The organism is Butyrivibrio sp. FC2001 (assembly GCF_000424125.1).
Classification (GTDB): domain Bacteria; phylum Bacillota; class Clostridia; order Lachnospirales; family Lachnospiraceae; genus Butyrivibrio.
Genome location: NZ_AUJH01000026.1, coordinates 1 through 49,157, shown reverse-complemented (window position 1 = coordinate 49,157; position 49,157 = coordinate 1). Strand labels below are relative to the sequence as shown.

General features: G+C 40.8%; 44 protein-coding genes and 1 pseudogene. 11 read left to right on the top strand and 34 right to left on the bottom strand.

Features of this window, described 5'->3' with window-relative positions; genetic code table 11:
- The 3 genes from G601_RS0112340 to G601_RS0112330 all read left to right on the top strand — a co-directional run.
- Nucleotides 1–214, top strand: a 214-nt coding sequence (locus G601_RS0112340) for a hypothetical protein (RefSeq protein ID WP_026665547.1), incomplete at its 5' end; no start/stop codon positions are given.
- Nucleotides 215–493: 279 nt separating this feature from the next.
- Nucleotides 494–664 (top strand): hypothetical protein, encoded by a 171-nt coding sequence (locus tag G601_RS26160; protein ID WP_155834530.1) that lies wholly within the window; start codon nt 494–496, stop codon nt 662–664.
- 91 nt (nt 665–755) lie between these two features.
- Nucleotides 756–2,357 carry a dipeptidase gene (locus tag G601_RS0112330; protein ID WP_026665545.1) on the top strand — a complete coding sequence of 534 codons (1,602 nt, stop codon included), beginning with the start codon at nt 756–758 and terminating at the stop codon, nt 2,355–2,357.
- On the opposite strand, the gene G601_RS0112325 is transcribed toward G601_RS0112330, so the two are convergent.
- From G601_RS0112325 to sufC, 6 genes are read right to left on the bottom strand one after another with little or no spacing between them, the layout of a single operon-like run.
- Nucleotides 2,351–2,710 carry a hypothetical protein gene (locus tag G601_RS0112325; RefSeq protein WP_026665544.1) on the bottom strand — a complete coding sequence of 120 codons (360 nt, stop codon included), beginning with the start codon at nt 2,708–2,710 and terminating at the stop codon, nt 2,351–2,353. The genes G601_RS0112330 and G601_RS0112325 overlap by 7 nt on opposite strands.
- 3 nt (nt 2,711–2,713) lie before the next feature.
- Nucleotides 2,714–3,175 carry a Fe-S cluster assembly sulfur transfer protein SufU gene (gene sufU, locus G601_RS0112320; RefSeq protein ID WP_026492309.1) on the bottom strand — a complete coding sequence of 154 codons (462 nt, stop codon included), beginning with the start codon at nt 3,173–3,175 and terminating at the stop codon, nt 2,714–2,716.
- 24 nt (nt 3,176–3,199) lie between these two features.
- Entirely contained in the window at nt 3,200–4,420 is a 1,221-nt protein-coding gene (locus tag G601_RS0112315; protein ID WP_026665543.1) for an aminotransferase class V-fold PLP-dependent enzyme, read from the bottom strand.
- Nucleotides 4,421–4,437: 17 nt separating this feature from the next.
- On the bottom strand, nt 4,438–5,601 hold the full coding sequence (locus G601_RS25120) for a SufB/SufD family protein (protein ID WP_196808885.1): 1,164 nt from the start codon (nt 5,599–5,601) through the stop codon (nt 4,438–4,440).
- A 5-nt stretch (nt 5,602–5,606) separates the two neighbouring features.
- A complete protein-coding gene (gene sufB / locus G601_RS0112305; protein WP_026665541.1) occupies nt 5,607–7,016 on the bottom strand; it encodes a Fe-S cluster assembly protein SufB in 1,410 nt (469 codons plus the stop codon).
- Between the two features lie 10 nt (nt 7,017–7,026).
- A complete protein-coding gene (gene sufC / locus G601_RS0112300) occupies nt 7,027–7,806 on the bottom strand; it encodes a Fe-S cluster assembly ATPase SufC (protein ID WP_026492313.1) in 780 nt (259 codons plus the stop codon).
- Nucleotides 7,807–8,043: 237 nt separating this feature from the next.
- Between sufC and G601_RS26480 the strand changes: the two genes are divergently transcribed.
- Nucleotides 8,044–9,051, top strand: a complete 1,008-nt coding sequence (locus G601_RS26480) for a putative manganese transporter (RefSeq protein WP_026665540.1) — start codon at nt 8,044–8,046, stop codon at nt 9,049–9,051.
- A gap of 6 nt (nt 9,052–9,057) precedes the next feature.
- Here the strand turns inward: G601_RS26480 and G601_RS0112290 are convergent, their stop codons facing one another.
- Genes G601_RS0112290 through G601_RS0112280 form a run of 3 tightly spaced genes read right to left on the bottom strand, consistent with a single transcriptional unit; the run spans nt 9,058 to nt 12,062 of the window.
- The gene (locus tag G601_RS0112290; protein WP_026665539.1) at nt 9,058–10,401 is read right to left on the bottom strand and encodes a sensor histidine kinase; all 1,344 of its coding nucleotides are present in this window, start codon (nt 10,399–10,401) and stop codon (nt 9,058–9,060) included.
- Entirely contained in the window at nt 10,401–11,081 is a 681-nt protein-coding gene (locus G601_RS0112285) for a response regulator transcription factor (RefSeq protein WP_026492316.1), read from the bottom strand. Before G601_RS0112285 ends, G601_RS0112290 begins: the two co-directional genes overlap by 1 nt.
- 27 nt (nt 11,082–11,108) lie before the next feature.
- The gene (locus G601_RS0112280; RefSeq protein ID WP_242834419.1) at nt 11,109–12,062 is read right to left on the bottom strand and encodes a DUF3810 domain-containing protein; all 954 of its coding nucleotides are present in this window, start codon (nt 12,060–12,062) and stop codon (nt 11,109–11,111) included.
- Between the two features lie 236 nt (nt 12,063–12,298).
- Here G601_RS0112280 and G601_RS0112275 point away from each other — a divergent pair, with 236 nt between their 5' ends.
- Together G601_RS0112275 and G601_RS0112270 are read left to right on the top strand one after the other, a co-directional pair.
- A complete protein-coding gene (locus G601_RS0112275; protein WP_026665537.1) occupies nt 12,299–12,979 on the top strand; it encodes a hypothetical protein in 681 nt (226 codons plus the stop codon).
- 177 nt (nt 12,980–13,156) lie between these two features.
- Complete coding sequence (locus tag G601_RS0112270; RefSeq protein WP_026492319.1) at nt 13,157–13,672, top strand: hypothetical protein; 516 nt, start codon at nt 13,157–13,159, stop codon at nt 13,670–13,672.
- On the opposite strand, the gene G601_RS25115 is transcribed toward G601_RS0112270, so the two are convergent.
- From G601_RS25115 to G601_RS0112205, 12 genes are all read right to left on the bottom strand, one after another.
- Nucleotides 13,665–14,063, bottom strand: a complete 399-nt coding sequence (locus G601_RS25115; protein WP_051200979.1) for a helix-turn-helix domain-containing protein — start codon at nt 14,061–14,063, stop codon at nt 13,665–13,667. The two genes, G601_RS0112270 and G601_RS25115, sit on opposite strands and share 8 nt — an antisense overlap.
- Nucleotides 14,064–14,184: 121 nt before the next feature.
- Entirely contained in the window at nt 14,185–17,130 is a 2,946-nt protein-coding gene (locus tag G601_RS25110) for an InlB B-repeat-containing protein (protein WP_026665536.1), read from the bottom strand.
- Nucleotides 17,131–17,503: 373 nt separating this feature from the next.
- Nucleotides 17,504–17,914, bottom strand: a complete 411-nt coding sequence (locus tag G601_RS0112255; RefSeq protein ID WP_026665535.1) for a hypothetical protein — start codon at nt 17,912–17,914, stop codon at nt 17,504–17,506.
- Nucleotides 17,915–18,030: 116 nt separating this feature from the next.
- A complete protein-coding gene (locus G601_RS23105; protein WP_051205811.1) occupies nt 18,031–18,969 on the bottom strand; it encodes a hypothetical protein in 939 nt (312 codons plus the stop codon).
- Between the two features lie 307 nt (nt 18,970–19,276).
- Complete coding sequence (locus G601_RS0112245) at nt 19,277–19,525, bottom strand: helix-turn-helix domain-containing protein (RefSeq protein ID WP_026492322.1); 249 nt, start codon at nt 19,523–19,525, stop codon at nt 19,277–19,279.
- Complete coding sequence (locus tag G601_RS25105) at nt 19,515–19,880, bottom strand: helix-turn-helix domain-containing protein (RefSeq protein WP_081673517.1); 366 nt, start codon at nt 19,878–19,880, stop codon at nt 19,515–19,517. Before G601_RS25105 ends, G601_RS0112245 begins: the two co-directional genes overlap by 11 nt.
- A 182-nt stretch (nt 19,881–20,062) precedes the next feature.
- Nucleotides 20,063–21,958, bottom strand: coding sequence for a substrate-binding domain-containing protein (locus G601_RS0112235; protein WP_155834529.1), 1,896 nt, complete (start codon nt 21,956–21,958; stop codon nt 20,063–20,065).
- A complete protein-coding gene (locus tag G601_RS23095) occupies nt 21,955–22,956 on the bottom strand; it encodes a sensor histidine kinase (RefSeq protein ID WP_051205810.1) in 1,002 nt (333 codons plus the stop codon). Before G601_RS23095 ends, G601_RS0112235 begins: the two co-directional genes overlap by 4 nt.
- A 378-nt stretch (nt 22,957–23,334) precedes the next feature.
- Complete coding sequence (locus G601_RS0112220; RefSeq protein ID WP_026665533.1) at nt 23,335–24,093, bottom strand: RluA family pseudouridine synthase; 759 nt, start codon at nt 24,091–24,093, stop codon at nt 23,335–23,337.
- A 220-nt stretch (nt 24,094–24,313) separates the two neighbouring features.
- Nucleotides 24,314–25,003 (bottom strand): response regulator transcription factor, encoded by a 690-nt coding sequence (locus G601_RS0112215; RefSeq protein WP_026492325.1) that lies wholly within the window; start codon nt 25,001–25,003, stop codon nt 24,314–24,316.
- A gap of 30 nt (nt 25,004–25,033) precedes the next feature.
- Nucleotides 25,034–26,161 (bottom strand): sensor histidine kinase, encoded by a 1,128-nt coding sequence (locus G601_RS0112210; protein WP_026665532.1) that lies wholly within the window; start codon nt 26,159–26,161, stop codon nt 25,034–25,036.
- A gap of 24 nt (nt 26,162–26,185) precedes the next feature.
- Nucleotides 26,186–28,063 (bottom strand): HD-GYP domain-containing protein, encoded by a 1,878-nt coding sequence (locus G601_RS0112205; protein ID WP_026665531.1) that lies wholly within the window; start codon nt 28,061–28,063, stop codon nt 26,186–26,188.
- Nucleotides 28,064–28,219: 156 nt separating this feature from the next.
- Between G601_RS0112205 and G601_RS23090 the strand changes: the two genes are divergently transcribed.
- On the top strand, nt 28,220–29,143 hold the full coding sequence (locus tag G601_RS23090; RefSeq protein ID WP_051205808.1) for an alpha/beta hydrolase: 924 nt from the start codon (nt 28,220–28,222) through the stop codon (nt 29,141–29,143).
- Between the two features lie 28 nt (nt 29,144–29,171).
- Here the strand turns inward: G601_RS23090 and G601_RS0112195 are convergent, their stop codons facing one another.
- Nucleotides 29,172–30,731, bottom strand: a complete 1,560-nt coding sequence (locus G601_RS0112195) for a glucosyltransferase domain-containing protein (protein WP_026492327.1) — start codon at nt 30,729–30,731, stop codon at nt 29,172–29,174.
- A 95-nt stretch (nt 30,732–30,826) separates the two neighbouring features.
- Between G601_RS0112195 and G601_RS0112190 the strand changes: the two genes are divergently transcribed.
- Both G601_RS0112190 and G601_RS0112185 read left to right on the top strand, forming a co-directional pair.
- Complete coding sequence (locus G601_RS0112190; protein WP_026665530.1) at nt 30,827–32,503, top strand: hypothetical protein; 1,677 nt, start codon at nt 30,827–30,829, stop codon at nt 32,501–32,503.
- A 56-nt stretch (nt 32,504–32,559) separates the two neighbouring features.
- A complete protein-coding gene (locus tag G601_RS0112185; protein ID WP_026492329.1) occupies nt 32,560–33,630 on the top strand; it encodes an undecaprenyldiphospho-muramoylpentapeptide beta-N-acetylglucosaminyltransferase in 1,071 nt (356 codons plus the stop codon).
- 158 nt (nt 33,631–33,788) lie between these two features.
- Here G601_RS0112185 and G601_RS0112180 read toward each other — a convergent pair whose 3' ends face one another.
- Nucleotides 33,789–35,369 (bottom strand): glucose-6-phosphate isomerase, encoded by a 1,581-nt coding sequence (locus tag G601_RS0112180; RefSeq protein ID WP_026492330.1) that lies wholly within the window; start codon nt 35,367–35,369, stop codon nt 33,789–33,791.
- A gap of 112 nt (nt 35,370–35,481) precedes the next feature.
- Entirely contained in the window at nt 35,482–36,990 is a 1,509-nt protein-coding gene (gene arfA / locus G601_RS0112175) for an arabinosylfuranosidase ArfA (RefSeq protein WP_026665529.1), read from the bottom strand.
- Between the two features lie 275 nt (nt 36,991–37,265).
- Between arfA and G601_RS0112170 the strand changes: the two genes are divergently transcribed.
- Entirely contained in the window at nt 37,266–38,120 is an 855-nt protein-coding gene (locus G601_RS0112170) for a helix-turn-helix domain-containing protein (protein WP_026665528.1), read from the top strand.
- A 66-nt stretch (nt 38,121–38,186) separates the two neighbouring features.
- Here G601_RS0112170 and G601_RS23085 read toward each other — a convergent pair whose 3' ends face one another.
- The 5 genes from G601_RS23085 to G601_RS0112140 form a co-directional block, all read right to left on the bottom strand.
- Entirely contained in the window at nt 38,187–38,711 is a 525-nt protein-coding gene (locus tag G601_RS23085) for an S-ribosylhomocysteine lyase (RefSeq protein ID WP_026492333.1), read from the bottom strand.
- Between the two features lie 25 nt (nt 38,712–38,736).
- Nucleotides 38,737–39,438: a 5'-methylthioadenosine/adenosylhomocysteine nucleosidase gene (locus G601_RS0112160; protein ID WP_035790726.1), complete on the bottom strand. Its 702-nt coding sequence runs from the start codon at nt 39,436–39,438 to the stop codon at nt 38,737–38,739.
- 30 nt (nt 39,439–39,468) lie between these two features.
- On the bottom strand, nt 39,469–39,885 hold the full coding sequence (locus G601_RS0112155; RefSeq protein WP_026665526.1) for a helix-turn-helix domain-containing protein: 417 nt from the start codon (nt 39,883–39,885) through the stop codon (nt 39,469–39,471).
- An 84-nt stretch (nt 39,886–39,969) separates the two neighbouring features.
- Nucleotides 39,970–40,374 carry a zinc ribbon domain-containing protein gene (locus G601_RS25100; protein ID WP_051200983.1) on the bottom strand — a complete coding sequence of 135 codons (405 nt, stop codon included), beginning with the start codon at nt 40,372–40,374 and terminating at the stop codon, nt 39,970–39,972.
- A gap of 292 nt (nt 40,375–40,666) precedes the next feature.
- Nucleotides 40,667–42,073: an RNA-guided endonuclease InsQ/TnpB family protein gene (locus G601_RS0112140; RefSeq protein WP_026665525.1), complete on the bottom strand. Its 1,407-nt coding sequence runs from the start codon at nt 42,071–42,073 to the stop codon at nt 40,667–40,669.
- Between the two features lie 92 nt (nt 42,074–42,165).
- Here G601_RS0112140 and tnpA point away from each other — a divergent pair, with 92 nt between their 5' ends.
- Nucleotides 42,166–42,624: an IS200/IS605 family transposase gene (tnpA, locus tag G601_RS23075; protein ID WP_051205807.1), complete on the top strand. Its 459-nt coding sequence runs from the start codon at nt 42,166–42,168 to the stop codon at nt 42,622–42,624.
- 156 nt (nt 42,625–42,780) lie between these two features.
- Here the strand turns inward: tnpA and G601_RS0112130 are convergent, their stop codons facing one another.
- The 5 genes and pseudogenes from G601_RS0112130 to G601_RS25775 all read right to left on the bottom strand — a co-directional run.
- Complete coding sequence (locus tag G601_RS0112130; protein WP_035790725.1) at nt 42,781–43,935, bottom strand: hypothetical protein; 1,155 nt, start codon at nt 43,933–43,935, stop codon at nt 42,781–42,783.
- Between the two features lie 99 nt (nt 43,936–44,034).
- Nucleotides 44,035–44,982, bottom strand: coding sequence for a hypothetical protein (locus tag G601_RS0112125; protein WP_026665523.1), 948 nt, complete (start codon nt 44,980–44,982; stop codon nt 44,035–44,037).
- A gap of 101 nt (nt 44,983–45,083) precedes the next feature.
- Complete coding sequence (locus G601_RS25095; RefSeq protein ID WP_051205805.1) at nt 45,084–47,285, bottom strand: RNA polymerase sigma factor; 2,202 nt, start codon at nt 47,283–47,285, stop codon at nt 45,084–45,086.
- Between the two features lie 205 nt (nt 47,286–47,490).
- Entirely contained in the window at nt 47,491–48,648 is a 1,158-nt protein-coding gene (locus G601_RS0112115) for a leucine-rich repeat protein (RefSeq protein ID WP_026665522.1), read from the bottom strand.
- Between the two features lie 150 nt (nt 48,649–48,798).
- Nucleotides 48,799–48,939 (bottom strand): annotated as a pseudogene (locus tag G601_RS25775) (NADH peroxidase); the annotation flags it as partial.
- Nucleotides 48,940–49,157 lie beyond the last annotated feature (218 nt).

The following is a 49,157-nucleotide window of genomic DNA, read 5'->3' as shown; positions in this document are numbered from 1 at the left end:
GAACCTTCTGGTTGACTGGGTGTATTCGGGACACAGCCCATATATGAACGGAGATGGAGTTTTTGATGATGACGGATGGCCTTTGGACTATATCAGTACATTTAGATCATGGCAAGCCATGATGGAAGAAGGTCCCTGTATCGATCCTGACTGCACAGACATGCAATCTGAGGATAATTCTTGGGGGTTTCTTGATAGCGATACACCGTTTTAAGATTTTTGTATACCCACGGAGTACTCCGTGGGTAATAATAAAAAAGTGGCGGTTCTTAACTGCCAAAATCTGCTGGTTGTTAACTGCCAAAAAGTGATGGAAATAAACTGCCAAAATTTGCTGGTTTCTACTTGCCGTTTACACCCTTCCAACAAAAGTTATGTTCAAAAGTTTTTATAAAAGAACACTACCTAATCCGTGTGATAATTCTATGATAAAAAAATTTGTATTATACACATGTAAAGAACAAAAATGCTTTTGAACAGAGGGGGATTTATCATGAAAAGATTATATGCAGCTTTAGGCGGAGTAGTTTTAGCACTTTCAATCTTTTTCCAGGGATCGGCTTTTACAACCACAGCCATGTCAGCTGTTCCTGCAGAATATACAGTTAAAGAATCTGATTTTTTATCTTCATCTTCTACATTCCAAATGATTAAATATCCATAAATTCTCGCCTCAATCCCAAAATTGCATCCCATATAATTTATAATATATGTACCCCATGTACCACTGTGTTTCAAAATGAGGTATACGTCTTATGAGAAATAATAATCCTAAAAAAATACCCACCATCCTACTTTCAATATTAATAACAACAGCCACCATTTTATCCACATCGTTCACCGCTTCCGCCTGCACAGCCGTATATATCGGCAGCAAAGTAAGCAAAGACGGAACAACTCTTATTGCAAGAAGCAATGATCTTCAAGGTACCAACGGATGCTATGTCAAAATCACAGAACGCGTAGAAAATGAACCCGGAAGAACCATGCCAATAGATACAGCCGGAACAGTATTCGAAGAGCTTCCCGCAACAACCTACAGGTGCATATCCACTCCTTTTTTTGATAGTTTTCGACTTTATAACGAGTTTCAGGCAGATGCTGCAGTCTGTACAAATGAATATGGTGTATCAATGACTATGTCAGTAACTGCCTATTCAAATGAAAGAGCCCTGAAGGCAGATCCTCTAATAGAACATGGAATAACTGAAGATACGGTCAATGATCTTATTATCTGTCAGAGTACTACAGCAAAAGAGGCCACCAAAAAGCTGCTGTCGCTTATTGATAAGTACGGAAGCAGTGAAGTGAATATTGCTTATATAGCAGACCAGAAGGAAGTCTGGTACATAGAGATGTACACCGGACATCAATATGCTGCCGTGAAGCTTCCAGATGATGTTGTTAGCGTTTTTGGTAATGAATTTTCAATGGAATATCTCTCGGACTATGAAGAATGTATATTATCAACTGACCTGGAAAAAATCCCCAAGGACAACGGATTTGCAGTCTATGGAAAAAATAATGAATTAAATCTACTGGATACTTATTCCGGTCCGGAAACAGTCATCGATATCTCTCACATGAGAACATGGATAGGACATAGGATACTTTCGCCTTCTTCATATGATGACTACGACAAAAATGCCATTTATCCTTTATGCTTTGCACCAGATAAAAAGGTATCACTTCAGGATGTAATGGAGCTTATGAGAAATCGTTACGAAAACACCAAGTATAGTCCGGATGAAACAGGACGCACTGATATGAGTGTAATTGGCACTGATGAATCTATGAGTGTACATATAATTCAGATTTATCCTTCTGCAAAACCGGATATGTCCACCGTTGTCTGGGCTAGTCTTGGACCAGCTGTATACGGGGTATTTGTCCCGATATCCAATGCATCTAATAGTATATATGAAGCTTATGGACGTAATCAGAGCGTGGAACACTATTGGGAATTTGACACTGTAAATTATCCTTATTACAGGTTTAAGGAAATAAATACACTTTGCATAGAAAAAAATACCTATGAAATCTATGGTAAGCCCGTAAGAAAATACTGGCATGAGGCCGAGACTAAGATGATAGCCGGAATGGATAATGTATTAAAAAAAGCCTCAGAAATGGATCAGGATGAGGCTCATAACTATGTAACAAATTATTGCGAACATGCTCAGCAAAAAGCTTTTGAAGACGCAAGTCAGATTTTAAATGATGTCAGATGGTTCATGAGTGACGATAGCAGCACTTTAAAAAATGCCGTAAATCAAAAACTTGAAGTATTAGATGAAATGAGAGAATTGCTACCTATAATAATTCCCCTTGACCCTTCAGGCTATTCTCCTCAATAATTCTCTAAATCCTTAGTTCTTACAGGCTCTCCATTTAGCAAAATATAGCCCTTAGGAAGCGTTGCAACATCTATATGCTTGGTTCTTGCCTCATTATGCTTATGGGGCATAGAACCTGTCGAATTATCCCTTCTGCGCCTATTTGCAGTATCATATACCCCAGGCTCTCGATGAACATGGGGCATTGCTGATGATTCCTTTGAAGCCATAGCGCCTTCATAGCCCTGTGGAGCAGAAGGTCTCATTGTATTTACAGTTGGTTTTGTATTCTTATTCTTATTTTTCTTTGCTGCTGAACCTATAAGGCTGATGATTCCAAAAACCATCACAACATAATAAATAACATCCCTCATAAATCAATCACCTTCAGATGATACGTTACCTGCTTCTTCCGGATGCTCAAGCATCTTCTGCATTGTCTTCCATCCAAGAACAGCACACTTAACTCTTGCGGGCATGTGTGCGATATCCTGAAGTGCTGCAGCCTCATCGAGCTCCTCAATCTGCTCCTCATCCTTGATCTCGCCCTTTATCATTCCCATGAAGGTTCCGGCGAGCTTTATCGCATCCTCTTTTGATCTTCCGATAACCTGGTCAGCCATCATATCAACAGAAGCCTGTGAAATAGCACATCCTGAACCTGCAAACATAGCATCCTCGATCACGCCATCCACAATCTTAAGCTGCAGGGTAATGTCGTCTCCGCAGCTGGGATTAACGCCTCTGAGCACAAGATCCGGATTCTCCATCTCTCCCTTGTGGGAAGGGCGAAGATTATGCTCATTAACTATTTCTCTATATAAACCTTTTAAATCCATTTTATTGCCTTTCTATTACCCAATTCAGTCCTCATATCCCATTACTGAGCGAACCTTCTTCAGATGCTCCAGGAATCTGTCGACTTCCTCTTCTGTATTATAGAAGTATACACTGGCTCTTGCAGTAGAGCCTGCCCCTATAAACTGCATAAGGGGCTGAGCACAGTGATGTCCTGCTCTTACACATACATGATCATCATTTAAAACCGAAGAAATATCATGCGGATGAACACCGTCCATAGTAAATGTCACAATTCCGCTGTGCTTTGCAGGATCTGATGAACCATAAATCTTGATATAAGGAAGCTCCTTCATGCCGTTCATCATCTTCACAGTAAGCTTGTGCTCCTGCTCTGCGATAAAATCAAATCCAACCTTCTTAAGATACTCTATAGCAGCTTCAAATCCCACAGCACCTGCCGCATTGACAGTACCTGCCTCGAACTTGTGAGGAAGCTCTGCGTAGGTCGCATCCTCTCTTGTAACATACTCGATCATCTCACCACCTGTAAGGAAGGGTCTCATCTTTTCAAGCAGCTCTTCTCTTCCGTACAGAGCACCGATTCCCATGGGTGCCATTAGCTTATGACCTGATAAAGCATAAAAATCAGCACCGATTTCCTGAACATTCACCGGAATATGGGGTGCAGCCTGAGCTCCGTCCACAACCACTGTTGCGCCCTTTTCATGGGCATAAGCAGCTATTTCCTTAACGGGATTAGTGATACCAAAAACGTTAGAAACATGGCCGATGGACACGATCTTTGTCTTGTCTGTGATCTTGCTCTTATACTCAGCCTCTGTGATCACGCCCTCTTCATCGGGCTCTAAGTAAACAAGCTTAGCTCCCTTCTGCTTTGTAACCATCTGCCAGGGAAGAATGTTACTGTGATGCTCCATCACACTGATAACAACCTCGTCCCCTTCGTTTACGTTATCAAGGCCATAGCTGTAAGCCACAAGGTTAAGAGATTCTGTGGTATTTCTTGTAAAAATAATCTCCTCAGCCTTTGATGCACCGATAAAATCAGCCACGGTTTTTCTTGCGTGTTCATAGCGCTCCGTAGCGTCTACGCTCCAGTCATAGAGACCTCTTAAAGGATTCGCATTTGAATTCTCATAAAAATCCTTGATGGCATCCACAACCGCATTAGGACGCTGGGATGTAGCTGCATTGTCAAAATATATGTAATCCCCTTTGTTAAGAATAGGGAAGTCTTTGCGGAAATCTTCAGGTCTGGACATTTGTTGCTCCTTAATAATTACAATATAGTTCTAATAAACTGCTGTATGCGCACAATAATCGCTTCATCAGGAATCATGCGGGCAATTGACTCCATGCGGGCACGGATCATAAGCTTCTTAGCTGCTTCCTCATCGATACCTCTGCTCTCCATATAGAAGAGTATGTCATCTCCGAGCTGACCGATGGATGCACCATGACGTCCGTCCACATCCTCCTCGCCGCAGAGAATAACAGGCATTGTTCTGTTTATTACATCAGGGCTGAGAAGAAGTGTATCCTCCTGCTCATCACCTACAGAGCCTGCACTACCTGACTTGAAATCAAGAGTTCCTCTGAAGGTCTTAACTGCTTCATCAAGAAGGACACCTCTGAAGATCATGTTTGAAACTGTCTTCTTGCCCATCTGATCAGCAACATAGTTCATATCATAGCTCTGCTTGTTTCTGCAGAGATAACCTGTGTGGTTATCAAATGTGCTGGCATCTCCAAGGAGTGTAGTTCTGTTTCCACCCCAGGTCTTACCTGCACCAAGCTGCATGTTTATAGTGTGAACATAAGCCTTGTCATCGCAGATGCTTCCTATATCATCAAAGTGAACAAATCCTTCACTGAGCATCTGAACCTTAATAAGGTTTATCTTTGCACCTTCCTCAGCAAGAAGTCTTGTCTGAATTCCAAGGAATCCCTTTGCTTCAGGCTCTGAATCATACTCCATGATAACAGTTATCTCAGAATCCTTTTTAGCGTAAACAATCTGGCTTCCAAGCGCGCACTCGCCATCCTTAAGCACAAAATCGATATAAACAGGCTCTGTGACCTTACTTCCTTCTTCAGTGGTAATAAGCATCACTTCAGCATCCATCTCAGCCATGAGCTTATCAATCTCTACGCCCATTCCTGTGCGAACAATCTGGCTGTCATTAAGAGGTGCTGTATCACCGTTAGGTCCGGGAATATCTGTCTTCTTAGACTCTATCTTTGCTTTAGCTTTGGCAAAAATCCCGCGAACATCTTCCTCGGATATACTTTCTCTGACAATAACTCCTGCAGGTATCTTCTCAGGTTCCGGAGTTCTTGTACTTTTTATATATAAATCTTTTTCATCTATCTCGCTGTCGTTAGACTTCAAAAAGCGGTAAGTCAGCGCAGGGAGATGATTAACTTTCATCTTTAAATCCATTTTCATCAGCCTCCCGACATCTCAAGCTTAATAAGGTTGTTCATCTCTACTGCATACTCCAAAGGAAGCTCTTTTGAAACAGGATTAGCAAAACCGCTTACGATAAGCGCTCTCGCATCTGCCTCAGAAAGACCTCTGGACATCAGATAGAATACAGCCTCATCACTGATACGTCCGATCTTAGCTTCGTGTCCGACATCCGCATCATTAGTTCTGATATCCATTCCGGGAATAGTATCTGCTCTGGAAATGGAATCAAGCATAAGTGAATCACATGAAACAGAAGTCTTGGCATGCCTGGCCTCTTTATTAATGGTAACTGAACTTCTGTAGGTTCCGATACCGCCTGACTTTGAGATGGACTTGGTTGAGATCATGGAAGATGTATATTTTCCCTGATGTATAACCTTAGCTCCTGTGTCGAGGTTCTGGCCTTTTCCTGCAAAAGTGATACCTGTATATTCCATGTTAGAGTGGTCACCCTTAAGAATTGTCATCGGATACAGGTATGATGTATGTGATCCGAATGAACCTGAAACCCACTCCATACGAGCGCCCTCTTCAACCAGCGCTCTCTTGGTGTTCAGGTTGTACATATTCTTGGACCAGTTCTCAATTGTTGAATATCTGAGTCTTGCATTCTTCTTTACATAAAGCTCAACGCAGCCGGCGTGAAGGTTAGCCACATTGTACTTAGGCGCTGAACAGCCCTCAATAAAGTGAAGGTCTGCACCCTCATCTACTATAATTAGTGTATGCTCGAACTGACCTGCACCTGCAGCATTAAGTCTGAAGTATGACTGAAGCGGTATATCCACCTTAACTCCCTTGGGAACATACACGAATGAACCGCCTGACCATACTGCGCCGTGAAGGGCAGCATACTTGTGATCAGTGGGCGGAACCAGCTTCATGAAGTACTCATGAACCATCTCGGAATACTCACCTGTAAGGGCACTCTCCATATCTGTGTAAACAACACCCTGTGCTGCTACTTCGTCCTTAACGTTATGATAAACAAGCTCTGAGTCGTACTGAGCACCAACACCTGCAAGGGATTCGCGCTCTGCTTCCGGAATACCAAGTCTCTCAAAGGTATTCTTGATGTCCTCCGGAACATCCTCCCACTTGCCTTTCATATCAGACTTTGATCTTACATAAGAAGAAATGAGATTCATATCCAGATCATCTGTATCCGGACCCCAATCGGGCATCTCAAGCTTATTGTAAATTTCAAGAGATTTTAAGCGGAACTCTCTCATCCAATCGGGATCGTGCTTTTCCTCAGATATCTTCCTGACGATATCCTCGGTAAAACCATCCTCCATGCGGTAGAAGTCCTGCTCGTTCTCCACATCCTTTATGTCATAAACACTGCGGTCAATATCAACAACCGCCTTATTATTATCGCTCATATGTTTTACCTTATTTCAGCGGGCTGCAGCCATCGCATCCTTCACATCTTACGTATTTTTCGAAACCATTCTCATTGATCTCATCAACAAGACTTCCGTCACCTGTTGTCACAATATGTCCCTTTACAAGAACGTGTGTGTAATCAACATGAAGAGATTCAAGGATCTTGGTGCTGTGAGTGATGATAAGAAGCGCTCCGTCCTTCTTCTTCTGATATTCCTGAATACCCTTGGAAACAGTTCTTACCGCATCAACGTCAAGTCCTGAGTCAGTCTCATCGAGGATTGCAAGCTTAGGATTGAGCATTAGCATCTGAAGGATCTCTGCCTTCTTTTTCTCACCACCTGAAAATCCCACATTGAGGTCACGGTCTGCATACTCGCCATCCATTGTCAAAAGCTCCATAGCCTCGCCGAGCTGCTTTTTATACTGAAGGAGTTTTACAGGCTTACCAGTCTGCTCATGATATGCATTTCTGATGAAGCTTCCAAGAGAGATTCCGGGAACCTCAAGAGGATTCTGGAATGATAAGAACATTCCTGCCTTAGCTCTCTTATCTGCAGACTCCCCTGTAAGATCCTGTCCGTCAAAAATGATGGATCCACTGGTTACGTTATAATGGGGATTACCCATAAGTGTATAGCCGAGCGTAGATTTACCTGCGCCGTTGGGTCCCATAAGAACGTGAGTCTCTCCTGCTTTAATTTCTAAATTTATGTCGTGAAGAATAGGTAATTCCTCTACCGATGCAGATAGGTTTTTAACCTGCAATAATGACTGTTCTGACATTTGCGTTACTCCTTTAAATCCATTAAACCATGCTCTAATTGCACATAATCCGAATTATTATAGCATATAATAAGTAAAAATAGCATACTTTTCTAAATTCCTACTAGATTACTAGGTATTATATTGGCTTAAGCTAACAATTGCAACACCCTTATTTTACCTGACATTTGCAAAAGAGCTTCGAAAATGCTTAAATATACGTATTGTAAGCAATGATTTAATTTTGGAGATTAATATATGAATTTTTGGATTCCCATTTTAGAGGATACGATTGAGGACGGTCTCAAAATTCTTCCATTTCTTTTTGTGACATATTTAGTCATGGAGTATCTTGAACACCGCACCGGTGATAAGACACAGGAGATGGTAAAAAAGGCCGGCAAATTCGGTCCACTTTTCGGAGGTATCTTCGGAGCATTTCCGCAGTGCGGATTCTCAGCAGCAGCTTCCAACCTGTATGCGGGACGTGTTATCACCTTAGGAACCCTGATAGCCATTTATCTTTCAACATCAGATGAAATGGTACCGCTTTTCATATCCAAACAGGTTCCTGTTACCAAGATGATAACAATTATCGCCATGAAGGCAGTACTTGGTGTATTCTACGGCTTCATAGTCGATTTCGCCATCGTTCACTACAGACGTATGAAGAAGCGTACAGAGACAGATAATATCAAGATCGACGAGCTCTGTAAAAGAGAGCACTGCCACTGCGAAGAGGACACTCCCAGGATTTCGGCCCACAGAGGACGTACCGAGAGCGCTGAATCTTCAATGGCAAAGCCTATAAGCAAGGCTCAGGTTGCTAAGGAGACAAGCACAAAGCATGATCATTCCCATGAGGGACACGGCAACATCCTTCGCTCAGCTCTGGTACACACGCTACATATTTTCATCTATGTGCTCATATTTACACTTATACTAAATACTCTTATTGAATTTATAGGTGAGGATACACTTGCAGGAATTCTGAAGAATAAATCAGTACTCAGCCACGGACTGGCAGGACTTGTAGGTCTTATTCCAAACTGCGCGGCTTCTATTGTAATAACAGAGCTTTACCTATCAGGAATCATAACCTTCGGCGCCATGATGTCAGGCCTCCTTGTAGGCGCAGGTGTCGGTCTTCTTATTCTCTTTAGAGTAAATGAAGGCACCACCAGAAACATACAGATAACTGCTATCCTGTATCTGATTGGTACCTTCACCGGTTTTATTCTTGATCTTATAGGTATTGCCGTATAAAACGATTTATTTATTCTCGCTTTTTAATAATGGCAGAGTAACGATAAATCTCATTCTCTTATCATTATCAGCTTTAGCTTCTATAGATCCGCCATGTGATGTCGCGATTGCCCTGGCAACGGATAAACCGATTCCGTGCCCGCCGCTTTCGCGACTTCTTGATGTATCGGCTCTGTAGAACCTGTCAAACAATCTGTCCAGCTTGCCTTCAGGAATCTTTTCACATGTATTTGCAACTTCAAAAACGGCATTCCTCATGCCCTTATCGCTTTTAAGACTGACATCAACGCTTCCCTCTTCAGGAGTATATTTCATAGCGTTGTCTATGAGAAGAGTGCAGAGCTGGTTGTATGCGGCCTTATCTCCATTGATATGTATATTATCCTCAATATTGACGGTATAATTTATCTTCTTATAATCTGCCATGGCATTAAAATAAGTCGTACAATCTTCGGTGATCTTACTTATCTCAATATTTGAGAAAACAAGATTGATATTCTCCTCTTCCATTCTGGACAATGTCAGAAGATTTTTAACAAGGCCGTCCAGCCTTTTTATCTGATTCTTTGTGCTCTTAGTCCATTCGCTTTTCCCGTTTTCAAGCTCGATTACATCTATGTTGGCAGATATAACAGCAAGTGGCGTCTTAAGCTCATGTCCCGCATCAGTGATGAATCTCTTCTGCTTTTCAAGAGATTCAACCACCGGAGCAACCGCTTTTCCTGAAAAGAGATAGACCAGGATAAACATTGCGATAAGCGCGATAAGCCCCACAAGAAGAGTTCTGACAAGAAGCCTGTTGGCATTGTAAAAGCCGTTACTGCAGTCCGCAAAAAGAATGAGGTAAGAACCATCTTCATTCTTATTTATGAGATAGCGGTAATGCTTATCCACATATCCACTGGTCTTATTCTTCTTTAAAAACAGCTCCTTAGCATAGCTCTCAGCATCCTCTGAGGAAACCGCTGCGATATGCCCGGTGTTGATCTCAGTGACCTTTCCGGTCTCACTTAGCTTAACCCAGAAGTATCTCGATTGGAACGGAAGCTCAAGGGTCCTGTTATAGGCCATCTTATCGCCAAAAAACGGTTCCCCTGAAAATTTGTCGCCTCCGGGCTCCTGCCCCGGATTATCCCCAGGTCCCTGCTTTTTATCATCGGGAACAGGCACCTTGCCGTTCATATCGGGAAACATTCCGTTATTTTCAGCCAGGATATGCAGAATATCATCCGCACCTGTCTGAACCTGCAGATAATTAGCACCATTGATAAAACCGATTATTCCAATCAGTATCACTAAAAGTGACAACGTAGCTGTCAGAACGAACTTTCTTCGTAGCTTTTTTACCATTAATCTGTCCCCTTCTCATGTATGGAGTATCCGACTCCACGGGAAGCCTTTATTTCACAGGTTGCATCAAGAGATGTCAGCTTCTTTCTAAGGTTAGAAATATAAACCCAGACCACATTTACGTCAGCCTCGCCGTCTGCCCAGATTCTGTCCATAAATGCATCCACGGATATGACTCTTCCAGGGTTCTCCATCAGCATCTCAAGCATCTGAAACTCTCTGCCCACAAGCCTTATAGGTTCGTGATCCGGAGCCTTAAGCTCATATCCCGCTCTGTCCAGCTCGATATTTCCGCACCTTAAATTATTAGGAGCAAAATCCGACCTTCTCCTTGTCATGGCACGGATTCTTGCAAGAAGCTCACCCATTTCAAAGGGCTTTGTAATATAGTCATCAGCTCCAAGGTCCAGCCCCATTATCTTATCGTCAGTCTCTGCCTTAGCTGTCAGGAACAGAACCGGAGTGGATATGCCCTTTTCACGGATTCTCTTTAAAACCTCAGTTCCTTCAAGCCCCGGCATCATGATGTCCAGGATTATTCCGTCATATTCACTTGAAAGTATGTAATCAAGAGCATCCTGCCCGTTATACACAGCATCCACCGTGTAGCTTGAATGCTTAAGTATCGCCACAAGGGCATTTGATAAATCTCTCTCATCTTCTGCAAGAAGAAGCTTCATTTTGAACTGCCTCCTAAACTATCTAAACTATTTTTCTGAGTAATACTCAAGTAACATCAGCTCGACCACTCTGTTGTAGCTGGCCTTGCCATCGCCAACACCGTTCACCTTAAGAGTTGTATCCACAAAGGTATCCGCTGCCTTTTTCACCGTTTCCGTCTCTATGACTGCGTTGTCCTCGACCTTCTTCCAGCTCTCCTCAGTAAGGAAAATATTGTCATCCCAAACCTGCTTGGATATAGCCACATGGGATTTGTACTCCTCCTTGGATACGTTCTCGTAAAAGGCGTTATTCACGTAATTAAGGACTCCGAGATAACCGCTGTATTCAAAGACAATATCATCCGATCCGGTGCAGGCAAGGTACGCAAGGAAATTCGCCTCATCCTCGAAGATATAGCTCTTTGTATGAGCAAGCTCATGACACATGGTAAAAGGCTTATTCATGATATACATGATGTCATTGTAGTTAGCCTCCATTGAGAAGGGGAAGTAGTAGCCCTGCATATACTGCTGGCTCATGAACTCGGAAAAAACGAGAGCCTTCGGTGTCACATAGTAGCCCCCAAGCTTTGGAAATCTTTCTCCGAGATTACCCATTGAAAGCTTTGCTGTCTTTTTCATTTCTGCTTCATCGCATATAATCTCACCATTTTCACCCCTGGGAATCTGCTCAGAAAGGGCGTTACATTTATTAACTATGTAGTCTCGAAGCTCTGTGAGCTCTGCGATCGTAAACTCCCTGTCACTGTCGTCGAAGGACTTCTTTATAGGTGTGCAGTGATAATTTATAAAGCAGTTAAGCGTCATGATGAGCGCTATTATCACCAGAAGCCCTATCGTGCGCTTCCTGATCCATCTGCAAAAGAAAATAAGCACCAGCCACAAAATCCCTGCAATTATCATGAATTCGCCAACAGAAAAAGGCGCAAGGCTAGTCACCCTTCCATACGTATTCACCCAAATCGGAAAAATGTACATGGTATATGCGTCGGAGAATTTCGGGATAATCCACGAAAGAAGGTTAAGTATAACAGTAATCGCAAATAGTATAAGAAAGAGAGCCCTGCTAAAACGCACTCCCTCATTTGAACCCTTAGATGTTTTCACTAATGTTTTCCTTTTCGGAATCTGCATTTTTTGTCTTTTAACCGCATATATATTATACTCCTTACTAGATAGCAATGTATAATAAAATACCTTTGGGAGATTAATATATGTCAAAAAAGCTAATGCTTTCTTTCACAACTATACTGTGTGTCCTTCTTCTTTCAGCCTGCGGATTATCAGATGAAAATATCGCAAAAGTTAAAGAAGCCCAAGCTGCCCTTACAAAAGAAAAGGAAAACGCAGAGGATATCTACGGTAAGTTAACAACCGACTCTTTTTTGGACAAACTCACAGAGTTATCCACAAAATATGACGAGTATAAGGATCTTGAGGTGGAAAAACTAAGAAATAAGCATGTCGAAGATATTGTCTCCGGCATGGGTGAGCTTACGGATTCCTATAAAGCACTTGGAGATGAGATGAACACAGAGCTCCAGGCCGAGGAGGCTGCTGCCACAGAAAACGCAAAGCATGTTGAGATTCTATGCTATATCCAGAATAAATCAGGCTTAGAGCTAAGCTCCATCATTTTCCGCGATAACTCACAAGGCACTGATACCGCAAACATGCTCCCGGAGGGACATTCTCTCTACTCAGGAAGAACACTTGAGGGAGTAGTTCTTCCGGTTAACACAGACAGCAGCGACATTGCTATTGTTGTAACGGATAACGTCGGTAACGAGACCACATATCCTCTTACTATAGTGGATATTGCTTCCGCCACTGAAAACGGAATCTCCATAACACTCGGCTCTCCCGAAGACGGCGCCGAAATTTCCAATTATTAAGTTTTTAATAAAGCCATAATAGCCGTTTAACCTTAAGCAAACCTAAATTCTTTAGATTTTCTTAAAAAACACGAAAACCTCTTAAAAAAGCGGGAAAAGCCTTGAAATCACTGACTTTTAGGACTATAGTGTTTTGTGCAAGAAAAGGTTTTCAGGGCAAAAAGAGGAGTAAATATTATGGCAAAATTCAAACCGGATGACAAAGTCATCATCTTGGACTACAACGGCAAACCATTAGTGCCTCAGGTCGTAGCCAGAATCGAAGAAGTGTATGAGAATGGCAGATACAGACTTGATCTTCCTGATGGGGCTGCATGTTTCGAGTACGAGAATCATTTTCAGAAAATTGATGAAGAGACCTATAAGAAATATTTACACGCGGTAAGAGAGAGAGAACAGGAGCTTCCTCTTGATCTCAAGATGGACATTCGCAAGTTTGTTGCTAAGCGTCCGCGTCTTCGCCGCGATATATATAGAAATTATGAGCTTGATAAAAAGTACGTAAGCATCATTCATGCATACGCTGGCCGTATCGCAATGTATGGCCATGACAACATTCCCCAGCATTTCCTTTGGGAATTTGAAGATGCAAAGCAGGGCATAGTTCAGACAAGAGCATTCTTCCACGATATCGATGAGTCTATCAAGGAAGTTGAGGTTCCGGAGAACGCTAACGCTCCTGTAATCATGTAATCACATCTGTAGTACATGAGAGCGCAGTAGCAAGTTGTTTTACAACTCTGTACTGCGCTTTTGTTATGTCCTTTTCTCCGGAGTCGAAGGCGTAAATAGTATCCGTGGGAATATCCGTAGCCTTAGACAATTCCTCTATAGACATTCCCAGAGCCTTACGCCTCTTCCTTAATCTTGTTTCTTCTTCCCCATCATCATCCATGAAAAATTCGCCAAGAGATATTTCCAAAGCAGCGCAAAGCTTCTCCAGATCTTCTACAGAGGGATTCCTTCCCTGTCCGATCCAGGTAGCCATAGTTGACTGGGGTATTCCTGCAGTCTTAGCAAGCTTATATACAGTCCAGCCGCGCTCATTTCTTAATCTTGTTATCTTTTCCCATACATCAAACATTGGATCCCTCATTTATGCTTTTAAGGCGAAGGAGCGGGCATATAGCCCGCTCCCTCTAAGTGATTGAAGAAAAGTAATCTTACATGAGGTTAACTCATGAAGTTTTTCCTATGAATGGCAATTACTTAACCTTTGTCTTTCCGTTCTTTACAGTACTAAGATTATTAAGGATTTCCTTATTCTTCTTCTTGTGGCTACCTGAGCATGTGATCTTTCCACCCTTCTTAAGCTTCTTGAAGGACTTAGCCATCTTCTTAGTGAGCTTGGTTCCCTTAATCTTAACGTTCTTAACCTTACTCTTATAGAAAGCCTTAGGATCGATTCTCTTGATGTTCTTTCTGATAGTAACTGTCTTAACCTTAGTATCCTTGAATGCTCTAGCATCGATACCAACTACCTTGTATACATTACCTGAAAGGTCTGTATATGTCTCAGGGATATCAGCCTTTGTTGCATTCTTATCTGCAGGAGCTTCGTACTCAACTTCAGGGTTGCTAGGATCAGCATTAGTTACCTTGAATCCGGTCTTGTTGCCGTTTGCATCAACGAGCTCTGTACCTACAGGTGCGGGTGTTCCCTTAGCTGAATCATCAGCTGCCTTAGGTGTAACACCTGCTGCTGCATCTGTAGCTGCCTTAGCTGCCTTTGTTGCATTAGATGCTGCTGTCTTTGCTGCACTTGCTGCTGTCACAGCTGCTTCCTTTGCAGCTTCTGCGTTTTCAAATGTCTCTTCTGCAATTGGTTCTTCTGCTTCATCCAATACTTTTTGGAGATCTGCTTTTGCTTTATCAACTGCATTAGCTGCTGCTGTTGCATCTGAAGATGCCTTTGTAGCTGTCTCTGCTGCCTTCTTAGCTGCTGCTATGTTAGCCTCAGTAGGATCATTCTTTACTGCCTCTGCTGCCTTGTTAGCTGCGTCAGCTGCATCGTTCGCGGTCTTTGTAGCTGTCTCTGCATTTGCTATAGCTTGATCAAGTTTGTCTGTTGCAGCTTTAACTGCTGCGTCTGTAGGCTTATCATAAGCTTCCCACTTTGCATAAAGAACTACTGTTCCGCCAGTTGTATTTTCATATACTGCTTCATCTTCATATGTTTTTACAGGATCAACTGATCTATCTTCCCAACCTACAAAGTTGTATCCCTCGTTCTTGAATGTGTTCTTTGCAAGCTTCTGTTTATCGCCACAAACGAACTTCTGGGATGCCATTGTGCCAGTACCACCATCGGGATCGAAGTTAACTGTAGTTTCTTTACCCTTCCATACAGAATAAAGAGTAATTTCTCTTGTTGTACTTGTCTGGATAACAGATTTTTGAGGATCTGCAGGATCAAATTCAGGTTCTGTCGCATCCTTAGTTCTTGCGAAACCTAAGAAATCATAACCAGCTCTTGAGAATTCATCATTATAATATGCGCCAATATCATAAGGAAGAGATTCACCAATATCAGCAGTTACAGCACCATCACCACCATTTGCATCGTAATAAATTGAATAAGTGTTAGGAGCTGCTTCCCAAATAGCATACAGTGTAACTGTAGCGTCAGCTTCTGTTGACAGATTATTTATCTCTGCTCCATCTGTAAACTCAGCTTTAGTAGCATTTGCTGACTTAGCCCAACCTAAGAATTTGTTAGAATCATTATCAATATATGTTGTTTCGTCTGTTGCACCTATCATTACAGGAAGACCATGAGGTTCACCATATTCCATAGGTATTTCATCTTCATCATTATCGCCAAAACCATGTTCAAAGTTTCCACCATTAGGATCTAATACAACTGTATATGAATTAGCTTCCCAATTTGCCTTGAATGTAGTATTTTTTGAAATTACTACTTTATCACCAATCTTCTTTTCTCCGATGGGAGCATCTGCTATCCATTCTGCATTAGCTTTAAGATGATAACCATCACGCTTGAACTTGTAAGTATCAGCTAAAGGATTGGGAAGTGTTACTTCCTTACCATCATAGATTGTCTGATCAGGAATAGCAGTTCCTGTACCACCATTCATGTCAAAGCTAACTGTATAAGAGTCTAAAGCTCCCCAAATCGCATACAGAATTGTATCTTCAGTTACATCTAATGTATCTGTAGGATCAAAATCTGTAGCATTAACATCGGGATTAAAGCCAGCGGGTGTACGAGTTTTAAGTGTTGACCAACCTACAAAATCGTAACCTGTTTTTGTGAAGGCAATATTATCATTAGTAACATCTTTTATTTCGTAGCCATCTCCAGCACCTTCATCGGGATAAGCTTCACCTTCACCACCGTTAGGATCATAAGTAACAGTGTATGTCTCAACGGGTTCAGTAGCTAATACAGTGAATTCTAATGTTGCTGTTTTTGCTGTTCCTACAGCGTCCTTTTCAGTTGCTGTTACAGTAACACTTACATCATCATCTTCTGGTAATGTGGCACCATCAATAAATTGTACTGTAGTTCCATCCAGTTCGAGTAATCCATTATCCTCTTCAATAGATAATTCATAATCAGTACCAGAAGTTAATGGTATATCATCATCTGGATTTGCTGCTTTTATAAATACAGTATCAGCCAAATCCAACTTATCCTCTAATGAATCAAATGTTGCATCCAGTGGATCAGCAAGCTTAAAGTACCACACAGGAGCAGCCTTTACGGTAACTTTCAGAGTTGCTGTCTTAGGATCTTGATCAGCCTTTTCTGTTGCTGTTACAGTAAGTTCTGTATCATCAGCCGGTAAATCTACTCCACCTTTGAATTTTAGTGTAGTTGTTGGAACCTCATTTCCATCACCAAACTCTAACAGTTCATTTGCTTCTATAGTTAAATTGAAATCATCAGATGATACTGGTGTATCTCTCTCTCCATCTACATATTCAAATACAGCATTAGATAAATCTAATGTAGCATCTGTAGCAGTTAGTGTAGCATCGTCAACATCGAAGAACCAATCACCTACTTCATGATCACCTTCTGCTTGCGCAATAATACTTGAGAACGGTGCCGCGACAACACTCAAGTTACTTACAGCCAATGCACCGGCCAGTGCAAAAGACCATAACTTCCTGTTTTTCTTCATATAGTTTTTTCTCCCTTCATAAAAAATTTTTCATCCCACATAGGAAATAATAGTACGACCGTACTACTTTTAAGACGTATTTATTTCCCCCATGCAGTATGATTAGTTACATTTTTCAGACAGTTTACGCTTCTGTCTGATAGTATCTATTTTAAGATTGTATATAGCCTGTGTCAAGAAAACAGCTGGTACCACAGTGCTAGTATTTATCTGCATTTGTTGACATTTTATAAAGATTTAATTTTTGTAATTTCGTATTTGTTTAAATTTAAAGTGGAATTCGTAACAAAAAATCGGAAATAATCGCCTTTTTTGAAAGGTATTATCTCCGATTATTTTTCTGATAAATACAATAAGTTGCCAAGCCCTGATATTAGTCTGTCATTACTGCATTAATTTCTTCTGAATCTGCTCTATGACTACAATTCAGAAAAGCATGCCCCGCTTTAAACACAAGATCTATTCTTTGTTTTTCGCATTGTACTATAATTTCACCGTCATTGACGTATTGCTCAATGCTCTCAATCATAGGTTCCAAAAAAGCAGATGCATAGGTTCCGTCTACATCAATAGTGAAGCTATCATTTCCCTCATATATCAGGTTAATTCCCATTGCTTTGCATATGTGTGAAAATGTCTTAGCTTTCCGTACCTCTCTGACGGTGCCATTATGATCCCATTTAGATTTATTTGCCTCTTTTTTTATAGCTATATACATTTCATCGAATCTTGATCCAAGAAAAAGCTCTTTAGATACTTCTATCTGTTTTAAATAGCTGCTCATTATACACATCCTCCGATATGCAAATTCGAAATATTTTAACCAAGAAAACGGAGAATATAGCCGTTTTTGTTTGCTATTATATCTCCGTTTTTACAGAATCATATAAGGTATCAGAATCAATCTGATAACAACCCTTTCTCTCTAAGGATTGTCTTTACTTCATCAATAGAAATCTGCGTTTTTTCAGCAATATCCTCTATGGACATACCATCTTCATACCTAGCTGTTACCTTACCAGATAGTTCTCCTTTTTCTATTCCTTCATCTATCAGAACTTGACTTAAATTACACATCTCACTTATCCTCCTTTCAGTCTCGTCATTTATCACAACATTAAATTCTTCTGAAAGTCGTTTCCTTTTAATTTCTGTTTCGTCTTTTCCAAGAAATTCCTCTAGCATTGCTATGAGATCATTCTTTGATTTCTCAAGATTCTGGCCCTTTCTGAGTCTTATGATGATTCCCTGAACCTTGTCTATATTTGGAAATTCAATCTCTTTTCCGTATATGGCATCCTGCTTGAACCTTATACGGTTTATTGAATCTTCATCATTAGCTGCATCCATGCATATCCATATGCTTCGAACAGCCTTAAGGTTATCATAATCTGAATGAGCAAACTCGACTTCTTTTTGTGAAGATATCATTCGAGCCAAATAATATATGATTCTGTTATCCAGGTGATAGCCAAGCTTATAGGCTTTTGAAGTCCTTTGTGTCTCAATATTAACAAGAATCTTTATAAGTTCCTCTCCGTAATATGCAGAAAACCTTATGTCATAGAATATCTTGTTTTCGCCCGGAACATTATCTTCTTCAGATTCTTTTTTAACCTTCTGCGTATTAGTATAACCTGGCTCCATTCTCGTTTTTGATATTACAGGATCACCGATATTTGCAATTATATCCTCGATCTCAGCATCCTTAAATTCATCAAGCGTATATTTGAGTATTCTCGCCAAGACCTGTTTGTCAGAGAGGATTTCCTTTACGATTTCATCGTACTGTGCTCTTTTAGCCGCAAGGTCAATTACTTGTGAAATATTTGTTTCCATTTGTGCTCTTCTGCTCCAATTATTGCATTAAATATCTCCGTTAGCAACAGCTGTTTAGTGATGATTTCTCCTCCTATGTCGCCAGCGAGTATGAAACTATTCTATCACGAATGCAAGAATATCTGTTCGAACAAAAGATTAATTATTTATTAAATATTCTCAGAAATACTCGATTTTACGCCTTTTTTAAAATATTGATATTATAGACGTAACGTTCCAAGAATTACAACTCATTATTTTCGAACTGCAGCAAAAAGGAGATAACACCATTTCCGGCATTATCTCCACTAATCTACTTATACTTATTTCAGACATCATCCACTATGTCATCTGCAATACATCCCAGCGCCTTGGCGATTTTGTGGACTATGCGGTACTGAGCCTTAGAGATGTCGCGTTTTCGCTGTTCGTAGGCGCATACAGTTTCCACAGAAATTCCGGCTTTCTTGGCGAGTTCCTCCTGAGAAAGGCCTGCAAGCTTTCTGATTCTGGCAAGACGAGTATCAGGCTGCAGCTTATGAATGATTGGCTCATTAATGTTTTGATTAGTCATCATCCATGTCCTCTTCATGCAAAGTCAGCGCTTCCAGAGTTGTGTTAATTGATCTGTTTATGAGATTCTGTTCCGCCTTTGAAAGCCTGTTTATTCTGATAACGGTGTCTTCCATAACGCTGGTAGTATTATTTCCAAACAGGATATAGTCGCTTGAAACACTCAGGATCTCACATATATTTATAAGCGTCTCTAAAGAAATCCCGCATACACCTCTTTCTGCGTCAGAAAGAAACTGGGTCGACAGATCCAGCTTCTCTGCGAGAACTTCCTGCGTCATGTGTCTACGTTCCCGCGCTTTATGAATTCTTTTCCCAATCTCAATGTTTTGCGATTTCTTTTCCACTTTTTTCACCATATCAATAATTCTAATAAAATCCCTTTTCTGAATTAATCAATTTTGACACTTATAATGTAAGTGTTTTTCACTTATTTATTAGGGTTACACACTTATTCCATAAGTATTAGGGCATAAAAAAGCAGGCTCTTTCGAACCTGCTTCCTCTCAAACAAATCGCATACAACTATTCAATTCATATTTTAGTATCGTCTCTTCCTGATATAGTCATCAGCTATAGACTGATCATATATCTTCTCATCAGTGATGATCCTGAACGGCATCTGTTTTCCGCTGCAAAGATCCCGTATAGCCTTCATAAGCTGTGGTCCAATGATGGGATTACACTCAACGGCACAGCTGAGCTCGCCTCTCACCATTGCCTCGAAGGCTTCGCTGGTGGCATCTACAGAGACTATCTTAACATCCTCATCAGGCTTTATGCCCTGCTCCTTCAGCTCCTTTATGGCGCCAAGAGCCATATCGTCATTTTGGGAAAAGATGATATCTATATCCCAGTCATGGTTTAAAAGATACTTTCTTATTACCTCTCTTCCGCCTTCAAAGGTGAAGTCACCATAATCAGAATAGGCTATGTAATAGGAATTATTCTCACTAAGAATCTCCTTGAAGCCCTTTCCGCGTTCCTCTGTGGGAGAAGCACCCTCATTACCCATGATCTCCATGATCTTCATGGTATCGCCGTCACCTTTGACATTGTCTCTGATCCAGCGCATGGCTCTTCTTCCCTCTTCCATGAAATCGGCACCAAGATAAGTGGTAGTTAGGTTCTCCTCAGGATTTTCCACCACAACGTTTCTGTCCGACATGATAACCGGTATTCCTGCAGTTTTGGCTTCTCTTAAAACCTCATCCCAACCGGTTTCCACGACAGGTGACACCACTATCACATCTACGCCTTCATCTATGAAGGTTCTAATAGCTTCAAACTGCTTCTCCTGGGACTGGTCTGCATTCTCCATATGAAGATCTATGTTGAATTCCTCTGCCGATTCCTCGATTGATTTCGTATTGGCAAGTCTCCAGTTACTCTCCTGACCAACCTGGGAATAGCCGACCTTTATTCTTCTGCCATCGTCAAAGCTCTCGGCATTAATTCGTCTTAAGCTCTCTTCGGCATTCTCTTTTGTTATGACATTGCTGCGTAGGATCACCTGCTTTGGAACACCGTTTTCATGGTTAAGAATGGATAAGGCATAGTCTATCGCTTCCTTACCTCCAATCGGGCAGGATACCGTGGCTTTAAGCCTTCCCTCAGACACCAGATCGATGCCCTCATCCTCTCCGGTGAATCCGTCGCAGTCCACAATCATTAATTTATCTTCAAGTCCAAGCTCTCTTACTGCATCGCAGACTCCAAGCGCCATGCTGTCGCTATAGGCAAATATCACATCCGCATTTTTCACAATGCCCTTGTATTCCATGACCGTGTCATAGGCAGCATCCTTGGTCTCCACAACCAGCGGAAGCTCTGAAAAGTCTATTCCCTTTGTGTCATTAATGATGCCCCTGAATCCGGATAATCTCTCTGCTCCCTGCCTTGATGTAGGATTAGCGGACAAAGCCACAACATTACCGCCGTTTTCCTTTAGAAGCTCCACTACATACGAGCCTGCCTGCTGCCCTATAACCTCATTATCAGGACCGATATACAAAGTGTAATCAAAGCCTTCCACCGCTCTGTCCATCACTATTACAGGGATTCCGCTGTCATACACTTCCTTTATCTTTTCCTGCAGGAGCTTTTCATTGCAGGGAGATATTATCAAAAGATCGATCCCGTAGCCGATGAGATTATCTATATCCTGAATCTGCTTATTTACGATTCCTGTGGCATCTGCGGTGATTATCTTTATATCATCATTTTTGGCAGTCTCTTCCCTAAGCTCATTAATGAGGGCCATTCTCCACTCTTCTCTCATGTTTGCCTGAGATACTCCGATTATGGAGCCCACACCCTTCTTACTTCCGCTGTCGGTTATGGGAATAATATGGCAGCCGCCCACTAAAGTGCCAAGTATAAGTGCCGCTAGCAGGATACATATCTGCATCCATTTTTTCTTAATAATGCTGATCAATTTATAACCTTCTCCTCATCGCTGGGAATATATATTGATATCCTGCTTCCTACATCAAGAGTGCTGGATACTTCAACTCTGTAGCCGTCTCTGTACCTTTGCTGCAGTCTTTCCTTCACATAGAACAGACCAAAGCTCTGGTTATCATCTGCCGATATGTTCTCAGGACGCTGGGTTTCGTTAAGGAGCTTATACAGGGATTCTCTGGTATTATCATCCATTCCCTTTCCGTCATCCTCAACCGTCATACATATGCTGTCCTCTATCCTGTGAACGGAAATATTAATATGGCCCGTGCCCCTCTTTAGCTTTATTCCATGGTATATGGCGTTCTCCACCAGAGGCTGCATTATAAGCTTGGGCACCAGAACCTGCATGCAGTCCTCATCAGCGTCTATCTCAAAAAGGAGCTTATCTTCATACCTTGTTTTCTGAACGTACAGGTAGCTCGAAATATAATTAATCTCGTCCTTTAATGTAATAAAGCTGTTGCCATGACTCAGGCTGATTCTGAATACATTGGTCAGCGCATCCACCAGATTTACGATATCTCTGGCTCCGTGCTCTCTCGCCATCCAGTTAATGGTATCCAGGGTATTATATAAAAAGTGCGGCTTGAACTGTTCCTGTACAATCTTAAGCTCCGCCTTCCTCTTCAGGTCTTCTTCGTGTCTCACTCTCTCAAGCAGCTCCCTTATTCTTTCAATCATGTGGTTGAAGCTCATTCCAAGGTCTGCTATTTCGTCTTCCGAGTCACTTTCAAATCTGGTGGTAAGATTACCGTCTTCCGTCTCCTTCATAAGGTCTCTTAGCTGTTTAATAGGCCTTGTGATGTTATCCGACATCTTAAGTGACAGATACTGAACAAGCAGAAGCGTCGCCAGAAGGATTCCCGAAAAGATTCCTATCATTCTGTTAAAATCTCCCATGACCTCTTCATAAGAAATTACACTTACGGTTTTCCAGCCTGTCTTTTCAGAGGTTTTAAAGCGTATCATATAGCGTCCGCTTCCGATATCAACGGTGAGAAGCTCATTTTCATCCTCGAGCCACTCCGGTCTTATCCTGTAGACAACAGGGTTTATAGGTGTATAATGAACGAAGCCTGCTGTTCCTTCTCATTGTGAAACCCCCTTTCACCTTCCCCGTTTTTCATACATTTCCAGTAAAATAGTAGTTAATCGATTAACCTAGGTGGGAGACTCTATGTGCTTACAGTACGCTTACACCCATAAATTCAAAGAGCTACCGATTGATATTCTAGCATTGCCCATTTACAAAGTAATTATAAATTTCGAGCCTTTTTTTATAGTTTTTTGTACAGGGATTATTTTTGAAAATAGCAGACTTATTATCTCAGAGAGATATTCTAAGTTTTAGAATTCCTTGAATATATCTCCCTTGGGCTCTATTTCAAATTTCATGATCCTATTTGTCACAGGATGCTTAAACTCCAGTCTGCAGGCGCAGAGTGCCACATTCCTGACCCTTAGTCTTGCAGATACTTCATCGCTTACTTCTGACATATAGCGTCTGTCCCCTAAGAGAGGGTGTCCCGCATTTGAAAATTGTGCTCTTATCTGATGATACCTTCCGGTCTTAAGATGCACCTCCACAAAGGATATTTTCTCCTGTGAGTAGCCATCCTTATCATCAAAGTCAGCTACGTTATTGGTTGATATTTCACTGATACTCTTTGTGGACAGGACCTTATAATCAAGAATACTTTTCTTATAGTCCTTGTTATCACCGACATTATCCTGTGACACGACTGCCTTTTTTGTAGCGGGATCTTTAGCCAGATAGTCTGTAAGGTTTCCTTCTTCATCCTCAAACTCGCCGTAAACTACTGCCTTATATACCTTACTCATATCCCCGTCTGCCTGAACCTGCTTGGAAAGACTCGCTGCTGCCTTCTTGGTTCTTGCAAACACGATTATGCCTTCCACAGGCTGATCCAGACGGTGGATTACGTGAAGGAGTGTTGATTTATTTTTAAAGGTCCCTGAGCGCAGGATTTGTGAGCGCAGCACTGTTTCCATATCCTCTGAGGTTACACTGCTACTCTGAACTGCCATGCCCGCAGGCTTTACGCATACTAATATGTCGTTGTCTTCGTGAAGTATTTCTATCATAGACCCTCATCCGTCAGCTTCGCTGACACCTTCCCCTTAAAAATAGAATTTCGCTCGCGAAATTCTCGCGCCGAGCGCGGTTGCATTTATGCAACAATTTCATCTCGCGCGAGTGCGCATCCTCGCGGAGCGTTTTTAATTTCATAGGAATTTCCTATGAAATTAAAAAGGCTCCCCGCGCATACGGAGAGCCTGTAATCACACAAAGCTATTTTCAGGTTTATACCTTGAAGCGATATCCAACGCCCCAGATTGTCTCAATATACTGAGGATTGGAAGTATCAAATTCAATCTTCTCACGGATCTTCTTAATATGAACCGTAACGGTGGCGATATCACCGATTGAATCCATGTTCCAGATTTTCCTGAAGAGTTCTTCCTTTGTGAAGACGTGGTTAGGATTCTCCGCAAGGAAAGTAAGAAGATCGAATTCCTTTGTTGTGAAGCTCTTTTCTGCTCCATCAACATAAACTCTTCTTGCAGTCTTGTCAATTCTAAGACCTCTGATCTCCACAACATCATTGGACTCATGTCCGCTTCCCACAAGTCTGGAATAGCGAGCCATATGAGCCTTAACTCTTGCTACCAGCTCTGATGGGCTGAAGGGCTTGGTTATATAGTCATCTGCACCAAGACCAAGTCCCCTTATCTTATCGATATCATCCTTTTTCGCTGATACCATAAGAACCGGAACGTCCTTCTTTTCGCGGATTCTCTTACATACCTCAAATCCATCCAGTCCGGGAAGCATGAGATCAAGTATCACAAGATCAAACTCTTCATTAAGGGCAGTCTGAAGTCCCACATCACCGGAATTTTCAATTTTCACTTCAAAATCAGATAATTCCAAGTAATCCTTCTCGAGGTCAGCAATCGCTTCTTCATCCTCTACAATCAGTATTCTGCTCATACCAATGGCCTCCTGTCTTTTTTTGTTTTTTTATACGCTCTCAAAATCGTGATCTACCACAGATTCTCCGTCCGCCTTCTCATGGTACTCCATGTACTTGCGAAGGACGAAATGCATGCAGGTGCCTTCACCTTCATGACTGGTAGCCCAAATGTATCCCCCATGATCCTCTATGATTTTCTTTACTATGGAAAGTCCGATTCCGCTTCCTCCCTGCTTGCTGTTTCTGGAGGAATCAGTTCTGTAGAATCTGTCAAAAATATTTGGTATATCCTGGGATCCTATGCCCTTTCCATTATCTTCTATCTCAACTCTTACCGAGTCAACTTCATCAAGAATTCTTACGTCGATGATACCTGATCCATCGTCCCTTCCCAGGTATTTGACGCTGTTACTTACGATGTTGTTTACAACTCTCTTAAGCTGCTCGGGGTCAGCGACTATCTGTGTGTCAGGTGCCGTAAGGTTAGCGTAATTAAGCTTGATATCCTTACTGTCCAGATCCATTCCGATTTCTTCAATACAATCTCCGAAATAGTCTCCAACTACTATTCTGGTAAAATTGTAGGGTATGCGGTTATTGTCGATGCTTGAGTATAATGTAAGCTCGTTTATAAGGTTATTCATATCATTCGCCTTGTTGTAGATCGTGCGAATGTACTTCATCTGTCTCTCAGGAGTATCTGCGACTCCCTCCAAAAGTCCCTGTGAATAGCCCTTTATCGCGGTAATAGGTGTCTTAAGGTCGTGGGATATATTACTTATAAGCTCCTTGTTCTGACCTTCTCTTATTACCTTTTCATCGGCTGATTCCTTAAGCCTCAGCCTCATGTCTTCATAATTTCTGTAAAGTTCTCCTATCTCACCTTTATCACCAATGTCTGTCGGAAGCATGTAATCAAAATTGCCGTCCTTGATATGCTGCATCGCAACATTAAGTTCATCCACCGGCTCGAAAAATCCCTTCCTTAGCCAGGCAGTCAATATGACACTGGTCGCTATCATTATCAACCCAAATGCAATTACCATGTAGGTAATGAGACTTGTATAATTATTGGCAACTGAATTTTGTATGATGATAAATGAAGCAATAACCAGGATAAAAGGTAAAATAACAATGGTTGCTGACGTGATCATCAGCCTGGTTCTAAAACGCATGTATGCTCCTTAAGTATATCATATTTACATATCCGGAAATTCTTCCGCAGCATTGCCAAGGATCTCCTGCATCGCTTTGTAATACATATCATAGCGGCCCTGACCTGTCAGATTCTCAAGTTCCTCTATTAGCTCAGGTGACTTCTCGATTACTTTGACTATGTTCGGGTTATATCTTGTTCCTGCTTCGCTCTGCAGCTCCTTTAAGAGCCTCTTGAAGTCCTTACCCTGTGTATAGCTTCTTGTTAAAGTATCAGTTCCTGCTTCTATTGAATCCGCTATGGATATCAGATCTATGATGCTCCTTATCGGAGATTCTGTATTATCATAGTTCAGAGGATATCCGTGAAGTCCGTCGTAATGCTTGTGATGTCCAAGAATTACATCCGCATAGGGAACAAGCGCGGAATTACCCTTTGCTTCCCTGTAGCCCACCTCGGAATGCTTTCTGATCGTAGCGTATTCCTTGGTATTAAGACTTCTGTTCTGTCTGTTAATTGTGTCCGGTATGTAACATTTTCCAATGTCATGTACCAGTCCGCTGATTGTGATAAAGGAAAGAAGATATGCTTTATTTTTCTGTATATCTTCGAGAGTCTCTATCCCCCTGATTCCAATAAGCTCATCCGGTTTCTTTTCAATGATCTGCTGCCCAATAAGTGTTGCAATCTTGGCAACCATTTGGGAATGAATGTAAGTAAAGGGCTGCCTTCTTACAATCATCTGCATTATGAACTGAACCTTGTTGAGCTCCCCTTTTATTACCGGCTCTGCTGCGTGATACCACTGCTCACACAAAGGTTGCATCTGTCCGGTAAAGAATCTATATGGTATATCGGCTAAAATCGACATAGATTTAGGCATAAATTTTTCAGTCCACTCATCTAATGCAGATTCTTCCAATTCCATCTTTTCCAAAATCATTATTGACGTGCATGCATACTTGAAATGACGCATTACAAGTTCAAAGTTAACCGGGTCATTTTTAGAAAAATCCGGTGCAGGAATTATCTCATTGATACTCTTTATAAGAACATCAAGAACTTCCTCTGAGGGCATCTCTCCCCTCAGCCACTTGTATGTAACACAGGTCCTGAAATCAGGTGATCCAACAACGTCCCCTTCTCCGGCCTCTGCTCTCTTATTTGAATTTCCAAGAAGATCTAGATACTTATCCCTGTCCTCTTCTGTCAAAATATCTATATTTTTGGACTTCGCCATAAATGCGTCGTCGATAATCCTGAGGAAATCTTTTATCTGTTCATTGTCAGCGTCAAGCTTCTGAACATTTTCATTTTCCCAAAGAGCCCACACCTCGTCATAAAGTCTGATACTCTCTGATTTTTCCGTATAAAAACCGGAAAGATATGTAATTAAGAATAAGTAATCCTGGAAAATAAACTCCCTGACTTCAGGAGAGGAAATCTGTGAATAGCGGCTTGCTTCCTTTATAGATTTGCGGAAATACTGAAGGGCTGTCTGCATACCTGTCTTATCACCTACGGAGCGGTAGAACTGCGCATATTCCGTTCCAAGTACGTGATAGATTGCAGCAAGAAATTCCGGTTCATCCATATCAATGAAAACCGGCAAAATCTTCTCACAGAATTCAGTTAGTACTACGAAATCGTGATGATCATCAAAGAAAAGGCCAATTGCAAGATCATACAGAAGCTCTGCTTCCTCAGGAGTAATCTCCTCTGAGCAGTTCTCCCAAAGCTCTGCCATAAGTTCTTCATTCTCTTCGTAAACCTCACGCATGACATAGGATCGCTCAGAGAGAAGCTGAATCCAATCGAATGGATCCTGCAGAGTGAAAAGCTGATCTTCATATGTTTTAAGCTTTAAAGAGTTTTCAGTGTAAAGCTTCCTGAATTTCTCTGCAAGTTTTCTTTCTAACATCTGTACCCCTCAATACAATCTAGAAAAAGAATGCAAAATATCAGTCATAATTATCATACCATATTTCGTTTATTAGTGCTATGGTGACTATCACTAATTGCACAAATTATTAGTATTTGCTAAAATTCTTATACATTCATATACAAGGAGGTTCCTATGAGCAAAAAGCGAAATTTCGTATTCTTTGGCTTATTAACAGCTCTTTTGGGAGGGGGAGCCGCTACTGCATCCATTTTTTATGATATGGCAGTTGTACCAAAAAAGAAGACACAGGAAGAAATAGATTCCGATCCTATCGACGCAAAATCGATCAGATGGCTTAGAAATTGCCCTGAGAGAGAAGACATATATATAAATTCAATTGATGAATTAAAGCTTCACGCTCACTACATTAAAGCAGCAGAAGAAAGTCACAAATATGCCATCTGTATCCACGGTGTGAAAAGCGATGGCGAATACATGGCAATGTACGCACAGCACTATCACGATCTTGGAATAAACGTCCTTCTTCCCGATAACCGCGGTTTTGGTATGAGTGAAGGCGACTACACAGGCTATGGTTACTTTGACCGCCTGGATATTCTGGAATGGATTTACTCCATCATCCGCAAGGACAAGGATGCCCACATCATCCTTCATGGAGTGAGCATGGGAGCTGCCATAACTCTCATGACTACTGGTGAGCATCTTCCCGAAAACGTAGTATTTGCTGTTGCAGACAGCAGCTACACCACTCTTGTTGAAGAGTTTGTCGATGTTTACAAGATGACTAAGAACATCATTCCTGTTTCGGTCTGCCTCTTCATTCTCCGCATGGCTATATTATTGAAGTGCGGATATGACATTAAAAAGGTTGATGTTCTGGAAGCGGTTTCCAAATCCAAGACACCGACACTTTTCATTCATGGCGATGAGGACAAGCTTATCGATCCTCACATGTCAGCAAGGCTCTATGAAAAGTGTGCTGCACCCAAGCAGTACTGTCTGATTCTTGGTTCCGGCCATGTAAAGGGGGCTTATATAAACCCTGAAAAGTACTGGACTAAAATTGAAAAGCTAATGGAAAAGACTGGGTATTAAGCCCAGTCTTTTATCGTTTTATAAGTATTTACTTACTGTCGTCTTCGTTAATCTTTACAACCCACACTCCGTCAATCTTGGCAGCGCAGCCATCAGCGGGATATATGGGCATGTTCTTAAACTCATCAGTCGCCATGAGCTTTTCTTTCTTATCCTCTGTGAGATCACCTGTCTCAAGTCCGAACCAGATTTGAAGAACCCTGTCTCTGTTTGTGGGAAGGAAAAGAAGGTCCTCTAATGTAGCACCCTCGAAATCCACAAGCTCTTTGCCGTTCATGTTGTGATTTGCAACAGGCAAAGGATCGGGATAAAAACCTCCAAGTATTGTCAGGGGCTCTCCGTAGGTAAAGCCCTCGGCAGCTTCAAGCTTTGAAAGGATTCTGTTGTAGTACTGCATAACTCGGTTCTGAGCAATGTAGCTTCTGTAATAGGCGTTGTTTACAACTCTGGCACTTGAATAAAACTCAAGAAGCAGTGTGATGAACATGGCAGATGCAAAAAGTACCAGCACCTTATTCCCCCTGCTTACAGCCAGAAGCCTCTCCATTCCTGTGATTATAAAGAAATAAAATACGCTGTAGGAATAGATCATAACCGTTGATGCGTGAGACAGCTGCGGAGCCATCACATAAACAAGTCCCAGAGCAAGAGGCATTATTATCAAAAGGATTATTGCAAGAATTCCTCTAAGGGGTTTTACAAATGCCTTCTTTTTAATGAAAAGAACAACTATGAGAACTATCAGCATGCCGGTCAACACTCTGTTAAACAGAGTGGGCGAGCCCTTCATAAAGCTCTCGGGCGCTGTTACGAAATACTGAAGTACTCTGTGGTAAGCTCTAAGTACCGCAAGAAGAATATCTCCGGGAGAGGTCTGACCTATATCGCTAAGTCCCTTGTAATCACTAAGATCAACAAACTTAAGACTTACAAGATAGCCTCCCATTGCGATTCCAAGACCAAGGATACTTCTAAGTCCCTTCTTCACAATGATGAAAACATCGCCTCCATCTATCAGCATGAAGAAATAAATAAGCACAAACAGTGAAGCTGCCAGTCCAAAATACGCCTGATAGCAGGCCATACTAAAGAACTGAATCACCGCGCCAAGTATAAATCCAAATTTGTACTTCGAGGTTATATGGACGTTAATGGTGGTGGCCAGAATTGCAAGAGCAAAAGTAGGCGCAAGGTACATGTAGTACATATTGCTGGCAGTACTTGGAAGAGTCATCATCGTAACTCCGATAAGAACCGCGGCTGTTATGCTCTCTATTTTCAGGGTGTTCACTATAACGCAGGCGGCAATAGACAGAATTATGATCGCCATTATTCCGTTCAGTGCCGGGCTTGACCACGGTGAAAACAGATCATGTACCGGCTCCTGGAACCATCTTCCCAGTACCTTTCCTCCGCCAACACCCGGAACACATACGATGTCGTCCAGATTGGTTATCTTATTTGACAGCATATAAAAATGAACCAGCAATCCCGTTATTAAACTGGCAAAAAAACAGAATCTGTTAGTTACCGGAATGCTGCTCCATATTTTTTTAAGAAAATCGGGCATTTGCTTTTTTTCTTCCATCGCAAACTCCTCTTCAATATTAAAATCGAATTCAATTATAGCAGAAAATATGGTAGTATGAACAGAATGATATTATAGATAGAGGACTATATTTGATGAAAAAGCTACGTACTACTTCAATCGCTTTTATTCTTGTTAATCTTTTTACACTGCTCATTTTTCTTGCAATTTTCAACTTTAAATATCCCATACGCTACAACAATATGGGCGGTGACAACATATGGCAGTCCGCTTCAACCATAAAGTATGTAAACATCTGGCTTGAAGAAGGCGCTGCTTCCATGCATTTTACCGCATGTGAAAACTATCGTTCCATCGAGTTCCAGAGCTTCAACGACAGGATTCCGTTTATCAGCTATCCCAGCGGACATATCTTCCTGGTGTGGCTCTGTGCAAAGCTTTGCGGAAGGAGCTTTATCAACATTTCCTTCGTTAAGCACCTTCAGATGGTTCTGTTTGCCATAGAATCAATGCTGTTTTCAAGCTTCATCTTCGTATTATTGTTGAAGCACCGCATAGGAAGCTGGCTATCCCGCATCATAATTCCTGCCTGCACTGTCGTTTTGTGGATGCTCCTTCCTGTTAATGCCTGGTATATGCCAAACGTGTTCTTTACTGATCAGAGCGTAATCTTTTATGTGATGCTGTTTCTGTTTTTGGAGGAGCTCATATATGTTCCCGAGCTTAAGGAGCACAAGGTACAGAACATTATCGTGCGCGTTCTCCACTTTTTGACTATCTACTGCGGAATCCTTACAGACTACTACTTCTGGATCCTCGCATTTTTCGTATTCCTCATGAGAATGATAGGAATGTTCTTAAATAAAAAGAGCATCAAAGAGATTTTTGTTTCTGCTCTTAAATATGCAGTTCCTGTCGTTTTTGCTGTTTCAACCTTCATCCTTCAACTTAGCTTTGTGGATGGATGGCTTGATACCCTTCAGTACAAGCTTAAATTCAGAACAGGCGGTGACGACAGTCTTTCCGCTATTGTTTCAAGGCTTATCAAGAACTTCACCTCCTCCTTTACACAGGAGCAGCGAAGCTTCATGATCTACCTTTGCCTCTTCCAGCTTGCTGCCATCGTTATATCATTCCTTACACTTCAAAAGGGCAAGCGTATAAGAACACTTTTTGTAAATAATGACATCGCACTTATAATTGCAGCCTACGCTTCCGTCGTTTTCCAGATCATCATGCTGAAGAACCATTCTGCAGTTCATGAGTTCTCAATGATGAAGGCCGGATGGTGCGTTGCCATGACTTCACCTATTGCTACGATTGCCTATACCCGTGCCATCAGTATGGGAAAAGATGATGATAAGGCTCTTTTCCTTGGACGAAAGGTTGCTCCTCACATTCCGATCTTTGCTTTATGCTTTTTCATACTGATACTTATAACAGGTGTGCCCACATCAACCTCCAAGTATATTGTTTCAAGGGATGGTGAAGAGGACTACTCACTTGATGAGTTCCTCTACAGGAATACCGATTACAACGATGTGTGCTTTTCATTTACTAATGAAATTCACTACGAGCCGCCTATGGACCTCACAATTTCACATGAGAGAGTTTATCTGGTTGACTCCGTAGAGGAAATAGATACGAGATTCCCTGATCTTAGCAGCGAAGCTGTAAAGCTTCTTCTTGTTGACGAAGCTGCTATGGATGAGAATCCAAAGCTAAAAGATATGGCTCTTCCTTTAATAGAAAAGTCCAGTATCCGTGCTAAGGAAGACGGATATATCCTTTATGAGTTGCCCAATGAGTAAGGTTCACTACTTTCTCAATATGTGGTACTCTAATAAAATAAGGAGATGTTTCAGAAATGTCTAAGAAAATTGTTTTAACCGGTGGCGGCACTGCCGGCCACGTTACACCTAATATGGCACTTATACCTGAGCTTAAGGAAAAGGGCTATGAGATAAGCTATGTTGGTTCCCACACAGGAATCGAGAAAAAGCTCATAGCTGACTATCATATTCCCTATTATTCAATTTCCACAGGTAAGCTCAGAAGATACTTTGATCCTAAGAATTTCTCAGATCCTTTCCGTGTTATTAAGGGATTTTTTGAAGCCCGCGCTTTACTTAAAAAATTAAAGCCCGATGTTGTTTTCTCCAAGGGTGGTTTCGTATCAGTCCCTGTTATAAGAGCGGCATCAACTCTGCATATTCCCTGTATATTGCACGAGTCTGACATGACTCCCGGACTTGCTAACAAGCTCAGCTTTTCATCAGCTAAGACCATCTGCTGCAACTTCCCGGAGACCCTTGATCTACTGCCTTCAGACAAGGCAGTACTTACAGGAACTCCCATAAGAAAAGAACTCCTTAAGGGTTCAAGAGAAGCAGGTAAGAAGTTCTGCGGCTTTACAGATGATAAGCCGGTTATCATGGTCACAGGCGGAAGCCTTGGTGCTCAGAGCATCAATGAGACATTAAGATATGCGCTTCCCAGACTCCTTCCTCACTTTAACATAGTTCATCTTTGCGGTAAGGATAAGATGGATAACCTAAAGCTCAACATGGAAGGCTACAAACAGTTTGAATACGTCAAAAATGAGATGAAGGACATCTTCGCCATGGCTGACGTGGTTGTATCAAGAGCAGGCGCAAACGCTATCTGTGAACTCGCTGCCCTTAGAAAGCCCAACGTACTTATTCCTCTTTCTGCCAAGAGCAGCAGAGGTGACCAGATCATAAATGCCAAGTCCTTTGAGAAGCAGGGATTTTCCATTGTTATCGATAATGAAGAGCTTGATGAGGATATTCTTGTAGAGAGCATATTCGATGTGTATGAACACAGAGATAAATATATTGCCAAGATGCAGGAATCTAACCAGTCAGGTGCTACGGAGACAATTTTGAAAATTATCGAAGATGCCATAGCAAATTAAAATATTATTCCTTGAATTATATTCTTATCGTATAATTTATAAATTACTGAAAAACAAAGCCCCCGCACATTCCATATTGGATTTCAATCGATTATGCGTTTTTTGCAACGAGATTGAAAGACAATATGGTATGTACGGGGGCGTATTATTGCAACAACTTAAATATTCAGAAGATCACTGTATACTGCAAGTGCTCCGTCTGTCTCATGTGCAAGTACCTTCTTAGCAAGTACCTTACCAAGCTGAACACCTTCCTGGTCGAAGCTGTTAAGGTTCCATACAAATCCCTGGAACATAACCTTATTCTCGAAGTGAGAAAGAAGTGCGCCAAGTGACTTAGGATTGAGCTCGTCACCAATGATGATGCTTGAAGGACGTCCGCCCTTAAAGTTCTTGTTGAGGTTCTCATCCTTTTTACCACAAGCAAATGCTACGATCTGAGCTGCTACGTTAGCGCAGAGCTTCTGCTGGCTTGTGCTGCCCTGGATGTCAACGTCATTCTGAAGCTGGCTGTTCTTGAAGCCGATGAACTGCATCGGGATAACGTCTGTACCCTGGTGAAGGAGCTGGTAGAAGGAGTGCTGTCCGTTTGTACCGGGCTCACCGAAGATTACGGGACCTGTTACATAGTCGATAGGCTCACCGAAGCGGTTAACGCTCTTACCGTTAGACTCCATATCAAGCTGCTGAAGGTGTGCAGGGAAACGGCTAAGTCCCTGTGAGTAAGGAAGAACTGCAGTTGAAGGATATCCAAGGATATTTCTCTCATAGAATCCGATCATTGCATCAAGCATTGCAGGGTTCTTCATCATATCCTTCTCAGCTGCGAGCTTATCCTCTGCTGCTGCACCGTCAAGGAACTGTGCGAATACGTCAGGACCAAATGCAAGTGAAAGAACTGCTCCGCCTACGCCTGATGTTGAGGAATAACGTCCACCGATATAGTCATCCATGTAGAAGGCTTCGATGAAATCATCGCTCTTTGCAAGAGGAGATGTCTCAGAAGTAACTGCTATCATGTGCTTTGAAGAATCAAGGCCTGCCTTCTTAAGGGCATCCATTACAAAGCTCTGGTTTGTAAGTGTCTCAAGTGTTGTACCTGACTTGGATACAAGAATGAAGATTGAGTGAGCAACATCAACACTGTTAAGAACAGCAGATGCATCATCAGGATCTACGTTACTGATGAACTTTGCTTCCATCTTGAAGTTGCCTGTTCTGTGTGCCCAGTTCTCAAGAGCAAGGTACATAGCTCTGGGACCAAGATCAGATCCACCGATACCGATCTGAACTACTGTTGTGAACTTCTCACCCTTTTCGTTAGCAATCTCGCCTGAGTGAACTTTGTTTGCAAAGTCAGCAATTCTCTGCTGCTCTTTTACATAGAACTCACGCTTGTTAACGCCATCAGCCATAACATCTCTGCCGAGCTGGCCTCTTGTGAGCTGGTGAAGAACCATTCTCTTTTCGCCTGTATTGATTACCTCGCCGTTGTAGAGAGCTTCAAACTTCTCAGAAAGCTGAGATTCCTTAGCAAGTTTATCAAGTGCTGCAAGGATATCATCGTCGATTTCCTTTGCTGCATAGTTGTAGCTAAGACCTTCAGCCATTTTCACTGAGTATTTCTTTACTCTCTCAGCGCCGGAGTCACCGGTCATTGCTGAAACGAGATCGATGTGTTTTACATTTTTTAATTCCTTATAGGAATCAAGTGTATCAAGGTTTTTCCAATTAACCATTTTGTAGAATCCTCCTAATGTTTTGGTTATTTCTACTTTCGCGTTCAAGTTTAGCAAAACTTAGGTGGAGCCGCAACATTTTTAGTCCTTAAATATTGATTAATAATTTTTTTTATTTTGCAAGGCGGATTACATTCCAGCTCTTTGAAGGAAGGATTGTGTTAAGGATACCCTTTTCAACCTTAGTGTCCTTGCCCTCTGTGGGAGCTACTGTATTAGGCTTCTTTTCAGTATTGACTGCCTTAAGGTCATCATTTGTAAGAACGATATGATCAACAACCTTATAGCCTGCATACTGACGAAGGTCACATGTGAGCTCGAAATCATCTGTAAGATTCTTGTTTACTGCAAAGATTGTGATTGTCTCATTTTCATCATCAGCAGTAACTACGCTGTCGATGTAAGGAGCATCGCCGTGCTTACTCTCGTAGGAAGGAGACTTAACTACTGTGTTAAGAACTGTTCCTCTTCCATAGAGACTTGCGTGCATGTAAGGATAGAAAATTGTCTGTCTCCATGCACCTGTATCGCTTGTCATGATGGGAGCGATAACATTTACGAGCTGAGCAAGACATGCGATCTTTACTCTGTCTGCGTGGCGAAGAAGAGTGATGAGCATTGAACCAACAAGAAGTGCATCCTCGAAGTTATAAACATCCTCAAGCTGATGAGGGTGCTCGCACCATTTCTCGAGCTTCTTATCCTGCTCGTTGCTGTGATACCATACATTCCACTCGTCGAAGGAAAGGTTGATTGTCTTATCCTTTCTCTTAACTGCCTTAACATAATCGCAGATTGAGATTACCTGTGAAATGAATTTATCCATAGCTACGCTGCTTGCGAGGAAGTTAGGTGTATCATCCTCAGGATTGCCGTAGTAGGTATGAAGTGAAAGATAATCAACTGAGTCATAGCTGCACTCGAGAACCTTTCTCTCCCACTCACCGTAGGTATCCATGTAAAGTGAAGATGATCCGCAAACAACTGTCTCAATTGAAGGATCAACCAGCTTCATGATATGTCCGGCTCTTCCGGCCTTCATGCCGTACTCCTCAGCTGCCATGTGACCGATCTGCCAGGGGCCATCCATCTCATTACCAAGGCACCAGAGCTTGATGTCATGAGGATCCTTAACACCGTGCTTGATACGAAGGTCACTATAGTATGTGCCGCTCTTGATATTGCAGTACTCTACGATATTCTTAGCTGCATCAATATCTCTTGTTCCAAGGTTAACTGCCATCATGGGCTTTGTGTTAGCCTTCTTACACCATTCCATGAACTCGTTAAGTCCGAACTGGTTTGTCTCAACAACGTTCCATGCAAGCTCGATTCTGCGAGGACGATCCTCCTTGGGACCTACGCTGTCTTCCCAGTTAAAGCCTGATACGAAGTTTCCGCCGGGATATCTTACAATCGGAACATGAATCTCGTTAATAAGATCAAGAACGTCCTTACGGAAGCCATCCTTATCTGCGAACTTATTTCCGGGCTGATAAATACCCTCATATACTGCTCTTCCAAGGTGCTCAAGGAATGAGCCGAATATTCTCTCATCGATCTTGCTGATCTCAAAATCTCTGTCGATACAGAGTTGAGCCTTCTGTAACTTTTTTGCCATTTTGTAACCCTCCGTTTTTAATATATTATGAAAAAGATAACTAAAATTTATTGTCTTTTTATCCTGTAATAATGCTATTATTACAGAGCAAATTCCACTTTTAAATGTCTTTTTATCCATAAATATTGACTTTTCGTCCGGTTTATCTTATTACAATATAAATACCATTTATGCCTTCCCCTTGGGGGCGCACAACGTCCAGTGGACGTTGGTTTTGCGCGGACCGAAGCGAAGCGTAGACAGGTGGCACGAAGTGCCGGATGAGGGGAAAAACCATGTTCAAAACCGACTACTGTGGTTACAATTACCACAATCCAGACAAAGACATAATATATCGTCCAAACGGAAGCGGAGATTACCTCTTTCTTCACATAACATCGCCTATGTACTTCTATTTTCCTGCCTCCGACACACCCACACACTCTAATGATGCAGTAGAACTCGCTCTCACTACCCGCTCTGACATCATCGAACGTGATGGTGTAAAGCTCGTAAGGAAAACCGCAACTCCCGGGGACTGTATATTATTTTCTCCAGGGAACATCCAATACTACGAAGCTATTACTTCCTTCTCAAACTCCTTCGTACACTTTTCCTGTGATCCCGAGGAAATACAGGGTCTTCAGATATCCATGAATACCCTGTTTCACCCAGGCGATGACGAGATGATCGTGGATACCCTTCGTAAAATTCAGTTCGAATATCTATCAAGACAGCAGCGCAGAGAGCGTATGATCGACCTACTCATAAAGCAGCTCCTCATCGCTGCGGAGCGCAGTGTCACAGGTCCTGCAGAGGAGATTGAACAAACCGAGATATATTCTTTTTTGACAGCTTACAGGGTAAACATGCTCCAGAGATGCTCTGAAGAATGGAGCATAAAAAAAATATGCAAGGAGACTCATCTTGGAAGAAGTCAGCTCTATCACTATTACAAAGCATTCTTTTATGCAAGTCCTAATGATGACATCATCGCAGCCAGAATCGATAAAGCAAAGCATTTACTTACAAATAAAGAGCTTAGAATCCTGGACGTTGCTGCTCAATGTGGATTCACAAATATCAATCACTTCAATCGCTATTTCAAGCAGGAGTGCGGCATGTCTCCCAGTGAATACCGCGGAAAATAAAAAAGGAACATCGCTAAAACCCGTCTTAGCGAATGTTCCTTTAATTTTTTGTATTATCTCAGATTATTATGAATCAAAGAACTGACGGCCATCCTCTGTCGCAAGTCTCTCTGTCTTAGGATATGTATAAATTGCATCGTTATCCTTGTTTGACTTAAGGTAATCTGCAAACTTAGCAGCATACCATTTTGCATAAACAAGATTATGCATGCAGCAGTTACCACAGTTCTCAGGTTCTACACCGGGAACTTCTTCTGAATCCTTAACAGAATCAAATGCTCTGATCAGAAGATCTACTATCTCCTTGGGAGCACGGTTACCCTTCAAAATGAGGTAGAAGCCTGTAAGACATCCCATGGGTCCCCAATAGATAACCTCGTCCTTCCAATCAGGATCGTTTCTAAGAAATGTAGCAATGATGTGCTCAAGAGAGTGCATTGCAGATACATCAACACAAGGCTCTATATTAGGTCTTGTGACTCTTACGTCATAGGTTGTAATCTTGTTTCCTGCGATATCATCAACTCTGCTCTCAAAAATTCCGGGAACAATCTTTGTATGGTCTACTGAAAAGCTAGGTATTAAATCCATTCTCTTTATCTCCTTTTATATTTTATTATAATCCTTTTATGAATCTCTCTGTAAGGGCTGCGCTATCTGCTGCTGCCTTATCTTCAAAGTCCTGATAATCCATTATATCACTTCCGTCTGCTTTATCAGAAATAGCTCTAAGGATTACAAAGGGAATCTTATTCAAAAGGCATGCCTGCGCAATTCCGGCACCCTCCATCTCACAGCAAAGACCATCAAATTCCTTCTTAATCTCATCCTTTACAACGCTGTCAGATATGAACTGATCTCCGGAGCAAACTCTTCCATCCCAGAGCTTACCGGTAATATTGGCACCGGCTGCTGCCTTCTTGATATTCTCGATCATCCACTTATCTGCAGGGAACTCACGAAGCCCTGTCTGGGGAATCTCACCCTTTTTATATCCAAAAAGTGTTGCATCAACATCATGGTAAACCACATCAGTTGATACCACGAAGTCACCAATATCGATCTTCGCATCAAGAGATCCTGCTGCCCCGGTGTTGATAACATGTGTAACATTGAAATCATCAACAAGAATCTGAACGCAAAGCGCTGCATTAACCTTGCAGACACCGCTCTTAACAACAACTACGTCCGTATCCCCAATCTTACCCTCATTGAATACCATGTTGGCCTTTGTGAGAGTCTTGGATACTGTCATCTCCTTCTTGAGACTCTCTACCTCAATTTCCATGGCTCCGATAATTCCGATTTTATAACTCATACATAAATCCTTTTCTAAAATTTGTTTTTATCATCCTTGCGCATTAGTATATAATCTCTGTTCGACATCCTTCCACTCCGCCTCTTCCTTAAGTTCTTCTATCTTCCACTGAGCTAAATCTCTAACAAAGTAAGTATTAGTCTTATTTACCTTGCATAATTTAATCAGCTTCTCCGCATATGCCTGACACCTCAAGTAATAGCTCTTATTACGAACCAATATCTCCCCTCCATCTATGTGAAGTTCAATTTGATCCTTCCCTGTTAGTTCTTCATACAATTCATCAAGGGTTATTTCCAGATAATCTGCCATCTTCTTGGCGTATGAAAATCTCATCTGTCCAGGATCTGTTTTGCCATTTATTATGTCATTTAACGTGCTATAGGGTATACCCGTAGTATCACTCATTTCTTTGCATTTTATCTTTTTTCCACATAAATCTTTCATAAGCTTCCTCATTCTTAGCAAATAAAAAACGCTAAAGCGGTATAAAAAAATTATAACGCTTTAGCGGTAATATTAAAATAATAATTATGCAGTAAATTTCATCCCGCACTTAGTACAAAACTTATTGTTAAAGGGAGCCGGTGTGCCGCAGTAACTGCAGGTTTTGTGCTGTGCCCTACCATAAACAAAGGGTGTTCCCGGTTTATGAATCTGAACCAGTCTCATCTGCTGTGGCCATATATCAACCTGCCTTCCTCTCACAATCTCCTTTCCTAAGTCCCTGCTTATCTCATACCTTGCACCACAAATCTGATCCTCTAAATAGTAATGGTAATTCCATCTGATAAAAGTGGGTATGAAAAACAGTGTAAATGCTCTTCTAGACATGATCAGTCTGAAACTTCCCTGTCTCCCGCAGTTTGGACAATTAAGGATAATCTCTTTCTTAGAATTCTTGATAATTGTCTTTGATCCATAAATTAGTAACATAACAAAACTTTCCCCTTAATGATTTCTGAATCCCCTCAGAGAGTTATTATAACATCATTTATATCATTTTATTAAAGTATTCCTGCGTATAATGATCCGTATCTTTATAAAGCTCCCATCCGTCTCTTTCACAGAATCGCTTTAGTTCTTTCCATCTTGGCATACAATCTCCCCCTTAATAACATCTTCATCAAGTGAGAGAGCCTTAAGCACATACGGAACATGATCCTTTCTATTTGGTGCAGAACTCCATGAACTACCTCCACCGACTCTGCGTCGGAAGAGGTTTCTGTTATGCCGCAAAGCGGCATGAACCTTTGGGATGCTTAACGCATCCCAAAGAACAGGGCATGTCCACTATGCCCCTATCCCATTGGGTTACCTTTGGGAATACTTTTCTTAAGATATTGGCAGCTCCATTTATATCTGCATTTGTTATTGTCCCATCGTAGTGCCTGTAAAGTCCACGCTTTATCCTTTTTCCGGAAAAAACATAGTCAGACTTATTGCCCTTTTTATACACAGGGATCTCATCCATCGCAAGAAAATCCGCTTTGGATGTATAGCTCTCTTCCGTAAGTGCAAACCTTATCCCGTATTCAGCAAGCTTATATCTTAGCATATCTGCAAATATCAGCATTGGTATCTGCACAAAATTCTGGTTACTGATATGCCCCATACCCGCTTCCTGTTTCTGGAATACGTTATGCCCCATCACTACTGCATCTACGTGGTTATCCCTCGCATAGTCTGCTAGCTGTCTGCTTATCTTATGGAACTCATCCTTTATGCGCCTGTTGCGTTTTTCCGTGAGTATATTCATTTTCCTGGTGCGGTATCTGTTATTGCACTTCATGGCACATGATGAGAGCCGCCCCATTTCTTTGTTGTAGAACTGGTTTACGGACTTTATCAGTCCGCCCTTTATCACAAACGGTTCTACTCCAAAGTTGTTCGCTACGGCTGCTATATTGTCCGTACCAGGATCTATCGACATGACCCTGATATCGGAAATGTCATCTTTTGATGAAAGAGATCTGAGAACATCCTTGTCATCCAAAGGCTCTATACCCACTGTTAAGACATCGATCACCACATCCATCACAAAGTCTTTACCATGTGGTTTTATCCGTACTTCCTTAAGTTTCCCTTGGGGAAGGTCCCTGCCAAGTTTTAAAGTATCTGTTGTTCCGGGAAAACGTATATTGGAATCATCCTTTATCCTGCATATCTGATTCGTAAGGATGGCAGTCTTGTATTTTCCCTGGCGTACATAACCCGGCATGCGGGGACGCCCCGTAAATGCAGATGGTGTCTTGGCGTATGTCTTCACTGCTTCAAAAAATGATTTGTAATCCCTAAGAAGGAGCTTAAGTATCTGCTGGTTAGCCTGAGATGGAATACCATAGTACGCCTTATCCCTAGTGCTCTTTAGAATATAATCAAGGGCATTATAAGAAAGCCATGAACCAGCTGCATGATATTTTGTCCCTTCAAGGGTTTCACTTACAAGTTTATACACCTGCATCTGATTGGGAAAAAGAGGCCTGTAAGAGTCAAATGCCTCTATGGCAGAAGCATACTGTCGGATGATGAAATTCGCCCTGTTGTAAAGAACTGCAGATGCCCTGCAAATATCCTGGCAGTAACTGTATAGTGTGTTGTTTTTAGCTATTCTGTACTGCCTTGTCCTATACACAGTTGAGATTTCCTTTCCAATAGATTATATTAGTATTATAGCATAATTTCTAAGAGTAATCAAAACATTTGTTCTTTTTAGATGGAGTTTTTATGGATAACTACAGAAGAGGTTCACATTCAGTTTACCTGCTTACCTATCATATCATTTTTGTCACTAAATACAGGAAAAAAGTGATAACCGCTGAGATGGGGGATTTCATGAAAAATCACGCCGCTTATCTGTGTGGAAGGATGAACTGCGATATGCTCTCAGCTGAGACAGACGAAGACCACATACACATGCTTATCTCCATGCCTCCGGATGTTGCTCCGGTAAAACTGATAAACACCTTAAAGTCCCAGCTCTCTAAAGAAGTCAGGATCAAATACCGTGAACATATAGAAAAATTTCTGTGGGGAGATGCTCTTTTCTGGAGCAGGAGCTATTTTTGCGCCACAACCGGATCCGTTTCACTTGAGACAGTGAAAAAATATATAGAAAGCCAGCGCACGGATGACCACAAAAGAAAATATGAAAAGACAGGACGATATAGTAAAGCAAAGCGCTGAGGGTCAGCGATTCATCCCCCACTGACTATGTCGGAAGGAGTTTTCTCGCTGATATATCATAAACGTACATTGTGTCAATTATGTACGTTTTGTACATACACATATAAAAATGGATGCAGAGGAAATTCTCTCCGCATCCATTTTTAATCTTAGGCTTTATTTGATTTTTGCCTTCTTTGCTTTAGACCATCCTGAATAATATTTTGAGTTGTTGTTATTAACGTAAGTTCTGATTCTGAAGAAGTATTTTTTATGTCTCTTGAGTTTACTGATAGTAACTTTTCTCTTATTATTTCCGGCATCCTTTGTTTTCTCAGCCTTGAAGGTTTTTGATTTTACATTCTTTTTAAAGTTCTTGTCTGTAGAATACTCAATCTGATATCCACTTGCGCCTTCTGCTGCATTAAAAGTTACTTCAGCCTTCTTCTTTTTGGGAGACTTAACCTTAGTTATCTTGGTTTTATTGATTGTGACACTTTTGGGAGCCTCAACTTCATCTGATTTACCCTGTTCACTTTGCTCACTACTTAAAGTAAACGAATATTTTGAACCGCCATTAGGGGTAAATATTACATAATATACTCCTGCTTTAAGATCGCTGGTTACAAAATTAGAATTCTGACCCTTGCCACTGCCTGACCAGAAATTAAATTGTTTTTCATTCATACTATTATAGAATGATCCATCTGTTTCTGACTCAAAATTATTACTACCATAATTAGTTATGCGGAATGTATATTTACCATCTTTGTTAATAGTTACCTTATACCAGTCACTTTTATCTGTTAATGTCAATGCATCTGTTACTGTCTGGTTAACTGAAAATGATTTTGGATTCTCATAACTGTCATCCCCGTTTTCAGAAGTATCAAAGCTCTGAAAATCTGTCTTTATTTTATAGTGATCGCCATCATATGGGTAAGGTATAGATAGTTTAACTAAGTAGCTACCTGCTGATAAAACTTTATAATCTACTTTTGTAGTAGGAAAGCTATCCCCATATCCTGCATTAAAACCTCCCTCAACACCATCAATATTTACAAATAAACTTGAAGTATTTTCTGTTGTAAAACTCATTTTCAATATTCCATCTTTTGGAAGTGTTATTTTGTAATACTGCTCGCCATGTTTAAAATCTATCCACCCTGACCACTGTGATGTTGGAGCTATGGTCTCTGCTGTTTCAGGTGTTGTTCCTACTGCCTTTGCTATAATCTTTCCCTCAGGAGCAACTGTACTGAATGCTGCGACAGACATTGAAAGTGCAAGGAGCAGAGCTCCGGCCTTCTTTAGTAGTACATTTTTCTTCATCTTCTTTTCCCTCTTTTCCTCAAAATTTTCATACAACTTCATCATTGTAGCACAATGAAGTAGTTGTTAAAATACGAATCACATTAGTATTTGATCTTATTAGTTTCCTATTGTCTTGGCTGCATCCATATTAATACCTTCAATAACAGTTATCTCGTTCATAACTTTCTGCATATATTCCTGCGCTGCCATTGTTGCTTTCTCAACATCGCTTAAAGTTATAATATTAATATTTCCCTGTATCCCGGCTATTCTATAGCTATCACCATCTCTGTCAGGCAGCAAAGCTGTAAAGGCTAAAGTAGTATATGTTCCATGTTCCTTAGTTTCTTTTCTATCAAGATATTCAAAAACATAAGTAACACCATCACGGGTAACTACATTTGTCAGTTCTTTATGGTAGTGTCCTTCTATTCCATATAAGGTAAAAATCTCATCAATTGTATATTCCTCTAATGGCTTGTCCAAATCATTATCAACATCATATGCCCCATCATGTCTGCATTCTATTTGTATTTCTTTTATTCCATCCATATTGGACTGCCATGTTACATCTTTGTATTTTACAGATTTAAATCCTGGTACTACATCCTCTCTTGATTTCCTGGAATGATATACTTCTCCTTGAGCTTCTGTGTATTCAACAAATTTATTAGGAATAGGAACTATTAATCCATAACCAATTCCATCACTCTCTCTGGATCCTATATGCATATCAGTTGTATCCATAAGCCATTCGGGATGTGGATCGACTGCCTGTGCTGCTTCATCGGCTTCTTTTTGGGCTCGCTTTTTCATATCAGCTTCATATTCTGCCTGAATCGCATCTCGAAGCTCATACACCTCATCCTCGCGTCCATCAGCTCTTGCCTCGCTGATAATGGGATTATCCTCTACAAGTAAAGCATTACTCTTTTGTGAACATCCAGTAAGAGTGGTCATAAATAATGCTGTTGTCATCATCACCGTTATCATTTTCATTGATAATCTTTTTGTGTCCTTGATAAGCCACTCCCATGTTTTTTCATCAAAATATTTTTCTGCCATTTCTTTTTCCTCCATAATGATTTTTTTGTTGTTATATCTATAAGTACCAACCATTTTGGATTCGGTTTTATAATTTTGAAAAAATTTTTTTATTTTTTAAATTAATCAAGAATCTGCCATTCAACACTTTTACCATTTTTGATATCTTCAGTAAGATCTTCAGCATTTTCTACATCATGCCTTTTACCCTCAGCATCTATAAAACTTTTATCCCATCCACTATTCTCAACACCTCCATCTCCATATATATCTATATATCCATACTCATTGAGATTAATAATGTTTCTGGTCCATGCCACATCAGAGTAAACTGTCTGCAAAGTACCATTAATATTTTTTATTATTAAATATTCTTCCCAGCTTTCCAGTGGTTCTTCAGAGGGAGTGTGTATTACAACTGCCAGTTCTTTATCGCCATCATTACCACAATCTATATAAGCATATTCTATCTTTTCAAGAGATACTCTATCCGTCATCCAATCTTCTTTATAGAATGCAATTAACGTATCTACAATTTCTTCAAGAGTATAATCCTGCTTTGTAAAATTCTTAAAAGAAAAATAATAACCAAGGTCATTTTCTGTGTTAATGTGTACGCTTTCTTCATTATGAAGGAATTTTTCATACAAAGTTGTATCCATTTCCGTATCGCTACCAAATGCTTTAATATCAGTAATTATGAGTCCACCAAAAATATCAGGATTACCACCCTTAACTGCCTTTGCAGTAAATGGATAAGATTCAGCTGGTTCGCTCTCTATGCTTATTTTGTATGTACCATTCAATGTGTAGGTTCCGTCACTATTATTTACTACTTCCAGACTCCCATAATTAAAGTCTATCAACTCCATGTCTCCGGTGAAGTGGAGATCATCGTAATCCGAATCCGGTGTTACTCCGTCATCATTAAAATCATAATCACTGGGTATAGTAACTCCGAAAGCTTTCCATATATCTGTAATAAGTCCTTTCGTAAGTTTATCTGTTTTACTCCAAGGGAAAGCCTTCTCTTTGTCTGAAGTACGAATATGCATAGCAAGTGCATATAAACGGGCACATCTCACATAATCGTTATAAACTAATAGATTGTTATAATCAAAATAAGCAATAGCATCTACTATCTGTATTTTCTCATCATCAGTGAGATTTATATCCGCATAATCGTCCTCTTCATTATTTTTCTGAGACAAATCATCACCTTCATCATTCTCATCTTCCGGCGTATAAACCTTTTCTTGTTCATCTGAATAGTCTTCCACAATTTCATTGTTTGTTTCTTCAACAGAAATCTCATCAGCAATTACATTTTTTCCATCAACTTCTGCACTAGTATCCTCTGCATTTTCCACAATCTCAGAATTATTATTCACGGCTACATATGTTGCTACAGCACCGCCTCCTGCTCCGATAAGTACTGCGCCTGCAATTATGAGAGCCTTTATTCCCATTGAAAGTCCGGTACCTTTAGCTACTGCTGCCCCGGTTGCAATGGCTGCTCCACCTACTCCTGATGCAGCACCAGCGGTTGTAGCAGCAATTGTTCCTGTTGTTGCCAGCTTCGCTGAAATACCTGCTCCAGCATTTCCAACAGTAATAGCTGTAGATGCAAGTCCAACCTCTGCGCAGCTTCCTGCATAGATGCCTCCTGCTGCCTTTGCTGAAAGCTTTGTATTTTCAGACATAAGCTTAATAGCATACCATATTGTAGGAAGGGCAACAGCATGAAGTCTGATACCATCTCTCTTCTCTGTTCCTTCTACCTTGTCCTTCAAGAATTTTCTCGCATAGTTCAGGCGGCTCTTTACTGTTCCCTCTGAGCAGTTCTGCATCTGTGCTATCTCACCTACTGAGAATCCGTCGAAGTAATAAGCGATAACCGCTGCCTTCTGAACCTCAGGAAGCTCATCTATAAACTCCTGTATAATACGGCTTGTTTCCTTCTGATCTGTTGACAATTCAGGCAGAGATGCAAGGTCATTACTTTCAAGAGTCTCGAAAATATCCTTTCCTTCCTCGTCTACGTTAGGCAGTACATCTTTTTTCTTTCTAAATAGTTTCATTCCCTGGTTATGGCAGATTCCGTCCAACCATCCAAAAAGAGACTCAGCATTCTGAAGGCTCTTTATGTTTTTGTAGGCTTCAATGTATACAATCTGCGTAAGATCCTGCGCGTCAGTTTCATCCTTCATGTATGCCTTAGCACGAAAATACACATGATTGTAGGTTGCAGAGTAAACTGCATTAAAACCTTCTTCCTTTCCCATGGCCATATCGTTTATGGCACTTATCAATTTTTCATCCATTATCAATATCTCCCATCATTAGATTTTGTAGTTGTCGAAACTGCTTTCCTCCTTCCCTTGGTCCTACTAATATGTACCAGGAAAGTCGCAGATGGTTTTATATTTAAAAAAAATTTTTTAATAATTTAACCCCTTAGGTGACACTATTTTCATTCTCCTAAGGGGTCAATATTTAATGGCGTAATCTTTTCACAATGCTGTTAAATTACTTACTGATTGATTTTATAAGCTTTTTCTTTTTACTGCCTTTTACACCTTTAATCTTGATCTTAGCGTCTTTGTTAATCTTCTTGAAAGCACCCTTGCCTATTTTCAGGGATTTATTCGCTTTTATGGTAACCTTTTTAAGTTTCTTACAACCTTTAAAGGCATTTTTTCCTATAGAAGTAACATTACTGCCAATCTTCACAGATTTTATTTTCTTATTGTTTTTGCAGGCATTTTTAGCTATAGATGTGACAGGATAAGTTGTACCATCCACTGTAACAACGTTCAGGGAAGCTTTCTTTTTTGATGCGATTTTTGTTGCGCAGGCATTGCCATTAACATCGATGTCATAAGTTATATCATCAATAGTTACTGTCATAGGCAGCTTACTTACCGCATCTACTTTATCTTTTGTATTAGCATTTTCATCTGCAGGAATATTTTTTGATGTTTCATCATCTGAATCCTCGGTAGGTCTTTTAATTGTGACCACCTCTGAATTAGCATATTTATTCAGATTACATGAAGAAGTTTTTAAAGTAACTTCTTCTACATCCCAATCTATTTTTCTAAACTTTACTTTTTTATTCATACTGGATGTAAAATAATAATCTTTTTCATTGGAATATCTTAAAACATGTCCGTATCCATCATCAGCCCAGCTTACTACCCAACATTTTTTTCCATCTTTCTCATCTATTTTAGTTGTGATTCCGGTAGGCTGTGGCATTCTTTCTTTTACAGTTGTCTGGTAACTTGATACAGCATATTCTGAAGTTTTAAGATACTCATCCCTATTAAATGTATTTTTTTCCTCATCACTTCCAACAACATAAAATATGATCTTCCCAAGCTTGTCATACTTATAGAACAAATTCAAATCAGCACTATCTATTGTTTTATTCTTTTTAAGTGTCCCTATAGTACATCGATCAAGACATTTTATTTTCCCATCTTCATTTTCATAGCATACAAAAAAGAAGTAAAATCCATCTGTAACCGTTTTGAAATGATATCTATCATCGATTAATTTTAGATCCTTAACAGGCTGTACTTTCCTTGCTGCTTTCGAATTTATGGATACACATCCAAATAAGACTATCACACACATAAGTGATGTGATAAAGAGTAAAAGATTCCCCAAGATTTTTTTCATTTTCATTTCCCCTGACTTTTCTATTCTGCACTATGGCAGGCTCCCTCATAGTCAATAATTATATCACAAGTCGATTATTATATACATGAAAAAACTGCCGCACTATAAACTAATGCGACAGTTTCTCTCACTTATTTTTATAATATCGATTTATTTAAAATATCTGTCAAGGAGTCCCTTAAATGCCTTGCCATGTCTTGCCTCGTCACGAGCCATCTCATGGACTGTGTCATGGATTGCATCAAGATCAAGAGCCTTAGCACGCTTTGCAAGATCTACCTTACCTGCTGTTTTAAGGAACAATTTTTGGAACAATAGTAAGAATAAAATGAAGATCCTTTAAGAAGTTGGAACAACTTTAGAACAACTTTTAGGAGGTTTATTACAATGTCAAACAAGGAACAAACAGCAAAAGGTGTATATCAGTTAGATAATGGGTATTGGGCATATCGTTTTATCATTAAAGTAAATGGTAAAAACAAAGCTCAAAAAAGAGTCAAAGATGAATT

Excerpts from the sequence above, each read along its gene's own strand:
- G601_RS23095 (WP_051205810.1), bottom strand. The coding sequence starts at position 22,956 with ATGATACGCTTTAAAACCTCTGAAAAGACAGGCTGGAAAACCGTAAGT.
- G601_RS0112155 (WP_026665526.1), bottom strand. The coding sequence starts at position 39,885 with ATGAAAGATTTATGTGGAAAAAAGATAAAATGCAAAGAAATGAGTGAT.
- sufC (WP_026492313.1), bottom strand. The coding sequence starts at position 7,806 with ATGTCAGAACAGTCATTATTGCAGGTTAAAAACCTATCTGCATCGGTA.
- G601_RS25110 (WP_026665536.1), bottom strand. The coding sequence starts at position 17,130 with ATGAAGAAAAACAGGAAGTTATGGTCTTTTGCACTGGCCGGTGCATTG.
- arfA (WP_026665529.1), bottom strand. The coding sequence starts at position 36,990 with ATGGCAAAAAAGTTACAGAAGGCTCAACTCTGTATCGACAGAGATTTT.
- sufB (WP_026665541.1), bottom strand. The coding sequence starts at position 7,016 with ATGAGCGATAATAATAAGGCGGTTGTTGATATTGACCGCAGTGTTTAT.
- G601_RS25095 (WP_051205805.1), bottom strand. The coding sequence starts at position 47,285 with ATGGATGAAAAATTGATAAGTGCCATAAACGATATGGCCATGGGAAAG.
- G601_RS26480 (WP_026665540.1), top strand. The coding sequence starts at position 8,044 with ATGAATTTTTGGATTCCCATTTTAGAGGATACGATTGAGGACGGTCTC.
- G601_RS0112275 (WP_026665537.1), top strand. The coding sequence starts at position 12,299 with ATGTCAAAAAAGCTAATGCTTTCTTTCACAACTATACTGTGTGTCCTT.
- G601_RS23090 (WP_051205808.1), top strand. The coding sequence starts at position 28,220 with ATGAGCAAAAAGCGAAATTTCGTATTCTTTGGCTTATTAACAGCTCTT.
- tnpA (WP_051205807.1), top strand. The coding sequence starts at position 42,166 with ATGGATAACTACAGAAGAGGTTCACATTCAGTTTACCTGCTTACCTAT.
- sufU (WP_026492309.1), bottom strand. The coding sequence starts at position 3,175 with ATGGATTTAAAAGGTTTATATAGAGAAATAGTTAATGAGCATAATCTT.
- G601_RS0112270 (WP_026492319.1), top strand. The coding sequence starts at position 13,157 with ATGGCAAAATTCAAACCGGATGACAAAGTCATCATCTTGGACTACAAC.
- G601_RS25120 (WP_196808885.1), bottom strand. The coding sequence starts at position 5,601 with ATGGATTTAAAGATGAAAGTTAATCATCTCCCTGCGCTGACTTACCGC.
- G601_RS0112180 (WP_026492330.1), bottom strand. The coding sequence starts at position 35,369 with ATGGTTAATTGGAAAAACCTTGATACACTTGATTCCTATAAGGAATTA.
- G601_RS23085 (WP_026492333.1), bottom strand. The coding sequence starts at position 38,711 with ATGGATTTAATACCTAGCTTTTCAGTAGACCATACAAAGATTGTTCCC.
- G601_RS0112325 (WP_026665544.1), bottom strand. The coding sequence starts at position 2,710 with ATGAGGGATGTTATTTATTATGTTGTGATGGTTTTTGGAATCATCAGC.
- G601_RS0112280 (WP_242834419.1), bottom strand. The coding sequence starts at position 12,062 with ATGTACATTTTTCCGATTTGGGTGAATACGTATGGAAGGGTGACTAGC.
- G601_RS25100 (WP_051200983.1), bottom strand. The coding sequence starts at position 40,374 with ATGTTACTAATTTATGGATCAAAGACAATTATCAAGAATTCTAAGAAA.
- G601_RS23105 (WP_051205811.1), bottom strand. The coding sequence starts at position 18,969 with ATGGAAACAAATATTTCACAAGTAATTGACCTTGCGGCTAAAAGAGCA.
- G601_RS0112125 (WP_026665523.1), bottom strand. The coding sequence starts at position 44,982 with ATGGCAGAAAAATATTTTGATGAAAAAACATGGGAGTGGCTTATCAAG.
- G601_RS0112115 (WP_026665522.1), bottom strand. The coding sequence starts at position 48,648 with ATGAAAAAAATCTTGGGGAATCTTTTACTCTTTATCACATCACTTATG.
- G601_RS0112330 (WP_026665545.1), top strand. The coding sequence starts at position 756 with ATGAGAAATAATAATCCTAAAAAAATACCCACCATCCTACTTTCAATA.
- G601_RS0112185 (WP_026492329.1), top strand. The coding sequence starts at position 32,560 with ATGTCTAAGAAAATTGTTTTAACCGGTGGCGGCACTGCCGGCCACGTT.
- G601_RS0112255 (WP_026665535.1), bottom strand. The coding sequence starts at position 17,914 with ATGAGCAGCTATTTAAAACAGATAGAAGTATCTAAAGAGCTTTTTCTT.
- G601_RS0112290 (WP_026665539.1), bottom strand. The coding sequence starts at position 10,401 with ATGGTAAAAAAGCTACGAAGAAAGTTCGTTCTGACAGCTACGTTGTCA.
- G601_RS0112285 (WP_026492316.1), bottom strand. The coding sequence starts at position 11,081 with ATGAAGCTTCTTCTTGCAGAAGATGAGAGAGATTTATCAAATGCCCTT.
- G601_RS0112245 (WP_026492322.1), bottom strand. The coding sequence starts at position 19,525 with ATGATGACTAATCAAAACATTAATGAGCCAATCATTCATAAGCTGCAG.
- G601_RS0112190 (WP_026665530.1), top strand. The coding sequence starts at position 30,827 with ATGAAAAAGCTACGTACTACTTCAATCGCTTTTATTCTTGTTAATCTT.
- G601_RS26160 (WP_155834530.1), top strand. The coding sequence starts at position 494 with ATGAAAAGATTATATGCAGCTTTAGGCGGAGTAGTTTTAGCACTTTCA.
- G601_RS0112170 (WP_026665528.1), top strand. The coding sequence starts at position 37,266 with ATGTTCAAAACCGACTACTGTGGTTACAATTACCACAATCCAGACAAA.
- G601_RS25105 (WP_081673517.1), bottom strand. The coding sequence starts at position 19,880 with ATGGTGAAAAAAGTGGAAAAGAAATCGCAAAACATTGAGATTGGGAAA.
- G601_RS0112160 (WP_035790726.1), bottom strand. The coding sequence starts at position 39,438 with ATGAGTTATAAAATCGGAATTATCGGAGCCATGGAAATTGAGGTAGAG.
- G601_RS0112195 (WP_026492327.1), bottom strand. The coding sequence starts at position 30,731 with ATGGAAGAAAAAAAGCAAATGCCCGATTTTCTTAAAAAAATATGGAGC.
- G601_RS25115 (WP_051200979.1), bottom strand. The coding sequence starts at position 14,063 with ATGTTTGATGTATGGGAAAAGATAACAAGATTAAGAAATGAGCGCGGC.
- G601_RS0112220 (WP_026665533.1), bottom strand. The coding sequence starts at position 24,093 with ATGATAGAAATACTTCACGAAGACAACGACATATTAGTATGCGTAAAG.
- G601_RS0112210 (WP_026665532.1), bottom strand. The coding sequence starts at position 26,161 with ATGCGTTTTAGAACCAGGCTGATGATCACGTCAGCAACCATTGTTATT.
- G601_RS0112205 (WP_026665531.1), bottom strand. The coding sequence starts at position 28,063 with ATGTTAGAAAGAAAACTTGCAGAGAAATTCAGGAAGCTTTACACTGAA.
- G601_RS0112215 (WP_026492325.1), bottom strand. The coding sequence starts at position 25,003 with ATGAGCAGAATACTGATTGTAGAGGATGAAGAAGCGATTGCTGACCTC.
- G601_RS0112315 (WP_026665543.1), bottom strand. The coding sequence starts at position 4,420 with ATGTCCAGACCTGAAGATTTCCGCAAAGACTTCCCTATTCTTAACAAA.
- G601_RS0112130 (WP_035790725.1), bottom strand. The coding sequence starts at position 43,935 with ATGAAGAAAAATGTACTACTAAAGAAGGCCGGAGCTCTGCTCCTTGCA.